Here is a 57,671-nt window from a genome sequence, read left to right as displayed (position 1 = left end):
CGGCGACCGCCGCGGCCCCCGGCGCACCGGGCTCGATCAGGGTGTAGTGACCCGTGCCGGGCAGCACCACGGTCCGCAGGTCGTGGTGCACGGCCGCGTAGTCGCTGAACTGGGTGAGCGGCACCTCCTCGTCGACGGCGCCGTGCAGCAGCACGGTGGGCACCCCGGTCGAACCGGCCTCCCGCAGCAGGGTGAGCGGGTCCACGGACGGCAGCCGCTCCTCGAACACCTCCTCGCCGCCCAGCAGTTGCAGGGCCGCGTCGTCGCTGAGGCGGTCCCGGCGGGTCGCGTCGAGGTCGGTGATCGGCGCCAGCGCCAGGACGGCGGTCGGCAGCGCCCGCGTGTGCCAGGGCGAGTCGGGCGACAGCAGCCCGCGGGCCGCGCACCACAGCGCCAGGTGGCCGCCCGAGCAGTGACCGGCCAGCACGTAGGGCCGGCCGGCGGGCAGGGTGTCCACGATCCGCGCCACGTCGTCGAACGTCTCCGGGTATCCGCCCGCCCCGCCCGACCTGCGGAACCCCGGCAGCAGCACGGAGAAGCCCTGCTGCGCCAAGTAGGCCGCGAACGGGGTCAGATGCATGCGGTCGTACCGCCAGTACCCGCCGTGCAGCAGCACCACCAGCGGGGCGTCCGTCTCCTCGGCCGGCCAGGCGTCGTACACCTGGTGGGGGTGGTCGCCGTACCTGCCGTGCCGGGGCGCGAGCACCGGCTTCAGGCTCAGGACCCGCTTCTCCTCCTCCGCGGCGAACGCGGAGATCTCCCTAGACGTCACCGCGCGCCGCCCACAGCTCGGGGAACACCATGTGGGCCGCGCGCTGCTCCAGCCACGCGAGCCCCGCCGAACCGGCGCTGCCCTGCTTGGCGCCCATCGCGCGGCGCACCACCATCACGTGGTCCTGCCGCCAGCGCGTCACCAGTTCGGCGACGTCGGTGAGCAGTTCGCCCAGCACCAGCAGCGGATCGTGCTGCGGGCCCGCGTAGATCCGCCGCCACACCTCCACCACGCCCTCGTCGGCCGTGTACGAGACGGTGACGTCCCGCTCGAGCACGTGCTCCGGCACCGGCAGACCCCGACGGTGCAGGAACAGCAGCACCTCGTCGTACAGCGACGGCTCCCGGTACGCCTCGCGCAGCGCCTCGTGCACCGAGGGGTCGCCCTGGTGGGCGCGGACCAGCGCGGCGGACTTCTGCCCGAGCAGGAACTCCAGGTGCCGGTACATCGCGGACTGGAACCCGGACGCCTTGCCGAACGCGGCGCGGAATCCGTTGAACTGGACCGGCGTCAGTGCCGAGATGGGCGCCCAGGACGCGTTGAGCGCGTGCAGCGCCCGCCGGCTGCGCACCAGCGCGTCCATGGCCGCGTCCAGGTCGTCCTTGACGAGGAACTCGCGGGCCGCGCGCCACTCGTGCGCGATCAGGGTGAACCACAGCTCCATCACCTGGGTGGTGACGAGGAACCCCATCTCGTCCGCCGCCTCGGTGAGCGGGTGCTGGAGGGAGTTGAGGACCGACGCGTGGACGTACGAGTCGTACGGGCTCGAACCCTCGAAGGGCTGGGTGAGCGGATCGTCCGTGGACAGATCCGGGCAGGTGGACGTGGAGTGAGTCATCAGTGCTCCTAGCGGACCGCCTCCGGCCGGGGGAGGCGGGGGAGGCGGCGGTGGGGGTGCCGCGTGGTGTCAGAGCTGGACGCCGCCGCTGGCGTCGATCCAGTGGCCGGTCATCCACCGGGCGTCGTCGCCGGCGACGAACGAGACGATGTCGGCGATGTCGGCGGGGGCACCGAGCCGGCCGAACACCGAGCGGTCCGAGTACATCTGCCGGATCCGCGGGTTCGCGAGGGTCGGGTTGATCTCCGTCTCGGTGAAGCCGGGCGCGACCGTGTTCACCGTGATGCCACGCGGGCCCAGCTCCTTGGCCAGGTTCAAGGTGAGGGCGTCCAGGGCGCCCTTGGTCATCGTGTAGGCGACGATCGCGGGCAGCGGGACCCGCGTGGCGACCGAGGAGATGTTGATGATCCGCCCGCCGTCCCGCAGCCGCTCCAGAGCGTGCTGGACGATGAAGAACGGCGCCTTGGTGTTGATCGCGAAGACCCGGTCGTAGTCCTCCTCGGTGACCTGGGCGATGGGGCGGGGCAGGGTGATGCCGGCGTTGTTGACCAGGATGTCCAGTCCCGGTTCCGCTCCCTGCGCGGCCAGCCCCTCGTCGAAGGCCGACCACAGGGCGGCGGCGTCGCCGGGAACACCGAGTTCGGCGTGCACGGCGAACGCGCGTCCGCCTTCCGCCTCGATCTCCTTGACGGTCCGCTCGGCGGCCGCGTGGTCGTGTCCGTAGTGCACGGCGACCAGCGCGCCCTCGCGCGCCAGCCGGAGGCTGATGCCTCTGCCGATGCCCCGGCTGCCGCCGGTGATCAAGGCGGTCCTGCCCGCGTGCCGCTGGGTGGTGGTCAAGGTCGTCTCCTTACGGGGGAGCCCGGGAACCGGGACGGGAGCTGGTCGGGGTGTCAGGCGTCGAAGTCGAGGGTGAGGTCGTCGGTGCGCGGACGGGCCCGGCAGGCGAGCGTGTAACCCGCGTCCAGGTCCCGGGCGTCCAGGGCGTACTGGGACTCCAGCGTCACCGCGCCGGACACCACCTTCGCCCGGCAGCTGCCGCACACCCCGTCGCGGCAGGAGTAGGGCGTCTCGGGGCGGTGGCGCAGCACGGCGTCGAGGGCCACCCGGTCCTCCGGCCGCATGGTGACGACGCTGGTACGGCCGCCGAGGACGGCGGTGATGCGGCTCCGCCGGCCCTGCCGGTCCGGTGGCGTGGCGGGTTCCGGCGACGTCGGCGTTCCGGCGGCCGAGAACAGCTCGAAGCGGACACCGTCCGCCGGCGCGCCCCAGGCGGCGAGCGTGTCGCGCACCGTCTCCACCAGCCCGTACGGCCCGCACAGGGCGAACCGCGTGCCGGGACCGGGACGGGCGTCCAGCAGCTCGAGCAGCCGCAGCAGCTTGGGCGCGTCGATCCGCCCGCTGCACAGCTCGCTCTCGCGGCGCTCGCGGGAGAGGACGTGCAGCACCGTGAAACGGTCGACGAACTCGTCCTTGAGCAGCGCGAGTTCGTCCGCCAGCAGGGCGTCGTGGGCGGTGCGCGCCGCGTGCACCAGGGAGAGCCGGCAGCCCGGGTCCTCGCGCAGGGCCGCGGCGGCCATCGGGGCGAGCGGGGTGATGCCGCAGCCGCCCGCGATCAGGACATGGTGTCCGCCCCTGACCGCCGGCAGGCCGAACGTTCCGGCGGGCGGCGACAGTTCCAGCGGATCGCCCTCCGCAAGCGTGGTGAGGGCGTACGCGCCGAAGCCGTCGGGGGAGTTGCGCTTGACCACCACGCGCAGCGCGGCGGGGTCGCCGGGCGGCGGGCACACCGAGTAGCTGCGGCGCAGCTCGCCGCCGGGCGTACGGTGCCGGACCACGACGTGCTGACCGGGCTGGTGGGCGAAGGTCTCCGCCAGATCCGCCGGGACGTCAAGGGTGATGGCCACGGTGTCCTCGGCCAGGCGCTCCAGGCGGGCGGCCGTCAGCCGGAACCAGCCGGTGGGCCGGACCCCGGCCCGGCTCGACGGCTCCTCCCGTCCGGGGTACTGCCGGGCGTCCTGGGCGATGGGCGCTGTGCTCATGCGGTCACCTCAGATCGCCGTGATGGTGGGGAAGGTCTCCCGGCAGGCCGTGCAGCGCAGCATCGACTGGCAGCGCGTCGGCCCGAAGGAGCTGTGCGGCCGGGTGGCCCGCGACCCGCAGTGCGGGCAGGGGACGCCGAGGTCGACGCGCACCGGCCCGGACGCGGCGCCGGCGGGGGAGGGCGGGGCGATGCCGTGGGCGGCGAGCTTGGCGCGGCCCTCCGGGGTGATGCGGTCCGTGCTCCAGGCGGGCGCGAGGACCTGGCGCACCCGGCCGTCGGGATGGCCGCACTCCTCCAGGACGTCCTGGACGGCGGCGGTGATGGCGGGCAGCGCCGGGCACCCCAGGAACGTCGGGGTGAGCTCCACCGTCAGGGTTCCGTCGGCCGCCGTGGTCACGGCGCGCACGACACCGAGGTCGCCCAGGGTGATCACCGGCAGTTCGGGGTCGGGCACCGCCTCCACCCGGGCCCGCACCCGCGCGGCGTCGAGGCGGGGCGCGGTGGACGCCACGGGAGCGGCAGGGAGAGGAGCGGTGGCGTCGGTCCGCGCGGTCACCAGGTGCCTCCCGGGAACTGCCGGCGCACCGACTGCATCTCGGCGATCAGCGGACCGAACGCCTCGGTGTGCAGGCCCTGCCGGCCGCCGCGCCCCTGCCAGGACGGCGCGGGCACGGTGAGCCCGGCGCGGTCCAGGACGGCCGCGACGCTCGCCTCCCACGCCGTGCGCAGCGCGGCGAGCGGCGGGAGCACACCCGCCGCGACGAGCCGGTCCGACACGTCGTCCTCGTCGAACAGTTCGGCCGTGTACGGCCACACCTGCTCCAGGCCCGCCCGCATCCGGCGGGTGCTCTCCTCGGTGCCGAGTCCCAGCCGCACCGTCCACAGGTCGGCGTGCCGGCGGTGGAACGCCGTCTCCTTGGCGGCCCGTGCCGCGAACGCGGCCAGCTCCCGGTCCGAGCCGCCGGCCAGCGCCTCGTACAGCAGCACCGCGTAGTGGGTGTGGGCGAGCTGCCGGGCCATGGTCACGGCGAAGTCGCCGTTGGGCAGCTCGGTGAGCAGGGCGTTGCGGAACTCGCGGTCCGGGCGGCCGAAGGCGAGGTCGTCCTCGGAGCGGCCGGTGCCGTCCAGCTGCCCGCTCCGCGCCAGCAGGGCACGGGCGTGGCCGACGAGGTCCAGGGCGATGTTGGACAGCGCCAGGTCCTCCTCGATCGTCGGCGCCCGCGTGATCCACTGGCACAGCCGCTGCCCGAGGACCAGGGCGTCGTCGCCCAGACGGAGCGTCAGGGCGGCGAGGTCGGCGTCCGCGGCGTGGCAGGCCTCCGCCTCGGGGACGGTCTCCGCGGCCCGGCCGGCGGGCGGCGGTGCGAGGGTGCGGCCGGTCTCAGGCATCGTCGTCGCTCCCCTCGGCGCCGCTCTCCCCGGTCAGCGGGGCGAACTGCTCGGGATACCGGTAGGGCTTGTGCCGCGCGTGGGCGAAGAACGGGTCGTGCTCGTCGGGGGACGCGGCGTGCACCGCGTCGGAGCGGACCACCCACAGCGACAGCGGTTCGCCCCGGCGGGTGTACAGGTCGCGGGCGTACGAGAGCGCCGTGTCGGGGTCGCCGGCGCGCACCGACCCCACGTGCTGGTGCGCCAGCCCCCTGCGGGGCCGCAGGAACACCTCCCAGGACGCCGGCGCGCCCTCCGTCGTACGGCTCGTCGTACGGCTCATGTCGCAGGCTCCGTCGTGTGTGCGGCGTCCGGTGCGGTCTCGAGGGCTTGGGCGGTCCCGGCGTCCTCGGCGGTCAGGGCGTGCTCCCGGGCCGCGTGGGCGGCGGCCGCCTCGCGCACCCACGCGCCGTCCTCGTGCGCCGCCGTCCGGTGGGCCAGCCGCTGCCGGGCACAGGCCGAGTCGTCTCCCAGCGCGCCCCGGTACACCTCCCAGTCGATCGGCCCGAAGTCGTAGTGCCCGCGCTCCTCGTTCCAGCGGATGTTCGGGTCGGGCAGCGTCAGCCCCAGGCGCTCGGCCTGCGGCACGCACTGGTCGACGAACCGCTGCCGCAGCTCGTCGTTGGTGTGGTGCTTGATGCCCCAGGCCATCGCGCGGCGCGACACCGCCGCCCCCAGCGCGGCGGTGCGCTCGTCGGCGCCCCCCGCGACCGTGTCGGGCGGCCCGAACATCAGGGCAACGGCCGGCAGCCACCAGCGGTCGACCGCGTCCTGCGCCATCTGCCGCTGCTCCGGGGTCCCTTCGCACAGCGCGCGCATCAGGTCGTACCCCTGCCGCACGTGGAAGGCCTCCTCCTGGCAGACGCGGAGCATCGCGCGGGCGTACGGGCCGTACGAGGTCCGGCACAGCGGCGCCTGGTTGATCACCGCGGCGCCGTCCGTCAGCCAGGCGATGGCCCCGGTGTCGGCCCAGGTGAGCGCCGGGTGGTTGAAGGTGGCCGCGTAACGCTGCTTCCCCTGGTGCAGGGCGTCGAGCAGTTCGGCGCGGTCCACGCCCAGGGTCTCGGCGGCCGAGTACAGGTACAGGCCGTGGCCCGCCTCGTCCTGCACCTTCGCGATCAGCACCGACTTGCGGTACAGCGACGGCGCCCGGGTCAGCCAGGCACCCTCCGGCTGCATGCCGATGATCTCGGAGTGGGCGTGCTGGGCGATCTGACGCAGCAGCATCCGGCGGTAGCCGTCGGGCATCCAGTCCCGGGGCTCCACCGTCCCGCCCTCGCCCAGCAGTTCCTCGAAGCGCGCGGCGCGCTCCTCCTCGGCGGCGGCTGCCGGAGCGTCCCCGGCGAGCGCGGCGCTCACGGCGTACCGTCCCCGGCCCGCCCGGTGCCGGGACCGGTCCGTCCCTCGGCGCCCGTCCCTGCGCTCTGCCTGAGCACCCTCATCACTCCCTCGCGACTGCGACCGCCCGCCCGGCCGGCACGGGACCGGCGGGCGGAACCTCCACCGAGAACAGAGGCCGCGCACCGTCCCCGCTATCCCCGCCCCCGCCGCTTCGTCGCGTGACGGACGTCACGCGGGGGCGGGGGAGTGTCGGCCGCCCCCGCCGCCTCTTCTTCTGGCGACACACGGATGTGGCAACGGATGTGGCACACGTGGCACAGCGAAAGGGGACACCCATGAGCACCATCAGGGAGCTGCTGGTCGAACTCACCGGCACCGCCGAGTACGCCGACGCCATCGGCGACGACGTCGACCTCGCCGCCAGCGGCATCGACTCCGGTGACCTGGTGCGCCTGGTGCTGCTCGTCGAGCAGCGCACGGGCGTGGAGATCACCGCCGAGGACATGGAGAAGCTGCACACCATCGCCGACTACGAGCGTTTCGTCGAGGAGCGCTCCGTCGCCGCCGGCGGTGCGTGATGTGGCTGACGCAACTGGTGGAGCGCAACCGCCAGTGCTTCCCCGACCGCACCGCGCTCGTCGACGAGCGGCGCAGTGTGACCTGGGCGCAGTTCCACGACCGGACGGCGGAACTGGCCCGGGGCCTGGCCGCGCTGGGCATCGAGCGCGGAGACCGGGTCGCGGTGCTCTCCCAGGACCGGATCGAGGTGCTGGAGACGTACTTCGCGCTCGCCCGGCTCGGCGCGCTGTTCGTGCCGCTCAACCACAGCCTGGCCGTGCCCGAGGTGGCCGGGATCATCGAACGCGTCGGCGCCGTCGCCGTGCTGGGTGAGTCCGCCCTCCTGGACCGCCACCCCACGCTGCCGGCGTCCGTGCGCATCCGGATGGCGTTCGACGTGCCGGCCTTCGACGCGCTGGGCACCCTCGCCGAGCCGGTCGAGCTGCCCGAGGTGTCCGACACCGACCCCGTGGCCGTGCTGCACACCTCCGCGACCACCGGACAGGCCAAGGGCGTCACCGTCGACGCGGGCTCCTTCCGCGCCATCGCCCTGGGCTGGCTGGTGTCGGCCCGCCCCACCGACGACATCGTGATGGTCAACTGCTGCCCGCTGTACCACGGCAGCATGGTCGTCTCCCTCACCTACCTGGCCGCCGGCGCCACCGTGGTGCTGATGCCCGGCTTCACCCCGCAGCGCGCGCTCGCCGCGGTCGAGCGCCACCGGGCCACGCACATGTGGCTGGTGCCGCAGATGCTGCGCTTCATGCTCCAGGCGAAGGCCTCGCACAGCACCGACCTGTCCTCGCTGCGGGAGGTCCTCTACGGCGCCGCCCCCATGCCGCTCGACGTGTACGCGACGGCGGTGGAGCGCCTGGGCTGCGGCTTCCGCCAGGTGTACGGCATGACGGAGGTGGGCGGCCCGTTCGTCACCCTCGGCCCCGACGAGCATCCCGCACCCGGCGACGTCAGCGCGCGCATCCCGTGCGGGCGCGTCATCCCGGGCATGTCGGCGCGGGCGGTGGACCGGCAGGGCAGCGAGGTGCCGCGCGGGGAGATCGGCGAGATCGTGGTCCGCGGCCCGGGCGTCATGCAGGGGTACTGGAACGACCCCGAGGCCACCCGCGAGGTCACCCTCGACGGCTGGATCGTCACCGGCGACCTGGGCTTCATGGACGAGGACGGCCGCATCCACCTGGTCGACCGCAGCAAGGACCTCATCATCCGGGCGGGGCAGAACGTGTACCCCTCGGAGATCGAGCGCGTCCTGATGACCCACCCGGCGGTCCGCGACGCGGCGGTCGTGGGCATGCCCGACGAGGACTACGGCGAAGTACCGCTGGCGTACGTCGTCGCCGAGGACGGCACCACCACCGCCGACCTGTTCGGGCACGTCAAGGAGAACCTCGCGCCCTACAAGCGGCCCCGCGCGATCGAGTTCATCGAGCAGGTGCCGCGCAACCCGGCCGGGAAGATCGTCAAGAAGCTGCTGCGGGTCTGACGCGGTGGCGTCGGAGGCGGACGCGGCGGCGCACGACACGGCGGCGGCCCACGGGGCGGCGGGAGCGGACGGCGCGGCGGCGGACGTGCGGGCGGAGCTGGAGCGCCTGCGCGCGCCGCTCGCCGCCGCGGGCCTCGGCCTGGGCGTGGCCCTGTCGTCCGACCCTGCGGCGCGTCCCGCCGGGCCCGCCGAGGCCGCTGCCGCCGCCGGGATGATCCCGGAGCGCCGCCGGGAGTTCCTGGCCGGCCGCCTCGCCGCCCGGCGCGCCCTGCGGTCGGTGGGACTCACCTGCGGGGATGTCCCCCGCGCGGGACGGCGGCCCGTCTTCCCGCCGGGGTACGCGGCCTCGATCACGCACGACGCGGGCATCGCGGTGGCGGTGGCCCGCGCACCCGGACACACCGGCCCCGCCGGATGCGACCTCGAGCTGGGCCGCTTCCCCCTGGAAGCCCCCCGACTGGTGCTGCGCGAGGACGAGGAGCCCTGGCTGCACGACGCCGGCCAGTCTCTCGCGCCGGCCCGGCTGCGGGTTGCGTTCTCCGCCAAGGAGGCGGCGTGGAAGGCGCTGTACGGTGCGCAGGGCAGCACCGAGGCTCACAGCCTGCGTGACTTGTGTGCCGTTCCCGAGGCGGACGGTGGCTTTCATGTCCGGCCGCGTGGTGACGGCGACGTGGGTGTCCGCGTGTGCGTGTGTCCGGTCGCCACGGGCGTGTTCAGCTGGGTCCGGCCGTCCCGGGACGGCGGCCGCTGAGCCGGGTGCCGGGCATGGGCGACGACAGGGGGCGGCGGTCAGAAGACCGCCGCCCCCAGCGTCGTCTCCGGAGGAACGCCTCGCCTACTCCTTGGCGTTCACCAGCACCGCCATGTTGCCCGCCGGATGACGGTTGTCGTGGATGAGCTGGTGGGCCAGGCCGATCTCCTCGAAGCCGAAGGTGCGCGACAGACACGGGTCGATGACGCCCTGGTCGATCAGCCGGGTCACCTCGCGCGCCTCCCGGACGCCGGCGACGTGCGAGCCCTGGAGGCGCTTCTGCCGCATCCACAGGAACCGCAGGTCCACGTCGCCGTTGTAGCCGGTGGTGCCGCCGCAGATGACGACCATGCCGGCGTTGTCGCACATGTAGATCGAGGTCGGGACGGTGTCCGCGCCGGAGTGCTCCAGCACGATCCGGGGCGCCCGGCGCTCCCCGAGGACCTCCCAGAAGCGCCGGCCGAAGGCGCGGGCCCCCGCCAGCCAGCGGTTCATGGCGGCCTCGTCCGAGGCGTCCGGCAGGCGTCCCCAGTGGTCGAAGTCGCGCCGGTCGATGTATCCCTCGGCGCCCAGCTTCACGCAGAACTCGCCGCGCTCCTCGCTGGAGACCACCGCGACCGGGATGCCGCCCACGTGCCGCACGAGCTGGATGGCGATGCTGCCCAGGCCGCCCGCACCGCCCCAGATCAGCACCGGGTCGCCGGGCCGGACGGTGTGCGGGGGCCAGCCGAACAGCTGGCGGTAGGCCGTGGCCGCCGTCGCCATGTAGCAGGCGGCCTCCGCCCAGGACAGCCGGGCCGGCTTGGGGTGGCACATGTAGTCGTCGACGACGGCGAACTGGGCGAAGGAGCCGTAGTTCTCCTCGTAGCCCCACACGCGCTGGCTGCTGGAGGTGGCGGGTTCGCCGCCGAGGCGGATGTCCTCGGCGGACTCGTCCCAGCGGCTGGCGAGCACCACCACCTCGTCGCCGAGCCGCACCCCGCGCACGTCCTCGCCGACCGCCCAGACGATGCCGGACAGGTCGGAGCCGCCGATGTGGAAGTCCTCGGCGGCGCCCGCCTTCTGCCGGGCCGCGATGACGTCCAGCGGCGAACCGAGGGCGGCCCAGACGTTGTTGTAGTTGACGCCGGCCGCCATCACCTTGACCAGCACCTGGCCGCGGCCGACGGGCGGCACGTCGACCACTTCGGTGCGGAAGGCGTCGATCGGCTGACCGTAGCGCTCCTGGCGGATGAGGGAGGCGTACATCCGTGTGGGCACGGTGCCCATCTCGGGCGCGTCGCCGAGTTCGTAGAGGTCCTCGACCTTGGTCACGGCAGATCTCCTGAGCGGTGGGAGCGGTGCCGGCCGAAGGACCCGGCCGGCCGCCGGGACGGGGCCCGGCGGGTCTGGGAGGCGGCGGCGCGTGCCGCCGGCGTCAGCCGGAGGCGGGGCGCAACGCCTTGGCGACGACCGCGCCGATGCGGGCGATCGGCTCCGGCTCGGTCATGTCGTAGTGGCCGCACGGCACGCTGTGGTCCTCGAGGACACCGTCGACGTGGAGCCGCCAGGCGTCCGCCTTGTCCGGCGCGAGGGCGAGGTCGCCCGCGTCGGCGCCGGCCCGGCCCGAGGCGTCCTCGGCGGCGGTGAAGAACAGCACGTCACCGCGGTAGACGCCGGGCGTGAACTCCGGTGCGATGCGCAGGTTGTTGCGCATGACGGCGGCGATCGCGGCGGCCTCCTCGCGCGTGACGGGCAGGGCGGAGCCGCCGTCGGTCTGCGTCAGCCGGCCGATGCGGTCCAGGACGGCGTCGACGTCCGGCAGGTCCGCGTCCGGGCCGAGCGGCAGCCCGGCCATGCGCAGCAGCAGCGCCGCGACCTGCCGCTCGGCGGCCTCGGGGGTGTACGGGACGCCGTGCGGGAGCGGCGCGTCCAGCAGGGCGAGCAACTCGACCTCCTGGCCCTGCTCCTGGAGCGCGCAGGCCATCGCGTGGGCCACGAAACCGCCGTAGGACCAGCCCAGGAGCCGGTAGGGGCCCTCGGGCTGCACCTGGCGGACCAGCTCCACGTACGAGGCCACCATGGACGCGGCGTCGGGGGCGGGCGGCCGGGCGCCGTCCAGGCCTGCCGCCTGGAGGCCGAACACCGGCTGGTCCTCCCCGAGATGGGGCAGCAGCCCGGTGTAGCGCCAGGACACGCCGGCCCCGGGGTGCACGCAGAACAGCGGCCGCCGTGTGCCCTCGGACCGCAGCGGCAGCAGCGGGCCCAGGGCGTCGCCCGCGGTGTCCTCGTCGGCGGCGGCCAGCACGCCCGCGACGGTGGGCGCGGCCAGCAGCGACGCGGCCGGCACGTCCAGCACGCCCGCCCCGCGCAGCTTGCCCGCGAGGAGCACGGCGCGCATGGAGTCGCCGCCGAGGTCGAAGAAGTTGTCGTGGACGCCGATGCCGCCGATGCCGAGCGTCTCCTCCCACAGCCGCGTCACGGCCTGTTCGCGTGCGGTGCGCGGGGCGACGTGCGGCGTGGTCAGGCGGGGCCGGGCCGCCAGTCCGGCCGTGCCGGGGGAGGCGGACGCCTCCGGCGCCTCGGCCGTCTCGGGCGCGGTACGGGCGCCCGGGGCGTCGATCCAGTGCCGCTGCCGTTCGAAGGCGTAACCGGGCAGCGGGACCCGCCGCGGCGCGGCCTCGCCAGCCACGGCGGGCAGCGCCGCGTCCACGCCCGCGGACCACAGCCGCCCCAGCGCCTCGGCGAGGACGAAACCGTCCGGGCTGTCGGCCTTGGCGTGGCGCATGGTGGTCACGGAGACCGGCTCGTGGTCGGCGAGCTGGGCGCGGGCGAGCTTGGTGAGACTGTCGCCGGGGCCGATCTCGACCAGGACGGGACGGTCGCGTTCCCACAGGGTGGAGATGCCGTCCGCGAAGCGGACCGTGTGCCGGGTGTGGTCCAGCCAGTGCCGTACGTCGGTGACCTGCTCGCCCGTGGCCCAGGTGCCGGTGACGTTGGTGACGTAGGGGATGCGCGGCGCGCGCAGGGTGAGGGAGCGCAGCCGGTCCTCGAAGGCGGGCAGGACCGGGTCGAGGACGTGGGAGTGCGCGGCGGCCGGCACGCGCAGCCTGCGGAACGGCACCTCACGGCGGGTCAGCTCCCGCTCCAGGCGCTCCACGTCCTCGGTGTGCCCGGCGACGGTGCAGGCGGCCGGCCCGTTGGCGGCGGCCAGCGACAGCCGCTCGTCGAGCAGCGGCAGCACGGTCTCGGCGGACGCCGCCACCCCGACCGTCGCGCCGCCGGCGGACTTGATGAGCCGGATGCGTTCCGCGACCAGCGGCAGCATCTCCTCCAGCTCCATCACCCCGGCCAGGCAGGCCGCGGTGTACTCGCCGAGCGAGTGCCCGATCAGCGCGTCGGGGCGCACGCCCGACTCCATCAGGGTGCGGGCCGTCGCGTACTCGGTGACGACCAGGCCCAGCAGCGTGGCGGTGCCCTCCGGGTCGGCCTCCTCGAACAGCACCGTGCGCAGGTCCCGCCCCAGCACCGGACGCAGGATGCGGGCGCAGCGGTCCACGGCGTCGCGGTAGACGTCGTGGTCGCGGTACAGCTCCTCGCCCATGCCCACGTACTGCGTGCCGCCGCCCGGGAACAGGAACGCCACCTTCGGCGTCTCCTCCGGAACCGGCGGGACGGCCGGGCCTGCCGCCCGCAGCGCGGCGACCGCCTCCTCGGGGGAGGCCGCGGTCACGGTGAGCCTGTGGCGCAGGGCGGGCCGGTCCGTGCGCAGCGCGTGGGCGACGTCGTCCAGCCGCAGTCCGGGCCGCGCCTCCAGGTGCCGGGCCAGGGCCTCGGCCTGGCCGCGCAGCGCGCCTGCCGTGCGCGCGGACAGCGGCAGGACCTGCCGGCGGCCGTCCTCGGGCGCGCGTGGCGGCGCGGGGCGGGCGGGCGGCGCCTCCTCCAGGATGACGTGCGCGTTGGTGCCGCCGATGCCGAAGGCGCTGACCGCGGCCCGCCGCGGGTGCTCGGCCGCGGGCCAGTCCTCCAGGGCGGTCGGCACCCGGAACGGCCCGGAGGCGAAGTCGATGAGGGGGTTGGGCTCGTCGAAGTGCAGGCTCGGCGGGATCTGCTGGTGCTCCAGCGCCAGCACCGCCTTGACGACGCCGGCGATGCCGGCTGCCGCCCCCAGATGCCCGATGTTGGTCTTCACCGAGCCCAGGGCGCAGAAGCCCCGGCGGTCGGTGCTCTGCCGGAAGGCGTCGGTGAGCGCGGTCACCTCGATGGGGTCGCCGATGCGGGTGGCGGTGCCGTGCGCCTCCAGCAGCCCGATGGTGCCGGCGTCGACCTCGGCCTCGGCCTGCGCGGCGAGGATCACCTCGGTCTGCCCGGCGGTGCTGGGCGCGGTGAAGCCGACCTTGCGGCGGCCGTCGTTGTTGACGGCCGTGCCGCGGATCACCGCGCGGACGCGGTCGCCGTCGGCGAGGGCGTCCTCCAGGCGCTTGAGGACCACCACCCCCACCCCGTCTCCTGAGGAGGTGCCGGCCGCGTCCGCGGCGAAGGCGCGGCAGCGCCCGTCGGGCGAGAACGGCCCGCCCGGGACGTGCCGGTAGCCCAGGAACGCGGAGGGGTTGAGGGAGACCGCGCCGGCCAGCGCGGCGTCGCAGCGGTGGTCCAGCAGGTCCTGGCAGGCGGAGTGCAGGGCGACGAGCGCGGTGGAGCACGCCGTCTGCAGGGACACGCTCGGCCCGGTCAGGCCCAGTTCGTAGGAGATACGGGTGGCGAGCGTGCCCAGGGAGTTCGAGGTGGCCGCGTGCACGAGCTCCACGCTGCCGGGCTGACCGGCGAAGCGCGGGTGGACGTGGGCGGGGTAGTAGCGGCTGTCGCCGGCGCCCGCGTACACGCCCGTCGTCCCCGACGCGAACCGGTCGGGGCGGCCCGCGTCCTCCAGGGCGTGGTAGGCCGTCTCGAGCAGCAGGCGCTGCTGCGGGTCGACGACGGCGGCCTCGGCGGGGCTGTAGCCGAAGAAGCCCGCGTCGAAGCGGTCGATGCCCTCGACGACCGACGCCATGCGCACCAGGGAGGGGTCGTCGAGGTCGGCGGGGTCGCCGCCGGCGGCGAGGAACTCCTCGTCGCTGACGGGGCGTATCGACTCCCGGCCGGCGGCGAGGTTGTCCCAGAACGCGTCGACGTCGTCCGCGCCGGGGAAGCGGGCCGCCATGCCGATCACGGCGACGGCGGGCAGCGCGTCGTCCTGCGGGTCCGTCGGCTCAGCCACGGCCTCGGTCCTTTCGTTCCCGTGCGGAGCGGCGCGCCGCGCGCGCGGCCCGCTGCCGCTGTGCTTGTTCCTTGGCCCGGTCGAGCCCGTCGGACTCGGCCGTCCCGGCCTTGCCGCCTGTCCCGGCCGTTTCGGTCGCCGCTCCGGTCGTCCCGGCCGTCCCCGCCGTTCCGGCCGGCGTCGCCGCCGAGCCCGAGGCGGGGGCGGCGGATGCGGCGGGCAGCGCTGCGCCCTGGTCGGCCAGGTGGCGGGCGAGCGCCCGTACGGTCGGGTGCGCGAACAGGTCGACGACGGTGAGCTCGCAGCCCAGCGCCTTGTTGAGGGCCGTCTGCGCGGCGACCAGCAGCAGCGAGTTGCCGCCCAGGTCGAAGAAGTTCTCGTCGCGGGACACCCGGTCGCGGCCCAGGACCGTGCACCACACGGCGGCCAGTTCGTTCTCCAGGCGGCGCAGTTCCTCGCCCGCACCGGCCGCCGACGGCTGCTCGACGGTGCCCGCCGAGCGCAGCACCCAGGCGTCCGCGACGCCGCCCGCCCCGGCCGCCTCCGCGGCGGCCGCGTACAGGGCGCCCAGATCGGTGCCCTCCTCCAGGCCGACGCGGCCGGCCAGGCGGCGCACCTGCCGTACGGGCGCCGCCACATGGCTGCCCACCCACGGCGCCGTGCGGTCGGCTCCGACGAGGACGTGCGGCTCGTCCAGGGTGCGGGCGAAGTCCAGCGAGCGCAGCGCGGCGGACGCCTCCAGCACCCGGTAGCCGCGGGCCTCGGTGAGGGAGGTGAGCTGGTAGCCCAGGCTCATGCCGCGCTCACGCCACATGCTCCACGCCAGGCTCTGCCCGGGCAGACCCGACCGGCGCCGGTGCACGGCGAGGGCGTCCAGGAAGGCGTTGGCGGCGGAGTAGGCGGCGTTCATCGAGCCGCCGAACCAGCCGTTGACGGAGGAGAAGACGACGAACGAGGTCACCGGGTGCCCGGCGGCGACCCGGTGCAGGGTCCACGCGCCGCGCACCTTCGCGTCCAGCAGCCGCCGCCAGTCCTCCGGCGTCACCTCCCGCACGGGCCGCTCGTCGAAGGCACCGGCCAGGTGCAGCACCGAGGTGAGCGGCACCCCCCACGCGTCGGCGGCCCGGCGCACCGCCGCGCGCACCTGCTCGGCGTCGGTGACGTCCACGGACTCGTACCGCACCTCGCCGAGCCGCCGCAGCCGGCGCAGCGCCTCGATGCGGCCGACGGCCGGCCCCGCCTCGTCCAGGTGCCGCTGCCAGTCGTCCTCGTGCGGCAGCCGGGTGCGGCCCAGGAGCAGCAGCCGGGTGCCGGGGGTGGCCAGCAGATGCGCGGCGACCTCGCTGCCGACCCCGCCGAGACCACCGCTGATCAGGTGGAAGCCGTCCTGTGAGGGCGGCGCGGTGCGGGGCAGCGGGTCGGGCAGCGGCGCCAGCCGGCGTACGAGGCGGCGCCCGTCGCGACGGGCGACCTCGGCGTCCACGGGGTGGACGGCGCTCTCGGCGAGGATCGCCTCGGCCGCCTCCCGGTCGTCGCCCGGCGCGAGGTCGAGGTGGACGCCGCGCAGCCAGGGCATCTCCTCCCGCAGCGACTTGAGCAGGGCGCCCGCGGCGGCGTGGAAGGGGTCCGGGCGCTCGTCGTCGGCGACGGCCTGGGCGCCGGCGGTCACGAACAGCAGGTCCACCGGACGGGGCCGGCCGGGACGCTCCGCGAGCGCGCGGGCCAGCACCAGCAGGGACCCGGCGCCGTCCCGCTCACCCCACGGCGCGGCATCGGTGTCGTCGTCGGCGACGCCCGGGCCGCGCAGCGCGCCGAGGTGCACGACGGCGTCGATCTCCCGCCCGTCCTCGGCGAGGCGCGCCAGCAGCGCCGTGTGGTCCGCCTCGCTGCCGGGGCGGATCCGGTGCCGGGCCGCGTCCAGGCGCTCGGGGGCCGGTCCGTCGGTGACGACCGTGCACAGGCGGCCCTCGGCGCGCAGCAGTCCGGCGAGGCGGCCGGCCAGCTCCTCGGCGCGCGGGTCGCCGCCCGCCAGGACCAGGGTGTGGTGGCCGGTGGGCGGCTCGGTGCGGTGCAGGGCCTCGGCGGGCCGCCACACGGGCCGCAGGAACCAGTCGGGCAGGGTGGCGGCCGTGCCGAGCAGCAGCTGCGCCTCGCGCACCGCGTCGTCGAACTCGCCGGCCTCGAAGCTCTTGCGCAGCCGGGTGCGCTGGATCTTGCCGATCTCCGTCTTGGGCACGGCCTCGGCGGGCACCGGGATCAGGAACGCGGGGCTGACGCCGATCTCCCGGGTGACCTTGCCGCCGATCTCCCGCATCACGGCCGCCGGGTCCTGGCCGGGCGCGAGGTGGAAGAACAGGGCGAGTTCGTCGGTGGTGGCCGACGGGTCGGAGCGCACCGCGCAGGCCGCCGTGAAACTCCGTACGACACCCGGCAGTTCCTCGACGCAGGCCTCGATCTCGTGGCTGTAGTGGTTGACGCCGTTGACGATGATGACGTCCTTGGCGCGGCCCGTGATGTACAGCTCGCCTTCCCGCAGGAACGCCAGGTCGCCGGTGTCGAACCAGCCGTCGTCGGTGAACGCCTCCGCGTTCGCCGCCGCGTTGTCGTGGTAGCCCCGGGTCACGGACGTGCCGCGCACCTGGAGCCGGCCCACCTCCCCCTCCGCCAGCACCGTGAGGACGCCGTCACGCTCCTCGACGATCCGCATGGCGAACCCCGGGTAGGGCAGGCCGCAGCTGACGAACGACTCGTCCTCGCCGGACGGTTCGGACGGCAGCACGCAGTCGGTCACCACCGAGCAGGTCTCCGACATGCCCCAGCCCGGGTGCATGACGTCCTGCGGCAGACCGAAGGGCCGCAGCGCGTGCAGGAACGAGCGGGCCGTGGCCGCCACGACCACCTCGCCCGCGTTCATCACCAGACGCATCGGCGACAGGTCCCAGTCGCGGTCGCGGAAGCGGTGGGCCTGCTCGGCCAGCAGCCCGAACGCGAAGTTGGGGGCCCAGGTCACGGTGGCCCGGTGACGGTGTGCGAGGTCCGCCCAGCGCAGCGGGTCCTGGAGGACGTACGGGGTCGGCGCGTGGACCTGCCGGCAGCCGAGGTAGACGTCCCGCAGGTGGAACATCACCACACCGGTGACATGGTCCAGCGGGATCCAGTTCAGCGAGACGTCGTCCGCGCCGAGGCCGTTCATGGCCTCGGTGGCCGCCGAACGGGTCAGCACGTTGCGGTGGGTGAGCCGCACCGCCTTGGGCAGACCCGTGCTGCCGGAGGTCATCAGCATCAGGATCAGGTCGTCGGGGTCCGCCGGATGCCAGTCGCGGTCCTCCGGCGCGTCCCGCAGCGCGTCCGCCGTCGTCAGCCGCACCCCCGGCCACTCCTGCCGCGCGGCCAGGTCGCGCAGCCCCGCCTCGCTCTCCGGCGAGGCCACGATCCACGGACGGCCCAGCATCCGCCAGATGCCCTCCAGCTTGGCCACCGCCGCCGACGCGGTGGCGTACGAGGCGGGCACCGTCAGCGGCACCGCGACGAACCCGCCCAGGATGCAGCCCCACAGCACGGCGACGAAGTCCTCGCTGTCGCCGCACTGGAGGATCACCTTGTCCCCGGGACGCAGCCCCGCCCGGCGCAGTCCGGCCAGGACCCGCGAGGCCTCCTCGACGAGCGAGGCATAGCTGCGCCGCGTCTCGCTCCCGTCGGCGCGCACGTGCACGATCTCGCCCTGCGGGCTCCGCGCGGCGCGGGTGAGCGCGGACGCCCAGTCCGGTACCGACGGCTCGGGCAGGGCGGGACCCTCGCTGAGCGCCGGCACCGACGCGTCCCGCGCCTCGGCCGCGCCGCCGACCCCCGACACCTCCACGGCGGCCGCGCGCGGAGCGCCCGTATGACGGCGCTCCAGCTCCCCCGGTTCGTCCTCCAGCCGCACGTCCGCCTCACGGACACCGGGGACGCCCGCGACACGCCGCCGCCACGCCTCCGCGGCCCGCCGGTCGACCGTCGGCAGGGCCCGCAGCGCCTCGGCGTCCAGCAGGCCGTCGGCGGTACGCGGCAGATCGCTGACGGCGTTCACCCGGGGCGCCTCCGCGGAACCGCCGAAGGACTGCTCGACCTGCTCGACGGCGCCCGCCCGGTGGGCCACCACGTACGCCGTGGGCGGCCCCTCCCCGGTCGCGGGCAGCACGACCGCGTCACGCACGCCCGGCACCGCCAGCGCGGTGCGCTCCAGCTCCGCCGCACGGACGGCGGAACCGGCGTCCGCGTCCGGGCGGGTGGCCCGAGAGGCGGGCAGCGCGCCGATCCGGACGCCGGGGTCGGCGCACACGGCCTCCAGGAGCGCGCGCAGCGCCTGGGTGAACTCCTCGGCGGTGTGCGGCTCGTACAGGTCGGTCGCGTACTCGACGTGCAGGTCGAGGCCGTCGGGGGCGTGGTCGGCGCCGTACCGCTCCAGCACGTCGACGAACAGGTCGAACTTGGCGGTGCCGGTCGCCGTGGGGCGCAGCGCCACCCGGTCCTCGCCCAGCCGGAGCACGGCCCGCTCGTTGTTCTGCAGCGCCAGCATCACCTGGAACAGCGGATGCCGCGCCGGATGGCGGGGCGGGTTGAGCTCCTCCACCAGCCGGTCGAAGGGCAGGTCCTGGTGGTCCAGCGCCGCCACGTCGAACGCCCGCACCCGCGCCAGCAGGTCACGGAAGGCGGGGTCGCCCGAGGTGTCGGTGCGCAGCACCACCGTGTTGGTGAGCAGACCGATCACGTCGTCCAGGACGGGCTCGGACCGGCCGGCGACCGGGGTGCCGATCACCACGTCCTCGCCCGCGCCCCAGCGGCTGAGCAGGGCGCCGAGCGCACCGTGCAGCACCATGAACAGGCTGACGCCCTCGGCGTCCGCCAGCCGCAGCAGCGCGCGGTGCAGGGACGCGTCCACGGTGGCCGTCACGCTCGCACCGCCGCCCGTGCCGCCGTGCGGCCGGGGCCGGTCGGCGGGCGGGGCGCTCTCCTCGGGCAGCCCGGCCAGCGCCCCACGCCAGAACGCGGTCAGCTCCTCGAGACGCCCGAGCCCCTCGGGGGCGGGGGTGAGCGTACGCCGCTGCCACAGCGCGTAGTCCGCGTACTGCACCGGCAGCGGCTCCCATCGCGGCGCCCGGCCCGCGCGGCGGGCCTCGTAGGCGGCGCCCAGGTCGTCCGCGAGGGGACGCAGCGACCAGCCGTCGGCCGCGCTGTGGTGCAGCACCAGCAGCAGGGTGCGCTCCTCGCCGGTGCCGAACAGCGCCGCCCACAGGGCGCTGTCACGGGTCAGGTCGAAGCGGTGCCGCAGGGCCGCCGCCACCTGCGCGGCCGTCTCCCCGGGCGGGCAGTCCACCACCCGCAGCACGGGCCGCAGCTCCCCGGGCGGCAGAATCCGCTGGTACGTGGCGCCGCCGTCCCGCACGAACACCGTGCGCAGGCTCTCGTGCCGGTCGGCCAGGTCGCCGAGGGCGGCACGCAGCGCCTCCTCGTCGGGCGCGTGCCGCAGCGGGAGGACGAGCGGGATGTTGTACGTCGCGGACGCCTCGCCCAACCGGTCCAGGAACCACATGCGCTCCTGCGCGAAGGACAGCGGCACGCGCTCGGGACGCTCGGCGGCCGCCAGCGCGGGCGTCCTCGGGCCGCCGCCGGGGCCGGAGGCGAGCCGGGCGGCGAGCGCGGCCGGCCGCGGCGCGTCGAACAGCGCGGAGATCGGCACGTCCGTGCCCGTCTCGGCGCGCAGCCGGGCCAGCAGCCGGGTGGCGAGCAGCGACTGCCCGCCCAGCTCGAAGAAGTCGTCGTCCACCCCGACGGTGTCCCCGGGCAGCCGCAGCACCTCCTCGAACAGACCGCACACCAGGCGCTGTTCGGGGGTGGTGGGGCGCGCCGAACCGGCGGCAGCGGTGAAGTCCGGCGCGGGCAGGGCCCGCACGTCGAGCTTGCCGTTGGCGGTCAGCGGCAGCTCCTCGACCAGGACGCAGGCGGCCGGGACCATGTGCTCGGGCAGGTGCGCCGCGAGATGGGCGCGCAGCTCGGCCGGTTCGGCGGACCGCCCGTCCGCGAGCACCGCGTAGGCGACGAGGTGCAGGTCGGCGCCGTCACCGTCGCCGTGGATCCCGCGGGCCACCACGGCCGCGTGCGCCACCGAGGCGTGCCGGGCGAGCTCGGCCTCGATCTCGGCGGGCTCGATGCGGAAACCGCGGATCTTGACCTGCTGGTCGGCGCGCCCCACGTACTCCAGCGTGCCGTCGGCGCGGCGCCGGGCCAGGTCGCCCGTGCGGTACATGCGGGAACCCGGCCGCCCGAACGGGTCGGGCAGGAACCGCTCCTCGGTGAGCTCGGGCCGGTCCAGGTAGCCGGGGGCGACGCCCGGGCCGGACACGTACATCTCACCGGTCACGCCCGGCGGCACGGGACGGCGCGCGGCGTCCAGGACGTGGACGCGCAGATCGTCCAGCGGCCGGCCGATGACGCTGGCCCGGCGCGGGTCGTCCAGGTCGGCCCCGGTCACCCGGTGGTGGGTGACGTGCACGGTCGTCTCGGTGATCCCGTACATGTTGACCAGCGCGGGGGAGTCCAGGCCGTGGCGGTCGACCCACGGGCGCAGCCGTTCGGAACGCAGTGCCTCACCGCCGAAGATCACGTGACGCAGACTCAGGCCGTCCGCGGCGGACTCCGGCGCGTCCTCGGCGTCGGCCCGCATCAGCTGCTCGAAGGCCGACGGCGTCTGGTTGAGGACGGTGACCCCCTCGGCGCGCAGCAGCCGCAGGAACTCCCGTGGCGAGCGGCTCACCTCGTAGGGCACCACGACCAGGCGCCCGCCGTGCAGCAGGGGGCCCCAGATCTCCCACACGGAGAAGTCGAAGGCGTAGGAGTGGAACAGGGTCCACACGTCGTCCTCGCCGAACCCGAAGTGCCGCTCGCTCGCCTCGAAGAGGCGCACCACGTTGGCGTGCGGCACGGGCACGCCCTTGGGACGACCGGTGGACCCGGAGGTGTGGATGACGTACGCGATGTCGTCCGGACCGGTCGGACCCGTGCGGTCGGCGTCGGTGAGGTCCTCGGCGTGGCGCTCCGCCAGATCGCGCTCGGTGTCCGGGGCGCCGAGGACGACGACCGGAGCCGAGACCCAGGGGAGCCGCTCGGCGTGCGCGTCGTCGGTCACCGTGACGACGGGGCCGACGTCCTCCAGGACCAGACGCAGCCGCTGCTCGGGGTGCCGGGTGTCGAGGGGGAGGTAGCCGGCACCCGTCTTCAGCACCGCGAGCAGGGCCGTGATCAGCCGGATGCCGCGCGGAAGGGCCAGGGCCACCATGCGGCCGGGCCCTGCGCCGTGCCCGACGAGCAGACGGGCCAGCCGGTTGGCGTCGGCGTTCAGGTCCGCGTACGAGACGGAGACGCCCTCGCAGGTCACCGCGGTACGCCGGGGCGCGCGGGCCGCCTGCTCCTCGAAGCGCCGGGTGAGCGTGGTGGTCACCTGGTGTTCGGGCGCCGGGGTGTCCTCGGGGTGTTCGCCCGGCAGCAGCAGGTTCGCGTCCGCCAGGGGTGTCTCGGGCGCGGCGTCGGCGAGTTGCCGCAGCAGGAGCAGGAACCGCTGGAGATGCAGGCCCAGTCCGGCCTCGTCGTACACCGCCGGGTTGGCGTCGAAGGCGAGCCACAGCCCGGCCGGGTCGGCTCCCGGGCGCACCGAGATCTGAAGGTCCTCGACGGCCCCGCCGGACAGGTGGTGGGAGGTGGAGGGATGGCCTGCGAACACCAGGTCCTCGGCGAACGGGACGATGTTCAGCACGGGCCCGTGCAGCCGCCGCCCGCCGCCCAGCAGACCCAGGTCGCGGCGCAGGAACTCGCCCCGGTACTGCTGGTGACGGCGCAGGTCCCGCAGTTCGCCGGCGACGGCGTGCAGCAGCTCGCCGACCCGGGTGCCGGGCGCGGTGCGCACCCGTAGCGGCAGCACGTCGGAGGCGGTGCCCGGGGTGCGCAGCGCGGCGCTGCCGAGCCGGCTCATCGTGGCCAGGCCGAGCACCAGGTCGTCGGCGCCGGTCATCCGGTGCAGATAGGCGACGACGGCGGCGGCCAGCAGGTCGGTGCGGGAGACACCCGCGCGGGCGGCAGCCGCGGACAGGGCCTCGGCCTCGGCCGGGGTCAGGTCCGCGGTGCGGCGCAGGAAGGGTGCGACGGGGGCGGCGGTCCGCTCGGCGAGCCGTACCGGCTCGGGCAGGCCGGCCAGCCGCTCCGCCCAGTGGGCGCGGTCGCGTGCGTGGCGCTCGGAGGCGAGGTAGGCCGCCTCCTCCTCCTGGAGCCGCCCTACCGGCTCGAAGGTGGCCGGGGCGGGCTCCTCGCCGGCGGCGAGGGCGGTGTAGGTGTCGGCGAGGCGGCGCGCCACGAGCTTGTAGCTGTAGCCGTCCAGCAGGATGTGGTGGGCGCGCAGGAACCAGATGTACCGGTCGGGGGCGAGCGTCAGCAGCGCGTGCGAGAACAGCGGACCCGACTCGATGTCCACCGGCGTCGACAGGTCGCGCCGGATCCACTCCTCGGCAGCGGCCGACGGGTCGGCGGCCGAGCTGACGTCCACGCGGTGCAGCGGCCAGTCCTCGGGCGCGGCCGGCGCGCACCGGGGGCCGTCGGGGGTGTGCGTGAAGCGGAGCGCGAAGGTGTCGGCCTCGGCGACGGTACGGCGCAGCGCGGTCTCGAACAGAGCGGTGTCGACCGGCCCGTGGATCTCCACGTACTCACCGGTGTTGTAGGCGGCACTGCCGGCGGCGAGACGCTGGGCGAACCAGAGTCCCTCCTGCGCCCCGGACAGCGGTCGACGATCGTCCTCTTGGACTGACATGGCACCAACCCTCAGTGGCGAGCGGTCTTCACACGAATGCACAGGACGGACCCGGCGCGACGGGGCGGGCCGCGGACGGATTTCCGCCGTCCGAGTTCGCGCTGCCCGGCCCGGCCGGCGTTCGGCGTGCCCGGGGATGTCCGGCGGAGAGGACGGCGGTCGAACGGTCGTGTGCCCGAATGCGGGAATCGCGGAGCGGACCGCGGTCACCTGCCGCCGGATCACCTTGCACGAGGCCCGATGGAGCGTCAAGCGCCCTTTCCCGCAGCCGGGAAATCATTCCTGGGAAAACACCTAAGAAATTCCGGACGGGCACGGGCACGGGCACGCGGACCGGCGGGCGGGGGCCGGGGCCGGCGGTGCCGTGCGGTAACGTGCCGCCGGCCCTGTGCGGGGCGAATCCGCCGGACCACACAGGGTGTTCTGAGGAAACCCCTAAGCATGCCCTGCGCGCCTTGTCCGGTGGCTTCCGCTTCGGATTTCCTCTCTTCTGCTCCCCTGTGAGTTCGTCAACGTTCCTGTGAAGCTCCCGAAATTCCCGCGGCGAAGGACCGCCTGCCGTTCCCGTGGACAAAGAACGGAGGCGGCGAGAAAGGCTGAACGATGCGACGCGTGCTGTGTCCCGTGGAAACCCTCTACGTGGGTCAGAGAAGCAGAGCCGTACTCTCCTGCGCACTGCGCGGGCCCGTCGACGCGGCAACGTTGTCGCGGGCCTTCGACACGGTGACGGCCGAGCAGCCCACCCTGCGCACCCGCATCGTCCAGGACGGCGCGGGATACGCCCTCGAACTCCTCGGGGAGGCCGAACGGCCCCGGCTGACCGTGCGGACCGGCGGCGACGAGGTGTACCAGGAGGAGCTCAACACCCCGCTGCCGGTGGGCACCCCCCTGACCCGCGCGGTCCTGGCCAGTGAGCCAGGAGGGGACCGCCACCTGCTCGTCGTGTCGGTGGACCACACCGTCACCGACGGGCACAGCGCCATCACGCTGCTCAACACCCTCTGGGACCGCTACCGGACGCTCGTCGAGGACGGTGACGCGGCCAGGGCTGCGGTTGGGGCTGAGGCTGAGGCGCCCGCGACGGCGCCGGAGCAGCCGGTGTGGCCGACGCCCGTCAGCGAACTGCTGCCGCCCGTCGACGAGGCGGAGACCGCCGCGTACCTGCGGCGCCGCGTGGCCGAGACGGAGGGCCGCTCCGTCGAGTTGCTGCCCTACGACACGCCGCGTCAGACGCCCGCCACGGGGGACGAGCACCGCATCGAGGTGTGCCGGCTGCTCCTGGACGCCGACCGGACCGAACGGCTGCGCAAGTCGGCGCGTGCGGCGGGCGTCTCCGTGCACGGCCTGATCGGCTCCGCGCTGCTGACCGTCGTCCGCCGGCGCCTCGGCGGTGACGGCCCGCGCGTCCTGGGCTGTCTGTCGCCGGTCGACCTGCGGTCGCGGCTGGACCCGCCGGTGCCCGCCTCGACGATGGTCGCCGCGGTCACCACCCACCTGCACGCCGTCGAGGTCGACACCGGCACCGATCCCCTCGCGCTGGCCCGCGACCTCGGCACCCACCTGCGGGAGGCCATCGAGCGCGGCGACCACTTCCAGGACATGCGGATCATGACGGAGGTCCCGAAGCACCCGGCCCTCCAGATGGGCACGGTCATCGTGACCAACATGGGTTCCGTGTCCGGTCCCCGGCTGCCCGAGGGGACGGAGCTCACGGACGTGCGTCTCGTGCCGGCCCGGGAGCAGTACTTCCCGCAGGCGGGCCGCAGCCCGCTGATGGCCTGCGTCGTCTCCTTCGACGGCCGGCTGGCCGTCGAGTTCCCGCACTACACCGCGTGCTTCAGCCCGGCCTTCATGCGGGAGCTGCGCGACGACGTCCAGGCCGCGCTGCTCGCCTTCACCGAAACCGGCGACGAGCCGCCCGTCACCGCCGCCGCGGTCTGAGGCCCCGGGTCCGGGCCCCGGGCACGGTCCGAGGCCCGGACCCCCGGCCCTCCCCGCGCACGCGGCCCTTTCCCCGGCACGCGGCCCCTCCCACCGGCTTCCCCCTCCAAGGAGCGACCCTCCGAGATGAAGACCGCGCACGAACCCACCACCCCCCTCCCCGCGTTGCTGCGCCAGGCCCAGCTGGGCGACGACCAGGCGATGAACGACCTGCTCACCCGCATCACGCCGTACGTCGCCCGGATCTGCCTGTCCATCGCGCACGACAACAGCTCCGACGCCACCCAGGAAGCCCTCCTCGCCGTCTACCGGGGTCTGGCCGGCCTGCGGGAGCCGGCGGCCTTCTACGGCTGGGTCCGCTCCGTCACCGTCCGCGAGGCCGTCCGTACGGCCAAGCGCCTGGGCGACGCGGTGCCCTGCTCGCCGGTCGAGGCCCGGTACGAGGCCAACCCCCTGGACACCGTCTACATCAACGACGTACTGGAACGGCTGTCGACGGCGCACCGCGAGGTGCTCACCCTGCGTGTGTACGGCCTCAACGAGGAGGAGATGGCCGAGACCCTCTCCCTGCCCATCGGAACGGTGCGCTCCCGCCTGCACCGCGCCCGCCGCCGCTTCCAGGAGGCCTGGCAGCCGTCGGCGGCCTGAGGACCCACTGACCCCAAGTGCTCCGCCCCGAACCCCCGCATCCAGTACGGGGGTTCGGGGCGGAGCACTTGGGGGGTGCGGGTCAGCCGGTCCGGTCGCTGGTCGTGGTCCGGTCGTCGGACGCGGTCGGGGACTCGTCCTTCCCGGCCTCGGAAGAAGCATCAGTGTCGGAAGAGGCCCCGGCGCCGAAGGAGAACCGGCGGCCCGGACCGCGGTCACCGAAGATCTTCGCCAGCGTGCCCGTCCGGTGCAGCACCACCTGGGTGACCACCTGAAGTCCGATCCACGACACGGCGTACAGGGCCCCGTCCAGGGCGGGCACGGTGTCGACGGGGAGCGTGTACGCCATCACCACGCGCAGCAGCGCGTCGCACAGCAGACCCACGCCCCACAGGACCGTGAGTCTGCGCCACACCCGCCGGAAGCCCGCGTCCGCCTCCCACAGCTTCTCCAGCAGCGCCGCCTTCCCCGGCAGCAGCGAGCGCAGCGCCTGGTAGGTGAAGGGCCGCGCGGTCCACAGCGTCACCAGCAGCCAGATGCCGGCCAGCGCCGTGAACAGGCTGTTGCGGGCCAGCACGATGCGCGGGTCGGAGGTCGTCAGCGAGGCCACGGAGCTCACCACCAGCAGGGCCAGGGTGAAGATGCCGATGGCGTCGGTCCTGCGGTGGCGGATCGCGGTGTGCAGCGTGTGCAGGGCGGGCGCGGCGCCGCTCAGCAGCAGGGCGGTGATCTCGCCCGCCCCGGCGGCCCGCAGGCCGTAGTAGAGCCCGACCGGCAGCACGATGTCGCACAGCACGGTCACGGCGAAGCCCCAGCGGGGGGACGAGGCCTCCTTGTCGTCGGGCGGGTCGGCGGACGGAGGGTCGGCGTGGGGGCCCGTGGGGCCGGGGCGGGATGTGGGGGAGGTCATGAACGGTGTTCCCGTGGGGTGGTCGACGGTCGGCCGGGCGGATTCGAGGGCTGTGCGGGCACGTCCGACGGCCGGGTGTGGCGGTCGGACGCCGGCGACGACTCCGGTGCCGCGTGCGGCGGTCGAGCAGGCGCGCCGTACGGGTGGTGGGGGACCGGGACGCGTCGTGCCGTGGCGCGCACGGCGTCCACCAGCTCCATCGCCGCGACCGCCTCCGCGCGGACGGCGCTCTCCTCGGGGCCGGCCCCGCCCCGGCGCACCTGTCCCGCGAACGCCTCGAGCAGCAGTCGCAGTTGGTCGGCGGCGGGCAGGTGCAGGCGCTCCTCGCGGTTCTGCTCCTCCAGCACCACCAGCGGCTGGTGGGCGGGCGGCGGGGTGAACGCCCGCGTCACGGTGACCCGGGCCCGGTCCCCCCACACCGTGTAGGCCGACGCGTAGGCGTGCTCGAACCCGAAGGCCAGCTCGGCCAGCACGCCGGACGGCGACACCAGCAGCACCTGGCCCGACAGGTCGAGCCCGTCCTCGGGCCGGACCCGCAGGGTGGCCCCGGCCACCTCCAGACCCGGCCCGAGCAGCAGCGAGGCCGCCCGCAGGGGATACACCCCGAGGTCGAGCAGCGCGCCGCCGCCCAGTGCGGCGTCGTGGCGGATGTCGTCCTCGGGCAGCGGGGGGATGCAGAACTCCGCCCGGAAGGAGGCCGGCCGGCCGAGCCGTCCCGACTCCATCAGGCCGCGGACATGGGCGTGCTGCGGATGGTGCGGGAACATGACGTTCTCCCGCAGGACGAGACCCCCCTCCGCGGCCAGCGCGCACAGCGCCCGCGCCTCCGCCGCGTCCACACCCATCGGCTTCTCCACCAGGACGTGCTTGCCCGCCCTGAGCGCCTGCTCGGTGAAGCGGTGGTGCAGTCCCGTCGGCGTCGAGATGTACACCGCGTCGATGTCCGGTCTGGCGAGCAGCGCCTCGGCGTCCTCCTCGGCCGCGCAGCCGAAACGCTCCGCGAACTCCTCGGCCTTCGACGCCGTACGGCCCGCCACGGCCGTCAGCCGCAGCCCCGGCGTGCGCACCACCGTGGGCAGCACCCGCCGCCACGCGATCGACGAGGTCCCCAGCGCGCCCAGCCGGACCGTGCGCTCCGGCGTCTGCGTCGCGGCGCCCGTCGTCGCCGGGTCCTTCGCCGCGGTCTCCTTCGTCATGGTCCCGTCCGTCACAGCGACCTCCAAGCCGCGATCAGCGTCCGCGCCTGGACGTTCAGATGGTGGCCGTAGCGCAGCAGTTCGTCCACCTGGCGCAGGGAGACCCAACAAAACTCGTCGGAGACCACCGGCAGGTCGTCGTCGGTCTCGACGACGACGTAGTGGCTCTGGGCGTGCAGGAAGCGTCCGCCCTCCTCCGAGAGCTTCACGTCGTACACGGCGCCGGCGCGACGGGCCAGCACCTCGTCCAGATAGGCCGGTCGGGAATCGGCCGGCAGGTGCGCGTAGTTCTCCGGCGTGTACTGCACGGTCGGGCCGAGTTCCACGACCGACACGAAGCCGGGTTCGGCGCGGGCCCGCAGCAGGGCGTGCGGCACGCCGTTCAGCCGCCGCACCACCAGCGCGGCCAGGCCGGTCCCGTGCGGCTTCAGCAGGGGCTGGGACCAGGCCCGCACCTCCCGGCGGGCCGACGCGACGTCCACCGCCACCACGCTGAAGTACCGGCCCTGCACATGAGCCACCTCGGTGTCGCCCATGGTCCAGTCCTTGGTCTCCGCCAGCCCGATCGGGGTGACCCGCACCTCGTGCTCGGCCCGCCGGCGGGTGATCCAGCTGCGGACGTCGGTGTCCGGGTGCGCCGCCTCCGCGGCGTGCGCCCGCCAGTCCGGCAGGCAGGACAGCACGGTGCGCGCGTCCATGTTCACGAGGTTGTCCTCGCGCAGCAGCGCGTTCACCTGTCCCAGCGTCAGCCAGGCGAAGTCCTCGCCCGCCTCGACGTCGGAACCCACCGAGACGATCATGTTCCGGTTGCGCTTGCGCAGGAACCACGATCCCTGCTCCGACTGGAGCACGTCGGCCACCACGGAACCCGGCCCGGGCCGGCGGAAGCAGTCGAGGTAGGGGACCTTCGAACCCCCGTGGACCCGCATGTAGTTGCTCTTCGTCGCCTGCACGGTCGGGGACAGCTGCACCCCGTTGACGTTCCCCGGCTCGGACTTCGCCTGCATCAGCAGGTGCGGGATGCCGTCGAAGTCGCGCAGCGCGATGCCCAGGATGCCGATCTCCGGCTGGTCGATGATCGGCTGCTCCCAGGCCGGTACGGGTCCGAAGTCCGACGACACCCGCAGCCCGTGCACCGCGAAGAAGCCTCCGCTGCGGTGCCGCAGGTCGCCGGTGCGCTCGTCGAAGGCCCAGCCGTCCAGCTCCGCGAACGGCACCCGCTCCACCCGCTGCGTCTGCGCCCGGCGGCGGTCCTCCAGCCAGGCCGCCAGTCCGGCGTTGCTCAGCACGCCGCCGTCGACGGCCGCCGCGGACGCGGCCAGAGCCGCCGCGCCGGGCGTCCGCACGGACTGCGACGGCGCCGGCGCGCTCGTCGGTGTCATGGATACGACCTTCCCTCACTCGAGGCCCACGGCCCCACGGACGGTTCACCGGCCGGAGCGCCGTCGGTCACATGTCCGCGCGTAAGAACGGCACCCGCGCCGAAGGAATGGCATCCGAGCCGAAAACAACGGCACCCGAGCCGACGAAACGGCACCCGCCCGCACAGGGACGGCGGCCGAACCGGAAACGGCCGGCAGCCGCACCGGAAGAAGCGCCAACCGAATGCGGCATTCCTCAGCGTGCCCGATCGGATTCGAGCATTCGCCTAGTCATTCCGCCTTGCGGCCCGCCGCCCGACCTGGCTATGGGCAGGGGAGCAGCGGGGGTCCCGCGCCCGTCCCGCGACGCGTCGACAACCCCGCCGGGGCCGGGCCCCGCAACGCCCCCGACGTGCCTAGGAATTCCCCTAAAGCGTTTCGCGCGGCGGCCGGACGCCCCCTGACCGCGTGCGAATGTGAGGGCTGCTCCCGCCCCCCCGCCCTCGGTATCTGGAGTGCCATCGATGAACGAGCCGGTGCCCACCGACCTCCGGAACGTCGCACCGGGCCACGAACCCGTGGCCGTCGTCGGTCTCGCGTGCCGGCTTCCGGGAGCCGACGGCCCGGCCGCCTACTGGGACCTCCTCACCGAGGGCCGCAGCGCCGTCACCGACACCCCGGACGACCGCCGCGACGGCGCTCCCGCCGACGGCTGGCCGCTGCCGAACGGCGGCACCGCACCCCACCGGGGCGGCTTCATCACCGCGCCCGCGGACTTCGACGCCGCGTTCTTCGGCATCTCGCCCCGCGAGGCCGACGCCATGGATCCGCAGGCCCGGCTCGCCCTCGAACTGGGCTGGGAGGCACTGGAGCACGCCGGCATCCCCGCCGCGTCCGCCCCCCGGGCCACCGCCGTCTACCTCGGCGCTGACGTCTGCGACTACGCCGACGTCGTACGGCGGTCCGGCGCACGGACCGGACACCACACGCTCACCGGACTCAACCGGGCCCTCATCGCCAACCGGCTGTCCCACGCGCTCGGCGCCACCGGCCCCAGCATGACCGTCGACAGCGCCCAGTCCTCGTCCCTGACCGCCGTCCAGCTCGCCTGCGACAGCCTCCGCCTCGGCGACTGCGAACTCGCCCTCGCCGGCGGCGTGCACCTCAACCTCAGCCCCGAAAGCTCCCTGGCCGCCGCCCAGTTCGGCGCGCTCAGCCCGGACGGCGCCTGCCACACCTTCGACGCCCGCGCCAACGGGTACGTACGCGGTGAGGGCGGCGGCGTCGTCGTCCTCAAGCTCCTCGGCCGCGCCCTCGCCGACGGCGACCGCGTGTACGCCGTCATCCGCGGCGGCGCCGCCAACAACGACGGCGACGGCGCCGACCTCACCACCCCCGACGCCACCGCCCAGCAGGCGGTCCTGCGCGCCGCCTACCAGCGCGCCGGGGTCGACCCCGCCGACGTCGGCTACGTCGAACTCCACGGCACCGGCACCCGCGTGGGTGACCCCGTGGAGGCCGCCGCCCTCGGACAGGTCCTCGGCCGCGCCGCGGGCCGCCGCGCCCCGCTCGCCGTCGGATCGGTGAAGACCAACATCGGTCACCTGGAGGGCGCGGCCGGCATCGCCGGGCTCCTCAAGACCGTGCTGTGCCTCTCCCACGGCCACCTCGTGCCCAGTCTTCACCACGAGCGCCCGAACCCGGCCATCGACCTCGACGCGCTCGGCCTGCGCGTCCAGCGCGACCTCGCCCCCTGGACGCCGGACACCCCCGGCGCGCCTCTCCGGGCGGGCGTCTCCTCCTTCGGCATGGGCGGCACCAACGTCCACCTCGTCCTCGAAACCGCCCCCGACGCCCCCGACGCCCCCGCGTCCGCCGTCACGGCCGGAACGCCCGGTACCCCCCGCACCGCCCCCGTCACCGTCCCCTGGCTGCTCTCCGCCCGCACGCCCGAGGCCCTGCGCGCCCAGGCCGAACGCCTAACCGGCCACGTCCGCGCCGTCCGGCCCGACCCGGTCGACACCGCCTGGTCCCTGCTCACCACCCGCACCCACCTGGAACAGCGCGCCCTCGCCGTCGGCGCCGACACCACGAGCCTGCTGGACCAGCTCGCCACCGTCGTCCCCGCCGGACCCGTCGACGGCGACATCGGACGGCCGGTGTTCGTCTTCCCGGGCCAGGGCAGCCAGTGGCACGGCATGGCCGCCGAACTCCTCACCACCTCACCGGTCTTCGCCGACCGCCTCGCCGCCTGCGGACGCGCCCTCGCCCCGCACGTCGACTGGGACCTCGAAGCCGTACTGCGGGGCGACCCCGAGGCCCCGCCGCTGGACCGCTCCGACGTCGTCCAGCCCGTCCTGTGGGCCGTGATGGTGTCCCTGGCCGCCCTGTGGCAGGCGCACGGGGTGCGGCCCGCCGCCGTCGTCGGCCACTCCCAGGGCGAGATCGCCGCCGCCTGCGTCGCCGGCGCCCTGAGCCTCGAGGACGCGGCCCTGGTCGTCGCCCTCCGCAGCAAGATCCTCGTCCCCCTGGAGGGCCGCAGCGGCATGGTGTCGCTCGCCCTCACCCCGGACGCCGCACGCGACTTCACCGCCCGCTGGGACGACCGCGTCACCGTCGCCGCCCTCAACGGCCCCACCTCCACGGTCGTCTCCGCCGACGCCGACACCGTCACCGACATCCTCGCCACCGCCGAACGGGAGAACGTACGCGCCCGCCGCGTCGGCATCGACTACGCCTCCCACTCGGCGCACGTCGAACCCGTCCGCGACGAGATGCTGCGGCTCCTCGCCCCCATCACCCCGCGCACCCCCGAGGTGCCCTTCCTGTCCACCGTCACCGGCGACTGGCTCGACGTCCCCACCGACGCCGCCTACTGGTACGACAACCTGCGCAAGCCGGTCCTGCTCGAACCCGCGGTGCGCGCCCTCACGGCCGCCGGACACGGCGCCTTCGTCGAGGTGAGCCCCCACCCCGTCCTCACCGGCCCCGTCCAGGACACCGTCGAGACCGCCGCCGGTCCCCGCCAGGCCGTCGTCACCGGCACCCTGCGACGCGACGACGGCGGCCCCGCCCGCTTCCAGGCCTCCCTGGGCGCCCTGTGGGCCCGGGGCGCCGACGTCGACTGGACACCGGTCTTCGCCGGACTCACGCCCCGCCGCGTCGACCTGCCGACGTATGCCTTCCAGCGGCGGCGGCACTGGATCTCCGGGGTCGCCGCCCCGGCCCTTCCGAGCGCCGCCCCGGCCCTTCCGAGCGCCGGCCCGGACCTTCCCAGCGTGGGCTCCAACCTTCCCGACACCGCTCAGGCCCGGTCGGACAATGCCCCGGCGCTGCCGTCCGGCGCCGACGCCCTGCGCCTGGTGCAGGAGAGCACCGCCGTCGTACTGGGCCACTCCGACCCCGCGGCCGTCGACCCCCGGCGCTCCTTCAAGGACCTCGGCATCGACTCCGTCACCGCCGTGGAACTGCGCGACCGGCTCAACGCCCTCACCGGACGCGCCCTCCCCGCGACGGCGGTCTACGAGTATCCGACCCCGGCCCGCCTCGCCGACCGTCTGAGCGCCGACACCGACGACCTCGCGGGCACGCCCGCCACTTCCACCGGCCGTACCGGCAGGACCGACGACGATCCCATCGCCATCGTGTCCATGGGCTGCCGTTTCCCCGGGGGCGTGCGCAGCCCGGAGGACCTGTGGCGGCTCGTCACCGACGAGGCGGACGCACTCTCCGCGTTCCCCACCGACCGAGGATGGGACCTCACCGGCCTCTTCGACCCCGACCCGAGCCGCAACGGCACCACCTATGTCCGCGAAGGCGGATTCCTGGAGGACGCGGGCGAGTTCGACGCCGCCTTCTTCGGTATCTCGCCGCGCGAGGCTACGGCGATGGACCCGCAGCAGCGGCTGCTCCTGGAGACCGCCTGGGAAACCCTGGAACGCGCCGGCATCGACCCCCGCACCCTGCACGCCACCCCCACCGGCGTCTTCGTCGGCGCCACGGCCCCCGAGTACGGCCCCCGTCTCCACGAAGCCACCGAAGCCGTCGAAGGCCACGTCCTCACCGGCACCACGTCCAGTGTGGCCTCGGGGCGCATCTCCTACGCGCTGGGTCTTGAGGGCCCGGCGGTGACGGTCGACACCGCCTGCTCGTCCTCGCTGGTCGCGCTGCACCTGGCGGTGCGCGCCCTGCGCGACGGCGAGTGCTCCCTCGCCCTCGCGGCCGGCGTCACCGTGATGTCCGGTCCCGGCATGTTCGTCGAGTTCAGCCGCCAGCGCGGTCTGGCACCCGACGGCCGTTGCAAGCCGTTCTCCGCCGGGGCCGACGGCACCAACTGGGCCGAGGGCGTCGGCGTGCTGCTGCTCGAGCGCCTGTCGGACGCGCGGGCCAACGGGCACCAGGTGCTGGCCGTCGTCCGCGGTTCGGCCATCAACCAGGACGGTGCCTCCAACGGCTTGGCGGCCCCCAACGGTCCCTCCCAGGTGCGGGTGATCCGGGCCGCGTTGGCGGACGCCGGACTGTCCGCGGCGGACGTGGACGTGGTGGAGGCGCACGGCACGGGCACGAAGCTCGGCGACCCGATCGAGGCGCAGGCGCTGCTCGCCACCTACGGGCAGGAGCGCGACGCCGAACGCCCGCTCTTGCTGGGCTCGGTGAAGGGAAACATCGGCCACAGTCAGGCCGCCGCCGGTATGGCCGGCGTCATCAAGACGGTCGAGGCGATGCGGGCGCGTGTCGCCCCGAAGTCCCTGCACGCCGAGGAAGCCACGCCGTACGTCGACTGGTCGTCGGGGTCGGTGGAGCTGCTGGCGCAGGCCCGGGAGTGGGAGACGCCGGACGGTCGCCCGCGTCGGGCGGGGGTGTCGTCGTTCGGGATCAGCGGGACGAACGCGCACGTGATCCTGGAGGAGGGCGAGGCCTCGGAAGCCCCGGAAGTGCCTGCGACTGACGCCGACATGGTTCTCCCGCTCTTGGTGTCGGCTCGTTCCGAGACGGCGTTGGCGGGTCAGATCGACCGGTTGACGGCGCATCTGGAGTCGGCTGCCGTGCGGCCGGTTGATGTGGCCTGGTCGCTGGTGGTGTCGCGGTCGGTGTTCGAGCATCGGGCGGTGCTGGTGGATGGTGAGCCGGTGGCGTCGGGTGTGGTGGCGCCGTCGGCCGGTTCGCCGGTGTTCGTGTTCCCGGGGCAGGGGGCGCAGTGGGCCGGGATGGCGGTGGAGCTTCTTGACTCCTCGCCGGTGTTCGCGGAGCGGTTCGCGGAGTGCGGTGAGGCGCTGGCTCAGTTCGTCGACTGGTCGTTGACGGATGTGGTGCGCGGGGAGGACGGTGCGCCGGGTCTGGACCGGGTGGATGTGGTGCAGCCGGTGCTGTGGGCGGTGATGGTGTCGCTCGCCGCCGTCTGGGAGTCCTACGGAGTACGGCCTGCGGCTGTTGTGGGTCACTCGCAGGGCGAGATCGCTGCCGCGGTGGTGTCGGGCGCGCTGAGTGTCGTGGACGGTGCGCGTGTGGTGGCGTTGCGGTCGCGGGCGATCGTGGCGCTGGCCGGGCGGGGCGGGATGGTGTCCGTCGCGCTGACGCACGAGGACACCGAGTCGCTAATCTCCCGTTGGGAGGGGCGGATTTCGGTCGCTGCGGTGAACGGGCCGACGTCCACGGTGGTGTCGGGTGACGCCGACGCCTTGGACGAACTCGTCGCTCACGCGGAGGAGTCCGGTGTGCGGGTGCGCCGGATCGAGGTGGACTACGCCTCGCACTCGGCCCACGTCGAGTCGATCCAGGAGGAGTTGGCGGAGCTTCTTGCCCCGGTCGCGGCGGGCGAGCCGTCGGTGCCGTTCCTGTCGACGGTGACGGGGGAGTGGATCAGCGCGGGTGAGACGGATGCCGGCTACTGGTACCGGAACCTGCGTCAGACCGTACTGCTGGAGCCGGTCGTGCGGCGGCTGGCGCAGTCCGGGCACGGTGCGTTCCTGGAGATGAGCCCGCATCCGGTGCTGACCGTGCCGGTCGCCGAAACCGTCGAAGCGGTCGGCACTGATGCAGTGGTCGTCGGTTCCCTGCGCCGGGGTGAGGGCGGCCTGGACCGCCTGTACGTCTCCCTGGGTGAGGCGTGGGCGCGTGGTGTCGCCGTCGACTGGACGCCCGCCTTTAAGGGTCTGTCCCCGCGCCGCGTCGACCTGCCCACCTACGCCTTCCAGCGCCGCCGTTACTGGCTGGAAGCCCTCAAGAACGAGCCGCAGGCGGCCGCCGATCCGGTGGAGGAACAGTTCTGGCGCACCGTGGAGGAAGGCGACCTGTCGGAGTTGGCCGCCACCCTCGGTGTCTCCGACCAGGACGGCCGGCAGGGGCTGCACGCGGTCGTCCCCGCGTTGGCCGCCTGGCGGCGGTCGCGCCGTGAGCACGGGCTGGTCGACGGCTGGCGTCATCGTGTCGCGTGGCGGGCCCTTCCGGCCCTCACCCCGGCCCCGGCCGACATCGACGGCTCCTGGCTGCTCGTCGTCCCCGCGGCCGTCGAGGACGACGACGTGGCCACCACCGTACGGGCCGCGCTCGAAGACCGAGGCGTCCGCACCCTGACGCTCACCGTCGCGTCCGAGGACATGAACCGGGCAGCCCTCCAGGCGCTGCTCGACCGCACCGACGGTGCCGGCACGGTCACGGCCGTTCTCTCCCTGCTGTCCCTCGACACCCGTCCGCACCCGGAGCGACCGGCCGTTCCGCTGGGGCTGGCCGGCAGCCTCGCGCTCGTCCAGGCCCTCGGTGACGCGGGAATCGACGCACCGCTGTGGTGTGCGACCCAAGGGGCAGTGGGCGTTGGTCCGCACGAGGCCCCGACGGCTCCCGTGCAGGCCGGCGTCTGGGGCCTGGGCAGAGCCGCGGCCCTGGAGCACCCCAAGCGGTGGGGTGGACTTGTCGACCTCCCCGCCGTTCCCGCTCACCGCACCCTGGCCCTCCTGCCCGACGTCATCGCCGCGGGCGGCGAGGAGGACCAGGTCGCCCTGCGGGACGGCAAGGCGTACGGCCGTCGGCTCGTCCACGCACCCACCGGTGGCAAGACGCCCCCGCGTGTCTGGAAGCCGCGCGGCACCGTCCTCGTCACCGGCGGCACCGGAGCGCTCGGCGCTCACGTCGCGCGCTGGCTGGCGGACAACGGCGCCGAACACGTCGTCCTCACCGGGCGTACGGGCGACGGCCCCCACGTCGAGGAACTCCGCACCGAAGTGCGGTCGCTCGGGACCCGGTTGACGGTCGCCGCCTGCGACATGGCCGACCGTGAAGCGGTGGCCGGCCTGGTCGTCCGTCTCGCCGAGGACGGCACCCCCGTACGGTCCGTCGTCCACGCGGCAGGCGTGAGCGCGCTGGGCCCTGTGGCGGACGCCGGGCCGGCGGACCTTGAGACCACCCTCTCCGGAAAGGTGCTGGGCGCGGAACACCTCGACGCCGTCCTTGACGCCGAACAGCTGGACGCCGTCGTCTACTTCTCGTCCATCTCCGGCACCTGGGGAGTCGCCGACCACGCCGCGTACGCCGCCGCCAACGCGATCCTCGACGCCCGCGCCGAGCGTCGCCGCGCCGACGGCGCCCCCGTGCTCTCCGTGGCCTGGGGACCCTGGGCCGGCGGCGGCATGATCGCCGAGTCCGTGCAGGGCGACCTCGCCCGCAGGGGCGTCCCCGTGATCGAGCCCGCCACCGCGATCACCGGTCTCCAGCAGGCCCTCGACCACGACGACACGTTCGTCGCCGTCGCCGATGTCGATTGGCGGCGCTTCGCCGAGGTCTTCACCTCCGTGCGTGGTAGCGCGCTCCTGCGGGAGCTGCCCGACGCCGTGATCACGGTAGACGCCGGCAGCGACGGAACCGCAGCCGCCAGCGGCGACGGCCACGCAGGCGCCCTGCGGGAGATCGCGGCCCTGGAGCCCGCCCGCCGGCCGGCCGCACTGCGCGCGCTGGTGGGCACCGCCGTGGCCGCCGTGCTCGGACATGACACCCAGGACCCCGCCGCCTCCGGGGCCCTCGGCGACGAGACGGCCTTCAAGGACATGGGGTTCGACTCGCTGACCGCCGTCGCCCTCCGCGACCGGCTCAACCGTGCCACCGGGCTCACCCTGCCCACCACCGTCGTCTTCGACCACCCCAGCATCACCGCCCTGGCCGCCTGCATCGAGGAGCGGGCGTTCGGCCGACCGGAGACGCCGGGACGGGAGGCGGCGACCGCGCACGACACGGGCGACACGCGCGACGTCCACGCGGACGATCCCATCGCCATCGTGTCCATGGGCTGCCGCTTCCCCGGGGGCGTGCGCAGCCCGGAGGACCTGTGGCGGCTGGTCAGCGAAGAAGTGGACGCCATCACACCGCTGCCGACCGACCGCGGCTGGGACCTGGACGCCCTGTACGACGCCGACCCCGATCACCTCGGCACCAGCTACGTCCGTGAGAGCGGCTTCCTGGAGAGGCCGGGCGAGTTCGACGCCGGCTTCTTCGGCATCTCGGCGCGTGAGGCGACGGCGATGGACCCGCAGCAGCGGCTGCTCCTGGAGACGACCTGGGAGACCCTCGAACGCGCCGGCATGGATCCCAAGGCCCTGCGCGGCAGCTCCACGGGTGTCTACATCGGCCTCACCGACCAGGAGTACGCCACTCGACTGCGCGCCGCCTCCGGCGACAACGAGGGCTACCTCGCCACCGGCGCCGCGGCCAGTGTGGCGTCGGGGCGTATCGCGTACGCGCTGGGTCTTGAGGGCCCGGCGGTGACGGTCGACACCGCCTGCTCGTCCTCGCTGGTCGCGCTGCACCTGGCGGTGCGCGCTCTGCGCGACGGCGAGTGCTCCCTCGCCCTGGCCGGTGCGGCCACGGTGATGTCGGGCCCCGGCCCCTTCGTCGCCTTCAGCCGCCAGCGGGCACTCGCACCCGACGGCCGCTGCAAGCCGTTCGCCGACGACGCGGACGGGTTCGCCCTCTCCGAGGGCGTGGGCGTACTGCTGCTGGAACGACTGTCGGACGCGCGGGCCAAGGGGCACCAGGTCCTGGCGGTGGTGCGCGGCAGCGCGGTCAACCAGGACGGCGCCTCCAACGGCCTCACCGCGCCCAACGGTCCCTCGCAGGAGCGGGTGATCCGGGCGGCGTTGGCGGACGCGGGGGTGTCGGCGGCGGACGTGGACGTGGTGGAGGCGCACGGCACGGGCACCAAGCTCGGCGACCCGATCGAGGCGCAGGCGCTGCTCGCCACCTACGGCAAGGAACGTGACGCCGACCATCCGCTGTGGCTCGGGTCCCTGAAGTCCAACATCGGCCACACGCAGGCCGCCTCCGGCGTCGCCGGCATCATCAAGACGGTCGAGGCGATGCGGGCGCGCACCCTGCCCAGGTCACTGGCGGCCGAACGGCCCAGCACCATCGTGGACTGGTCCTCGGGGTCGGTGGAGCTGCTGGCGCGCGCCCGGGAGTGGGAGACGCCGGACGGGCGTCCACGCCGGGCCGGGGTGTCGTCGTTCGGGATCAGTGGCACGAATGCGCACGTGATCCTGGAGGAGGGCGAGGCCCCGGAAGCCCCGGTAGCGCCTTCGGCCGAGGACGAGACAGTGGTCCCGTTCCTGGTGTCGGCTCGTTCCGAGGGAGCGTTGGCCGGTCAGATCGAGCGGCTGACGGCGCATCTGGAGTCGGCTGAGGTGCGGCCGGTTGATGCGGCGTGGTCGCTGGTGGTGTCGCGGTCGGTGTTCGAGCATCGGGCGGTGCTGGTGGGCGGTGAGCCGGTGGCGTCGGGTGTGGTGGCGCCGTCGGCCGGTTCGCCGGTGTTCGTGTTCCCGGGCCAGGGGGCGCAGTGGGCCGGGATGGCGGTGGAGCTTTTTGACTCCTCGCCGGTGTTCGCGCAGCGGTTCGCGGAGTGTGGTGAGGCGCTGGCTCAGTTCGTCGACTGGTCGTTGACGGACGTGGTGCGCGGGGAGGACGGTGCGCCGGGTCTGGACCGGGTGGATGTGGTGCAGCCGGTGCTGTGGGCGGTGATGGTGTCGCTCGCCGCGGTCTGGGAGTCGTTCGGTGTGCGGCCTGCGGCCGTGGTGGGTCACTCGCAGGGTGAGATCGCTGCCGCGGTGGTGTCGGGCGCGCTGAGTGTCGTGGACGGTGCGCGTGTGGTGGCGTTGCGGTCGCGGGCGATCGTGGCGTTGGCCGGGCGGGGTGGGATGGTGTCCGTCGCGCTCACGCACGAGGACACCGAGTCGCTGATCTCCCGTTGGGACGGCCGGATTTCGGTCGCTGCGGTGAACGGGCCGACGTCCACGGTGGTGTCGGGTGACGCGGACGCCCTGGACGAGCTCATGGTCCATGCGGAGGAGTCCGGGGTACGCGTGCGCCGGATCGAGGTAGACTACGCCTCGCACTCGGCCCATGTCGAGTCCATCGAAGCGGAGTTGGCGGAGCTGCTCGCTCCGGTCACCGCTCACACGCCGTCGGTGCCGTTCCTGTCGACGGTGACGGGGGAGTGGATCAGCGCGGGTGAGACGGATGCCGGTTACTGGTACCGGAACCTGCGTCAGACCGTACTGCTGGAGCCGGTCGTGCGGCGGCTGGCGCAAGCCGGGCACGGTGCGTTCCTGGAGATGAGCCCGCACCCGGTGCTGACCGTGCCGGTCGCCGAAACCGTCGAAGCGGCCGACATCGACGCTGTGGTCGTCGGCTCGCTGCGCCGCGGCGAGGGCGGCCTGAACCGCCTCTACACGTCTCTGGGTGAGGCGTGGGCGCGCGGCGTCCCCGTCGACTGGACGCCCGCCTTCCACGGCTTGTCCCCGCGCCGCGTCGACCTTCCCACCTACGCCTTCCAGCACCGCCGTTACTGGCTGGAGGCGCCCAAGACCGAGCCGCAGACGTCCGCCGATCCGGTGGAGGAGCAGTTCTGGCGCACCGTCCAGGAGGGCGATCTCCAGCAGGTCGCCAGCACCCTGGGCCTGGAGGCCACCGAGGCCCTCGGCGAGGTCGTTCCGGCGTTGTCCGCCTGGCGACAGGCGGGCAAGGAGCGTGCCACGGTGGACAGCTGGCGCTACCGGGTGGTCTGGCAGCCCCGTGAACTGCCCGCTGCCAACGCCCTGGACGGCACCTGGCTCCTCGCCGTCCCCGAGACGTGGACCGACGACGAGCTGACGCTGCGGACACGCGACGCACTCACCGAGGCGGGCGCCGACGTCGTACGCCTCGACGTGCCGGACAACGCGGACCGAGTGGTGCTGGCCGAACGGCTGGCCGCCCTCACCTCCCCGGGAGCACCGCCCGCGGGCGTGCTGTCGCTCCTCGCGCTGGACGATGCCCCCGACAAGCGGAGCAGCGGTGTGTCGCGCGGGCTCCTGGCCTCGATGGCCTTGAGCCAGGCGCTCGCGGACACCGGACTCGTCACCCCCCTCTGGGCGATGACGCGGGGAGCGGTGGCGGCCGACGCCACCACGGAGACCCCGGACACCGGACAGGCCGCCGTCCGGGGCCTGCTGAGGGTGGCCGGGCTCGACGACCCCGAACGGGCCGGCGGCCTCGTCGACCTCCCTGCCGGGGACGACGCGCACGGCCTGCTGTCCCGCCTGACCGCCCTGCTCGCCGGACACGGCGCGGAAGGCGCCGGGGAGCGCGGCCGGGAGACGGAGTTCGCCGTACGCGCCGGTGGCGTGTATGTCCGGCGTATGGTCCGCGCGCCCCGGGCCGCGGAGCCGGCGGCCGGCCGTCCCGGGTGGAAGCCCCGCGGCACCGTCCTCGTCACCGGTGGCACCGGCGCGCTCGGCGCCCATGTGGCCCGGGACCTGGCCCGCGAGGGAGCCGAGCACCTGGTGCTGACCAGCCGCCGCGGACCGGACGCCCCCGGCGCCGAGGCACTGCGCGAGGAGCTGACCGCCCTGGGCTGCCGGGTGACCGTCGTCGCCTGTGACGTCGCCGACCGTGCCGCACTGGCCGCCCTCCTGGACGGCGTACCGGAGGAGTTGCCGCTCACCGCGGTCGTCCACACCGCCGGTGTCGTCGACCGGGCCAGGCCGCTCACCGACGTCGACGCGGACGAGGCGGTCGACCTCGTGCACGCCAAGGTCGTCGGCGCCCAGCACCTGCACGAGCTGCTGGCCGACCGGCCGTTGGACGCGTTCGTGCTGTTCTCCTCCGGGGCCGGCGTCTGGGGCAACGGCGGACAGGCGCCCTACGCCGCCGCCAACGCCCACCTCGACGCGCTCGCCGAGCGGCGCCGGGGCGCCGGTCTGCCCGCCACCTCGATCGCCTGGGGCGCCTGGGCGGGCGGCGGCATGGTCGACGCCGAGGTCGGGGAGCAGTTGCTGCGCCGGGGCGTGCCGGCGATGGAACCGGGGCTCGCCGTGCGGGCGCTGCGCGAGGCGGTGGCGGACGGCGACACGACCCTGGTCGTCGCCGACATCCGCTGGGACCGGTTCGTACCGGCGTACTGCGCGCACGGCCACCGGCCGCTCATCGACGACGTGCCCGAGGTCCGTGACCTGCTGGCGCGGCGGCACGAGGAGGAGGCCGCCGGGCAGGACGACACCACGGCCGCCGACGGACTGCGCGGAGAACTCGCCGCCCTGCCCCCCGCCAAGCGGCGCCGCCGCCTGGTCGACCTGGTCCGCACCCACATCGCCACGGTGCTCGGCTCCGGCGACGGCGTCCGCACGGGCAAGGCGTTCCGGGACATGGGCTTCGACTCGCTGACCGCCGTCGAACTGCGCAACCGCCTCGGCTCCGCGCTCGGCACCCGGCTGCCCGCGACGATCGTCTTCGACCACCCCACACCGAACGCGCTGGCCGGCCACCTCGACGACGAGCTCTTCCCCGGCGACACGGCTCCCGGCACCGTCCTCGACCCACGGCTGCGGGACATCGAGGCGGCCTACCGCGCCGCCGCCGACCCCGCCGGCCGGCAGGAACTCGCGGACGCGCTGCGCGGACTGCTGGACAGCTGGACGGCGTCCCCCGGCGACCCGGCATCCCCCGGCGCCCCGGCACACACCGGCGACCCGGCGCACACGGACGTAGACGAGGAACTGGTCGACGCCTCCGACGAGGACATGTTCGACCTGATCGACAGGGAACTCGGGATCTCCTGAGCGGTCCCCCCGACACGACCTCCCGATTCTCGAAGGGCTGACTGCCATGGGCAACACGGACAACACCGAGGACAAGCTCCGCGAATACCTCAAGCGCGTCACCACCGACCTGCGCCACACGCGGCGCCGGCTCACGGACCTGGAGACGCGGGCGCACGAGCCGATCGCCATCGTGGCGACCGCCTGCCGTATGCCCGGCGGCGTGCGCACCCCCGAGGACCTGTGGCAGCTCGTGGCCGACGGCGTCGACACCGTCTCGGACCTGCCGACCGACCGCGGCTGGGATTTGGATGCGCTCTACGACCCCGACCCCGACCGGGTCGGCACGAGTTACGTCCGCCACGGCGCGTTCCTGTACGACGCCGCCGAGTTCGACGCCGGCTTCTTCGAGATCTCGCCGCGCGAGGCGACGGCGATGGACCCGCAGCAGCGCCTGCTCCTGGAGACCACCTGGGAGGCGTTCGAACGGGCCGGCATCGACCCCACAGGCCTGCGCGGCAGCTCCACCGGCGTCTTCGTCGGCTCGAGCAACCAGGCGTACGCCATCGACGGCACCGGCGCCCCCGAAGGCGTCGAGGGTCACCTGCTGACCGGCGGGTCCGCAGCGGTCCTGTCCGGCCGCATCGCCTACAGCCTCGGCTTCGAGGGCCCCGCCGTCAGCCTCGACACCATGTGCTCCTCCTCGCTGGTCGCGCTGCACCTCGCGATCCGCGCCCTGCGCTCCGGTGAATGCTCCATGGCCGTGGCCGGCGGCGCCACCGTCATGGCGACCATGCGCAACTTCGTCGAGTTCAGCCGCCAGCGCGGACTGGCCCCCGACGGCCGCTGCAAGCCGTTCTCCGCCGACGCGGACGGCACCGGCTGGGGCGAGGGCGTCGGCGTGCTCCTCCTGGAGCGCCTGTCGGACGCGCAGGCCAACGGGCACCAGATCCTTGCCGTCATCCGCGGCTCGGCCATCAACCAGGACGGCGCCTCCAACGGCCTCACCGCCCCCAACGGCCCCTCCCAGCAGCGCGTCATCCGCGCGGCCCTGGAGGACGCCGGGGTGGCGGCGGCCGACGTGGACGTCGTGGAAGCGCACGGCACCGGCACGACGCTGGGCGACCCGATCGAGGCGCAGGCGCTGCTCGCCACTTACGGCAAGGAACGCGACGCCGACCATCCGCTGTGGATCGGCTCCCTGAAGTCCAACATCGGTCACACCCAGGCCGCCTCCGGCGTCCTCGGCGTCATCAAGATGGTCGAGGCCCTGCGGCACGACATCGTCCCCAAGTCGCTCCACGCGGACGAACCCAGCCCCCACGTCGACTGGTCCTCCGGGACCCTGCGCCTGCTCACCGAGGCCGTCGAATGGCCCGCCGCCGACCGGCCGCGCCGCGTCGGCGTCTCCTCCTTCGGCGGCAGCGGCACCAACGCGCACGTCGTCATCGAACAGGCGCCAGCCGATGAGGAGGTGGAGACCTCGGCTGCCGCGGAAGCGGAGGCTGCTGCCGCCGACCGGGCCGACGCCGTCGTGCCGTGGCTGCTCTCCGCCCGCTCGGAAGCCGCGCTGCGGGAGCAGGCGCAGCGGCTCGCCGACCGCGTGACGTCCGCCGGTCACGACGCCGCCGACGTCGCCCACACCCTCGCCACCGGCCGTGCCGCCCTGGAGGAGCGCGCCGTGGTCGTCGGCACCGACCGCGAGACCCTGCTGAACGGCCTGCGCGCACTGGCCCGCGGCGAACAGCCCGCCGACGCCGCACGCGGCCTCACCACCAGTCCGGGCGAGAGCGTCGACCCGGTGTTCGTGTTCCCGGGGCAGGGGGCGCAGTGGGCCGGGATGGCTGTCGAACTCCTCGACTCGAGCCCGGTGTTCGCAGAGCGGTTCGCGGAGTGTGGTGAGGCGCTGGCCCAGTTCGTCGACTGGTCGTTGACGGACGTGGTGCGCGGGGAGGACGGTGCGCCGGGTCTGGACCGGGTGGATGTGGTGCAGCCGGTGCTGTGGGCGGTGATGGTGTCGCTCGCCGCCGTCTGGGAGTCCTACGGAGTACGGCCGGCGGCCGTCGTGGGTCACTCCCAGGGTGAGATCGCCGCTGCCGTGGTGTCCGGTGCGCTCAGCGTCGTGGACGGCGCGCGGGTGGCCGCGTTGCGGTCGCGGGCGATCGTCGCGTTGGCCGGGCGAGGCGGCATGGTGTCCGTCGCTGCCACGCACGAAGACACCGAGACGCTCATCTCCCGCTGGGACGGCCGGATTTCGGTCGCTGCGGTGAACGGGCCGACGTCCACGGTGGTGTCGGGTGACGCGGACGCCCTGGACGAGCTCATGGTCCATGCGGAGGAGTCCGGGGTACGCGTGCGCCGGATCGAGGTGGACTACGCCTCGCACTCGGCCCACGTCGAGTCCATCGAGACCGAGTTGGCGGAGCTTCTGGCCCCGATCACCGCTCACGAGCCGTCGGTGCCGTTCCTGTCGACGGTGACGGGGGAGTGGATCGACGCCGGCGAGACGGACGCCGGTTACTGGTACCGCAACCTGCGTCAGACCGTCCTGCTCGAGCCTGTGATCACCGCGTTGGTCGCGGAGGGTCACGGCGCGTTCCTGGAGATGAGCCCGCACCCGGTGCTGACCGTGCCGGTCGCCGAGGCCGTGGAGGCGGCCGGCGCCGACGCCGTCGTCGTCGGTTCGCTGCGCCGAGGTGAGGGCGGTCTGAACCGCCTGTACCTCTCCTTCGGCGAGGCATGGGCGCGTGGCGTGGCCGTCGACTGGACGCCCGCCTTCGCGGGGCTGTCCCCGCGCCGCGTCGACCTGCCCACCTACGCTTTCCAGCGCCGCCGCTACTGGCTGGACGCACCGAAGCCCCAGTCGGGGGCCGCCGCCGATCCGGTGGAGGAGCAGTTCTGGCGCACGGTTCAGGAGGGTGACCTTCAGGAGTTCGCCCGCACCCTGGGTCTGGAGGCGACCGAGGCTCTGGGCGAGGTCGTCCCTGCTCTGTCCGCCTGGCGTCAGGCGGGCAAGGAGCGTGCCACGGTCGACAGCTGGCGTTACCGGGTCGTCTGGCGGACGCACGACCTGCCCGCCGCCGGCACCCTGGACGGCACCTGGCTCCTCGCCGTCCCGGAGACACACCTGCGGTCCCCCCTGGTCGCCGCAGTGGCCCGCACTCTCAGCCAGGCCGGCGCGACCACCGTCACCATCGCCGTGGACGCCGGCGACCTCGACCGTGAACGCGTCGCCGCACGACTCGCGGACGCGCTCTCCGTCAGCGGGGTGACGTCCACCGAACCGGCGTCCGTACAGGGCGTCGTCTCCCTGCTCGCGCTCGACGAGCGCCCCGCACCCGGCCACCCCGGCGCCACCGCCGGCATGACCTCCTCCCTCGTCCTCCTCCAGGGGCTGCTGGACGCCGACCTGGACGCCCGGCTGTGGATCCTGACCAGCGAGGCCGTCACCACCGGCACCGGTGATGCCGTGCGCAACCCGCTCCAGGGCGCCCTGTGGGGCTTCGGGCGGGTCGTCGCGCTGGAGCAGCCCCGCCGCTGGGGCGGGCTCGTGGATCTGCCCGCCGAGCTGGACGAGGACACCGCCCGCGGGCTCGTCGCCGTCCTCGCCGCCCGTTCCGACGAGGACCAGACGGCACTCCGCGGCCGTACCGCCCACATCCGCCGCCTGGTCCGGGCCCCGCTCGCGGGGCGTCCCGCGCCGCGCGCCTGGCGCACCAGCGGCGCCGCGCTCGTCACCGGCGGAACCGGCGGCCTCGGCGCCCACACCGCCCGGCTGCTGGCCCGCAGGGGCGCCGAGCACCTGGTGCTGACCAGCCGTCGCGGCCCGGAAGCGCCCGGCGCCGAGGCCCTGCGCGAGGAGCTGACCGCCTTGGGCTGCCGGGTCACCGTCGCCGCCTGCGACGTCGCCGACCGCGACGCCCTGGAGCGCCTGGTGGCCGCGGTCGAGTCCGACGGGCCCGCCATCCGCACCGTCGTGCACACCGCCGGCGTCGGCATGCTCGCCCCCCTCGCCGAGACCGACCTGGACTTCTTCGCCGAGGGCGCCCGCGCCAAGCTGCTCGGCGCCGCGAACCTCGACGCCGTCTTCGACCACGACCGGCTGGACGCCTTCGTCCTCTACTCGTCCGTCGCCGGCACCTGGGGCAGCGGCGACCACGGCGCGTACTCGGCCTCCAACGCCTACGTGGACGCGCTCGCCGACCAGCGCAGGGCCCGCGGCCTGACCGGAACGTCGATCGCGTGGGGCATCTGGAGCCCCGAGGGCGGCGGCATGGCCGTCAACGTCGTGCGCGAGCAACTGCGCTGGCGCGGCATCCCGTTCATGGACGCCGACCTGGCCGTCACCGGACTCGAGCAGGCCCTGGACCACGACGACGTGTTCCTCGCCGTCGCCGACATCGACTGGGAGCGCTTCGTCCCCGTCTTCACCGCCGCCCACCCCCGGCCCCTGCTGCACGAGGTCCCCGAGGTCGCCGAGGCCATGAAGGCCGACGCGCCCGACGAGGACACGTCGGCCGACCGGCTCGGCGGCCTGCGCGCCGAACTGGCCGCCCTGCCCGCAGCCGAGCGCGTCCGCACCCTCACCGACCTCGTGCGCACCCAGGTCGCCACCGCCCTCGGCCACGCCGACGGCGAGGAGATCGCCCCCCAGCGCGCCTTCCGCGAACTCGGCTTCGACTCCCTGACCGCCGTCGAACTGCGCAACCGCCTCAACGCGGCCACCGGACTGAGCCTCCCCGCCACGGTCGTCTTCGACTTCCCCAACGTCAACGAGCTCGTACGGCACCTCCTCGAGCACCTCGTCGAGGACGCCGGCGACACGGCGGACGACCGGGCCGCCGCCCTGCCCGCCGTGGTGGCGGACCGTCCCGCCCACGAGGACGAGCCCATCGCGATCGTCTCGATGGGCTGCCGCTTCCCCGGCGGAGCGCACTCGCCCGACGACTTCTGGCGGCTCGTCCTCGAGGAGACCGACGCCATCACCTCCCTGCCCGTCGACCGCGGCTGGGACGTGGAGAGCCTGTACGACCCCGACCCCGACCGGCCCGGCACCACGTACGCCCGCGAAGGCGGCTTCCTGCACGACGCCGCCGAGTTCGACGCCGGCTTCTTCGGCATCTCGCCACGCGAGGCGACGGCGATGGACCCGCAGCAGCGACTGCTCCTCGAAACCAGCTGGGAGACCCTGGAGCGGGCCGGCATCGCCCCCGACAGCCTGCGCGGCAGCGACACGGGCGTCTTCGTCGGCGTGTCCCACCAGGGATACGGCACGGGCGGCGAGGCGCCCGAGGGCCTCGAAGGCCACCTGATCACCGGCACCGTCACCAGCATCGCCTCCGGCCGCGTCTCCTACACCCTGGGCCTCGAAGGTCCGGCCGTGACCCTGGACACCGGCTGCTCCTCCGCGCTCGTCGCCATGCACCTGGCCATCCGGTCGCTGCGCTCCGGCGAGTGCTCCCTCGCCCTGACCGGCGGCGCCGCCATCATGGGCGAGCCGATCGGCATGGTCGGCTTCAGCCGCCAGCGGGGCCTGGCGACGGACGGCCGCTGCAAGGCGTTCGGAGCCGGCGCCGACGGCATGGGCATGGCCGAAGGCGTGGGCGTGCTCCTCCTGGAGCGCCTGTCGGACGCGCGGGCCAACGGGCACCAGGTGCTCGCCGTCGTCCGCGGCTCGGCCATCAACCAGGACGGCGCCTCCAACGGCCTCACCGCCCCCAACGGACGCTCCCAGCAGCGCGTCATCCGGGCCGCGCTCGCGGACGCCGGACTGTCCGCCGCGGACGTGGACGTGGTCGAGGCGCACGGCACGGGCACGAAGCTCGGCGACCCGATCGAGGCGCAGGCGCTGCTCGCCACCTACGGGCAGGAGCACGACGCCGAACACCCGCTCTGGCTGGGCTCGGTGAAGTCCAACATCGGCCACAGCCAGGCCGCTTCCGGCATGGCCGGCATCATCAAGACGGTGCAGGCCATGCGGCACGGCATCCTGCCCAGAACCCTGCACGCCGACGAGGTCTCCCCGTTCGTCGACTGGTCGGCCGGACACGTCGAGCTGCTCACCCAGGCGCGGCCCTGGAACCCGGACGGCCGTCCACGCCGTGCCGCCGTCTCCTCCTTCGGCGTCAGCGGCACCAACGCGCACGTCATCCTCGAACAGCCCGCCACCGAGCCGGAGCCCGTCACACAGGTCCCGGCCTCGACCCCGGCCGGCACCGTCGTACCGTGGCTGGTCTCCGCCCGCTCGGCGGACGCGCTGCGCGCCCAGGCCGAACGACTGCTGTCCCACCTGACGGACAGCGCCGACACCCTCCCCGACCCCGCCGACGTGGCCCACTCCCTCCTCACGGGCCGCGCCGCCCTGGAGGAACGGGCGGTCGTCGTCGGCGGCGACACCGAAACCCTCCTCGCCGGACTCCAGGCCCTCGCCACCGGCACCACCACGCCCGCCCTCGCCCGGGGCGCCACCCAGCGCATCGGCGAGAGCGTCGACCCGGTGTTCGTGTTCCCGGGGCAGGGGGCGCAGTGGGCCGGGATGGCGGTTGAACTTCTCGATTCCAGTCCGGTGTTCGCGGAGCGGTTCGCGGAGTGTGGTGAGGCGCTGGCCCAGTTCGTCGACTGGTCGTTGACGGACGTGGTGCGCGGGGAGGACGGTGCGCCGGGTCTGGACCGGGTGGATGTGGTGCAGCCGGTGCTGTGGGCGGTGATGGTGTCGCTCGCCGCCGTCTGGGAGTCGTTCGGTGTGCGGCCGGCGGCTGTTGTGGGTCACTCGCAGGGTGAGATCGCCGCTGCCGTGGTGTCCGGTGCGCTCAGCGTCGTCGATGGCGCGCGTGTGGCGGCGCTGCGGTCGAAGGCGATCGTCGCGCTGGCCGGGCGGGGCGGAATGGTGTCCGTCGCGCTCACGCACGAGGACACCGCGACGCTGATCTCCCGTTGGGAGGGCCGCATCTCGGTCGCTGCGGTGAACGGGCCGACGTCCACGGTGGTGTCGGGTGACGCGGACGCGCTGGACGAGCTTGTCGCGCACGCGGATGAGGTGGGTACTCGGGTGCGCCGGATCGAGGTGGACTACGCCTCGCACTCGGCCCATGTGGAGTCCATCGAGGCGGAGTTGGCGGAGCTTCTTGCCCCGGTCACCGCTGGTGAGCCGTCGGTGCCGTTCCTGTCGACGGTGACGGGGGAGTGGATCAGCGCGGGTGAGACGGATGCCGGTTACTGGTATCGGAACCTGCGTCAGACCGTACTGCTGGAGCCGGTCGTGCGGCGGCTGGCGCAGTCCGGGCACGGTGCGTTCCTGGAGATGAGCCCGCATCCGGTGCTGACCGTGCCGGTCGCCGAAACCGTCGAAGCGGCCGGCGCCGACGCTGTGGTCGTCGGTTCGCTGCGCCGGGGCGAGGGCGGCCTGGACCGCCTGTACGTCTCCCTCGGCGAGGCGTGGGCGCGTGGCGTCGCCGTCGACTGGACGCCCGCCTTCGAGGGTCTGTCCCCGCGCCGCGTCGACCTGCCCACCTACGCCTTCCAGCGCCGTCACTACTGGCTCGAGACTGCCGGCCGCCGGGCCGCCGACCACACGGGTCCCGAGGGCGCGGACCTTCTCGACGACGCGTTCTGGACCAGCGTCGAGAACCAGGACGTCGACGCCCTCGCCGAGGATCTCGGGATCGCCGACGTCCGCTCGCTGGCCGAGATCGTGCCGGCCCTGTCGTCCTGGCGGCGCGACCGGATCACCCGCTCGACCCTCGACCGCTGGCGCTACCGGGTGACCTGGCGGCCCTGCGCCGAACAGCCCGCCCGCGCCGACGCGCTCCGGGACGCCTGGCTGATCCTCGTACCCGCCGGACACGAGGACGACCCCCTCGTGCGGGGCGTGATCGAGGCCGTCGGCGCGCACGCGGCCGAGGCACGCGTCCTGGTCGCCGGAGCGGCCGAGGCCGAACGCGACCGCATGGCCGACCTCCTGCGGCAGCACAGTGAGGACACAGTCGTCGGCGGGGTGCTCTCGCTGCTCGCGCTGGACGAGTCACCGTGGTCCCCGGAGGGCGTGCTGCCCACCGGCATGGTGCTGATGACCGCCCTGCTCCAGGCGCTCGGCGACGCCCAGGTCGACGCGCCCATGTGGTGCGCCACGCGGGGCGCCGTCACCGTCCGCCGCGGCGACCCGCTGCTCAGCCCGCTCCAGGCGATGAGCTGGGGTCTGGGACGCATCGCGGCCCTGGAGTACCCGCAGCGCTGGGGCGGCCTTCTCGACCTGCCCGAGCAGCTCGACGCGCGTGCCGCGCGACGCCTGGCCGCCGCTCTGTCCGGCACGCTCGAGGAGGACCACCTCGCGGTGCGCCCGTCCGGGACCTTCGCCCGCAGGCTGGTCCGCGCGGGCGAGGGGCCCCGCCCCGGGGGTGTCTGGAAGCCGTCCGGCACCGTGCTCGTCACCGGCGGCACCGGCGGGATCGGCGGGCACATCGCCCGCTGGCTGGCCCGCGGCGGCGCCGAGCACCTGGTGCTCGTCTCGCGGCGCGGTCCCGAAGCCCCCGGCGCCGACGACCTCGTGGCCGAGCTCGCGGAACTCGGCACCCCGGCGAGCGTCGTCGCGTGCGACGTGTCCGACGCGCAGGCCGTCCGGCGGCTCGTCGACGACCTGCCCGGCGGCGGCACCCTGACCGCCGTCTTCCACACCGCCGGCATCATCGACGACGGCCTCATCGACGCGCTCACCCCGCAGCGGGCGCACGACGTGCTGCGGCCCAAGGCCGACGCGGCGCTCGCCCTCGACGCCGCCACCCGCCACCTCGACCTGAACGCCTTCGTGCTGTTCTCCTCCATGGCGGGCACCCTCGGCGGACCCGGCCAGGGCAGCTACGCCGCCGCCAACGCCCACCTCGACGCCCTCGCCGCCCGCCGGCGCGCCGAAGGGCTGCCCGCCACCTCGGTCGGCTGGGGCACCTGGGCCGGCGGCGGCATGGTCGGCGAGGAGGTCGCCGAACGGCTGCGCCGCGACGGTGTGCCGCCGATGGAACCCGAACTCGCCGTCGCCTCCCTCCAGAAGGCGCTCGACGAGGACGAGGAGTTCGTCGTCGTGGCGGACGTCGACTGGAAGCTGATCACGGTCCGCGCCTTCGCCGCGCTGCGCGAACTGCCCGAACCCCGGACCGCCGTCACCACCGCCGACCGGGCGGAGCAGAAGGAGACCGACGCCGTCGACGGGCCGCCGCTCGTCAAGCGGCTGGCCGCCCTCCCGCCCGCCGAGCGCCGCGCCGCCCTGCTCAACGAGGTCCGCGACGAGGCGGCCGCCGTACTCGGCCACGCCGACGCCGACGCCGTCCCGGAGGGCCGCGCGTTCCGCGACCTCGGTTTCGACTCGCTGACCGCGGTCGAACTGCGCAACCGGTTCGCCGAGGCCACCGGTCTGCGGCTGCCGGTCACCCTCGCCTTCGACCACCCGACCGCGTCCGCCCTCGCCGCCCACCTGGACGCCGAACTGTTCGGCGGACGGGCCGACGACACCCTCCTGCCCGCCCCGGCCGCCGCATCCGCGCTGCCCACGGCGTCCGTGGACGACGACCCCGTCGTCATCGTCGGCATGGCCTGCCGCTTCCCCGGCGGCGTCACCTCGCCCGAGGAACTGTGGCGGCTCGTCGCCGACGGCGTCGACGCCATCACCCCGTTCCCCGGCGACCGCGGCTGGGACATCGAGACCCTGTACGACCCCGACCCCGACCGCATCGGCCACACCTACGCCCGGCACGGCGGATTCCTGCACGACGCCGCCGAGTTCGACCCGGCGTTCTTCGGCATCTCGCCGCGTGAGGCGGTCGCCGTCGACCCGCAGCACCGGCTGCTGCTGGAAACCTCCTGGGAGGCGTTCGAACGCGCCGGCATCGACCCGCAGGGGATGCGCGGCGCACGGGCCGGCGTGTTCGTGGGCTCCAACTACCACGACTACGCCGGCAGGGCCCGCCGAGCGCCCGAGGAACTGGAGGGATACCTGGCCACCGGCAGCGCCAGCAGCGTCGCCTCCGGCCGCATCGCCTACACCTTCGGACTCGAGGGCCCGGCCGTCACCGTCGACACCGCCTGCTCCTCCTCGCTCGTGGCCCTGCACCTGGCGGCGCAGGCCCTGCGGTCGGGGGAGTGCGACGTGGCCCTGGCCGGCGGCGTCACCGTGATGTCCACGCCGGACACCTTCGTCGAGTTCAGCAGGCAGCGCGCGCTGTCGCCCGACGGACGCTGCAAGCCGTTCTCCGCCGAGGCCGACGGGGCCGGCTGGTCCGAGGGCGTGGGCCTGCTCCTGCTGGAGCGCCTGTCCGACGCCCGCCGCGGCGGGCACCAGGTGCTCGCCGTCGTCGCCGGCACCGCCGTCAACCAGGACGGCGCCTCCAACGGGCTGACCGCGCCCAGCGGTCCCGCCCAGCAGCGGGTCATCCGCCAGGCGCTCGCCTCCGCCGGGCTCTCCCCGGCCGACGTCGACGCCGTCGAGGCGCACGGCACCGGCACCACCCTCGGCGACCCCATCGAGGCGCAGGCCCTCCTCGCCACCTACGGCCAGGACCGGCCGCAGGACCGCCCGCTGTGGCTGGGGGCGCTGAAGTCCAACATCGGGCACACCCAGGCGGCCTCAGGCGTCGCCGGGGTCATCAAGATGGTGATGGCGATGCGGCACGGCACCCTGCCGCGCACCCTGCACGCCGACCGTCCCTCCCCGCACGTCGACTGGTCCTCCGGCGCCGTGCGCCTGCTCCAGGAGGAGCGGGCCTGGGAGCCGGGCGACACCCCGCGCCGCGCCGGCGTCTCCTCCTTCGGCGTCAGCGGCACCAACGCCCACGTCATCCTCCAGGAGCCGGACGCCCCTGCGCAGTTGGAGCCGCAGCAGGAACTGGAGCCGCAGCCGGAACAGAAGCCGCAGCAGGAACAGGAGGCGCGGCCCGACCAGGAGGCGCAGTCCCGGCCCGTGCCGGCCCTGCCCTGGCTGCTGTCCGCCCGCGGCGCCGCCGCCCTGCGCGACCAGGCCCGCCGCCTGCTCGACCACCTCACCGCCCGCCCCGGGACCGAGCCGGCCGACCTCGCCCTGTCCCTGGCCACCACCCGCGCCCACCTGGAGGACCGGGCGGCCGTCGTGGCCGCCGCCGACGACACCGACGCGCTGACCCAGGCGCTCACCGCCCTCGCCGAGGGCCGCGAACACCCCGGCCTGACCACCGGACGGGCCCGCGGCGGCAGGACCGCGTTCCTCTTCTCCGGCCAGGGCGCCCAGCGCCCCGAGACCGGCCGCGCCCTGTACGAGACGTACGACGTGTTCGCCGACGCCTTCGACGCCGTCTGCGCCCACCTCGACGCCCACCTCGACACGCCGCTGCGCGACGTCCTGTTCGCCGCGCCCGGCAGCCCGGAGGCGGCCCTCCTGGACCGCACCGACCACACCCAGGCCGCGCTGTTCGCCGTGCAGGTCGCCCTGTACCGGCTGCTGGAGAGCCTGGGCGTACGGCCCGACGTGCTGCTCGGCCACTCCGTCGGCGAGATCGCCGCGGCCCACGCCGCCGGTGTCCTCGCCCTGGAGGACGCCTGCCGGCTGGTCGCCGTGCGCGGCCGGCTCATGGCGGACCTCCCCGAGGGCGGCGCGATGATCTCCGTACGGGCCTCGGTGGAGGAGGTGACTCCGCTGCTCGCCGCGTACGAGGGCCGGGTGGCCGTCGCCGCCGACAACGGCCCCCTGGCCACGGTGATCTCCGGCGACGAGGACGACGTCACCGCGCTCGCCGCCGAACTCGCCGGGCAGGGCCGCAGGACCCGCCGGCTCAACGTCAGCCACGCCTTCCACTCGCACCGCATGGACGGCATGCTCGACGCCTTCGCCGAGCACACCGCGTCGATACCGCACGAGGCGCCCGCCCTGCCGGTGGTGTCCACCGTCACCGGACGCCCCGTCACCGCCGACGAGCCCTTCGACGGCGCCTACTGGGTGCGCCAGGTCCGCGACGGCGTCCGCTTCCGCGACGGCGTCCGCACCCTGGAGGAACAGGGCGTCACCACCTACGTGGAGATCGGTCCGGGCGGCGTGCTCACCGCGCTCGCCGGGGAGTGCGTCGAGGGCGACGCCCTCCTGGTGCCCACCCTGAACCGGGACACCGAGGAGAGCCGGTCCCTGACCTCGGCACTCGTACGGCTGCACACGAACGGCCACCGGGTCGACTGGTCCACCTGGTTCGCCCCCACCGGCGCCCGGCGCACCGACCTGCCGACCTACGCGTTCCAGCGGCGCCGCTACTGGCTGGAGGCCACCGACGCCGACACCACGGGCGCGGGCCCGGACTCCGTACGCCACCCCCTGCTCACCGCGGCCGTGCCGCTGGCCGACGGGGACGGTCTGGTCCTCACGGGGACCGTCTCGGTGGACGGCCGGCCCTGGCTCGCCGATCACGCCCTGGACGGCCGGATCCTGTTCCCCGGCACCGCGTTCCTGGACCTCGCCCTGGAGGCGTGCGCCCACGCCGGCGCCGCCCGCGTCGCCGACCTCACGCTGAGCACCCCGCTCGTCCTGCCCGAGAACGGCGGCGTACGGCTCCAGGTCGGCGTCTCCGCACCCGGCGAGGACGGCGACCGCACCCTGACCGTCCACTCCCGTCCCCTCACCGGCGACGGCGCGGACGGACCCTGGACCCGGCACGCCGAAGGCGTCCTCGGCGCCGCCCCCGCGCCCGCCGGCGACCCCCTCCCGGCCGCCTGGCCGCCGCCCGGCGCCACCCCGGTGGACGTGACCGGACTGTACGAGCAGATCGCCGCACGCGGCTTCGCCTACGGGCCCGCCTTCCGCGGGCTGCGCGCCGCCTGGCGCGACGGCGACACCGTGTACGCGGAGATCGCCGCCGAGGACGGCGAACACCTCCAGGGCACCGACCGGTTCCGCGTCCACCCCGCCCTCCTCGACGCCTCCCTGCACACCGTGGCCCTCACCGTCGCCGACGGCACGGACACCGTGGTCCCGTTCACCTTCCAGGACGTCGCCGCGCACACCGACGGACCCGCCGCGCTGCGGGTACGGCTCGTCCCGGCCGGCGAGCGCACCCACCGGGTGACGCTCCTCGACGGCACCGGAGCCCCGGTCGCGGAGATCGGCGCGCTGACCCTGCGCGCCGTGGACACCGCGTCCCTGCCGGCCGCCACCGGCGGCGCCGGCGCGCTGCACACCCTCCGCTGGATCCCGGCCCCCACCGGGACCGCCACCGCCCCCGTACACCTGGTGGGTCCGGCGGCGGAGCTCGACGGCGTGCCGGCCCTCGCGGAGGCCGTGCGGCACGCCGACCCGGCCGCGCTGGCGACGACGGTCGACGAAGCCGCGGGGACCACGGGAACCGGCGACGTCGCCGGAACCGCCGGCACCACGGAGTCCGACGCCGCCGGAACCGCCGTACCGCGCACCGTGCTGGCCGTGGTGCCGGCGCCCGACGAGGACGCGGACCCCGCCACCGCCGCCCGGCAGGCCGCGGGCCACGCGCTGCGGCTGGTGACCGAGTGGCTGGCCGAGGACGCCCTCGCCGCTTCCCGGCTGGTCCTGCTGACCTGCCACGCGGTCGCCACCGGACCCGGCGACACGGCCCTCACCGACCCCGCACAGGCCGCCGTATGGGGCCTGGTGCGCGCGGCGCGGGCCGAGAACCCCGGCCGGTTCGCGCTCGTCGACCACGACGGCACCGCCGCCTCCCTGGCGCTGCTGCCCGCCGTCCTGGCCGGCGAGGCCGGCGAGACCGCGCTGCGGGACGGAGCCGCCCTCGTGCCCCGGCTGACCCGCACCGCGCCCGCCGCCGACGCGCCTGACGCGGTCGGCGACGGCACGGTGCTCGTCACCGGCGCCGGCGGTGTCCTGGGCCGGCAGGTCGCCCGCCACCTGGTCACCGCGCACGGCGCCCGCTCGCTGGTGCTGGCCGGACGGCGCGGCCCCGCCGCCGAGGGCATGACCGAACTGTGCGAGGAACTGCGCGGCCACGGGGCCCGCGTCACCGTCGCCGCCTGCGACGTCGCCGACCGGGACGCCCTGACCGCCCTGCTCGCCCAGGTCCCCGGGGACCGGCCGCTGACCGCGGTCGTGCACACCGCCGGCGTCCTCGACGACGGCATCGTGCAGTCGCTCACCCCCGCACGCCTCGACACCGTGCTGCGCGCCAAGGCCGACGCGGCCTGCCTGCTGGCGGAACTCACCGCCGGCACCGGCGCCGCGCTCGTCCTGTTCTCCTCCCTCTCCGGCACCCTCGGCGGAGCCGGGCAGGCCAACTACTCGGCCGCCAACGCGTTCCTCGACGCGTTCGCCGTCCGGCAGACCGCCGCCGGGCGCCGTGTGCAGTCCCTCGCCTGGGGACTGTGGGCGGAGCGCAGCGGCATGACCGGCGCCCTGGCCGCGACCGACCTGCGCCGCATCGCCCGAGGCGGCCTGCGCCCCCTGGCCACCGCCGACGCGCTCGCCCTGCTGGACACGGCGCTGCGCACCACGGACGCCTGGCTCGCCCCGGCCGGTCTGGACACCGGCGCGCTGCACGGCCCCGACGGCTCGGTGCCCGAGGTGCTCCGCGACCTCGTTCCGGCTCACCTCCGGCGCACGGCCCGCACGGCCCCCGCCGCACAGGCAGCCACGCCCGCCGGGGACGGCCTGCGCGAACGTCTCGCCGGGCTCGACGCCGGGGCCCGCAACAGCGCCGTACTGGACGCCGTGCTCACCCAGGCGGCCCTGGTCATCGGCCACGACACGCCCGACTCCCTCGACCCCGAACGGGGCTTCCTGGACAGCGGGTTCGACTCCCTGACCGCCGTCGAACTGCGCAACCGGCTCAGCGCCCTCGCGGGCGTACGGCTGCCGGCGACGCTGCTGTTCGACCACCCCACCCCCGAGCGGCTCGCCGCGCATCTGCTGGAGCGGATCGCCCCGGCCGGCCCGCCCGCCGGTGCCCCGGTCCTCGACCGGCTGGAGCAGCTGGAGGCCGAGTTCGCCGACGCGCCGGCGGACCCCGCCCTGCGCGACGGGCTGCGCAGGCGGCTGCGCGGCCTCCTGGACCGGCTCGACGGCCTCCCCGCCACCGGGACGGGACAGGAGCCGGGGCCTGCCGCCCTCACCGACGGAACCGGCGGCACCGGCGGGACCGGCGAGGTCGACGAGGTCTCCGACGACGAGCTCCGCGCCTTCCTGGAAGGGGACCTCGACGACGCCTGACCGCCGGTCACCGGCCGCCGCGGCACGGACCCGTTCCGGCCGCGGCGGCCCCCGGCCCGCACCCCGCCCCCGCG

At 74.7% G+C, this 57,671-nt stretch carries 21 protein-coding genes (1 of these 21 only partly in view); 7 read left to right on the top strand and 14 right to left on the bottom strand.

The features are described from left to right. The 8 genes from ACFOSY_RS04960 to paaA form a co-directional block, all read right to left on the bottom strand. Positions 1–772: the 5' portion of an alpha/beta hydrolase family protein gene (locus tag ACFOSY_RS04960; RefSeq protein WP_394305472.1), read on the bottom strand. Its footprint begins 77 nt before the window's first position; the window shows 772 of its 849 coding nt (coding positions 1–772); the start codon lies at positions 770–772; its stop codon lies beyond the left edge, outside the window. Beyond that, positions 762–1,610, bottom strand: coding sequence for a tryptophan 2,3-dioxygenase (locus tag ACFOSY_RS04955; RefSeq protein ID WP_394305471.1), 849 nt, complete (start codon positions 1,608–1,610; stop codon positions 762–764). The genes ACFOSY_RS04960 and ACFOSY_RS04955 overlap by 11 nt, the downstream gene beginning before the upstream one ends. A 69-nt stretch (positions 1,611–1,679) precedes the next feature. After that, complete coding sequence (locus ACFOSY_RS04950) at positions 1,680–2,450, bottom strand: SDR family oxidoreductase (protein ID WP_394305470.1); 771 nt, start codon at positions 2,448–2,450, stop codon at positions 1,680–1,682. Positions 2,451–2,503: 53 nt separating this feature from the next. Then, positions 2,504–3,652 (bottom strand): 2Fe-2S iron-sulfur cluster-binding protein, encoded by a 1,149-nt coding sequence (locus ACFOSY_RS04945; RefSeq protein ID WP_394305469.1) that lies wholly within the window; start codon positions 3,650–3,652, stop codon positions 2,504–2,506. Positions 3,653–3,661: 9 nt separating this feature from the next. Further along, a complete protein-coding gene (paaD, locus tag ACFOSY_RS04940) occupies positions 3,662–4,210 on the bottom strand; it encodes a 1,2-phenylacetyl-CoA epoxidase subunit PaaD (protein WP_394305468.1) in 549 nt (182 codons plus the stop codon). After that, positions 4,207–5,043: a 1,2-phenylacetyl-CoA epoxidase subunit PaaC gene (paaC, locus tag ACFOSY_RS04935; RefSeq protein WP_394305467.1), complete on the bottom strand. Its 837-nt coding sequence runs from the start codon at positions 5,041–5,043 to the stop codon at positions 4,207–4,209. The genes paaD and paaC overlap by 4 nt, the downstream gene beginning before the upstream one ends. Beyond that, positions 5,036–5,365 carry a 1,2-phenylacetyl-CoA epoxidase subunit PaaB gene (paaB, locus tag ACFOSY_RS04930; RefSeq protein ID WP_394305466.1) on the bottom strand — a complete coding sequence of 110 codons (330 nt, stop codon included), beginning with the start codon at positions 5,363–5,365 and terminating at the stop codon, positions 5,036–5,038. The genes paaC and paaB overlap by 8 nt, the downstream gene beginning before the upstream one ends. Next, positions 5,362–6,441 (bottom strand): 1,2-phenylacetyl-CoA epoxidase subunit PaaA, encoded by a 1,080-nt coding sequence (gene paaA / locus ACFOSY_RS04925; protein WP_394305465.1) that lies wholly within the window; start codon positions 6,439–6,441, stop codon positions 5,362–5,364. The genes paaB and paaA overlap by 4 nt, the downstream gene beginning before the upstream one ends. 317 nt (positions 6,442–6,758) lie before the next feature. Here paaA and ACFOSY_RS04920 point away from each other — a divergent pair, with 317 nt between their 5' ends. Genes ACFOSY_RS04920 through ACFOSY_RS04910 form a run of 3 tightly spaced genes read left to right on the top strand, consistent with a single transcriptional unit; the run spans position 6,759 to position 9,230 of the window. After that, positions 6,759–7,001, top strand: a complete 243-nt coding sequence (locus tag ACFOSY_RS04920) for an acyl carrier protein (RefSeq protein ID WP_006132209.1) — start codon at positions 6,759–6,761, stop codon at positions 6,999–7,001. Beyond that, positions 7,001–8,479 carry a class I adenylate-forming enzyme family protein gene (locus tag ACFOSY_RS04915; RefSeq protein WP_394305464.1) on the top strand — a complete coding sequence of 493 codons (1,479 nt, stop codon included), beginning with the start codon at positions 7,001–7,003 and terminating at the stop codon, positions 8,477–8,479. The genes ACFOSY_RS04920 and ACFOSY_RS04915 overlap by 1 nt, the downstream gene beginning before the upstream one ends. A 4-nt stretch (positions 8,480–8,483) precedes the next feature. Further along, positions 8,484–9,230: an enterobactin synthetase gene (locus ACFOSY_RS04910; RefSeq protein ID WP_394305463.1), complete on the top strand. Its 747-nt coding sequence runs from the start codon at positions 8,484–8,486 to the stop codon at positions 9,228–9,230. Between the two features lie 84 nt (positions 9,231–9,314). Here ACFOSY_RS04910 and ccrA read toward each other — a convergent pair whose 3' ends face one another. From ccrA to ACFOSY_RS04895, 3 genes are all read right to left on the bottom strand, one after another. After that, positions 9,315–10,544, bottom strand: a complete 1,230-nt coding sequence (gene ccrA / locus ACFOSY_RS04905; protein ID WP_394305462.1) for a crotonyl-CoA carboxylase/reductase — start codon at positions 10,542–10,544, stop codon at positions 9,315–9,317. 103 nt (positions 10,545–10,647) lie between these two features. Next, entirely contained in the window at positions 10,648–14,466 is a 3,819-nt protein-coding gene (locus ACFOSY_RS04900; protein WP_394305461.1) for a type I polyketide synthase, read from the bottom strand. Continuing rightward, entirely contained in the window at positions 14,459–23,299 is an 8,841-nt protein-coding gene (locus ACFOSY_RS04895; protein ID WP_394305460.1) for an amino acid adenylation domain-containing protein, read from the bottom strand. Before ACFOSY_RS04895 ends, ACFOSY_RS04900 begins: the two co-directional genes overlap by 8 nt. A gap of 639 nt (positions 23,300–23,938) precedes the next feature. Here ACFOSY_RS04895 and ACFOSY_RS04890 point away from each other — a divergent pair. Together ACFOSY_RS04890 and ACFOSY_RS04885 are read left to right on the top strand one after the other, a co-directional pair. Beyond that, entirely contained in the window at positions 23,939–25,240 is a 1,302-nt protein-coding gene (locus ACFOSY_RS04890) for a phthiocerol/phthiodiolone dimycocerosyl transferase family protein (RefSeq protein ID WP_449343578.1), read from the top strand. A gap of 126 nt (positions 25,241–25,366) precedes the next feature. Further along, positions 25,367–25,888: an RNA polymerase sigma factor gene (locus ACFOSY_RS04885; RefSeq protein WP_394305458.1), complete on the top strand. Its 522-nt coding sequence runs from the start codon at positions 25,367–25,369 to the stop codon at positions 25,886–25,888. 82 nt (positions 25,889–25,970) lie between these two features. On the opposite strand, the gene ACFOSY_RS04880 is transcribed toward ACFOSY_RS04885, so the two are convergent. Genes ACFOSY_RS04880 through ACFOSY_RS04870 form a run of 3 tightly spaced genes read right to left on the bottom strand, consistent with a single transcriptional unit; the run spans position 25,971 to position 29,376 of the window. Continuing rightward, positions 25,971–26,798 carry a VC0807 family protein gene (locus tag ACFOSY_RS04880; RefSeq protein WP_394305457.1) on the bottom strand — a complete coding sequence of 276 codons (828 nt, stop codon included), beginning with the start codon at positions 26,796–26,798 and terminating at the stop codon, positions 25,971–25,973. Then, the gene (locus ACFOSY_RS04875; protein WP_394305456.1) at positions 26,795–27,994 is read right to left on the bottom strand and encodes a Gfo/Idh/MocA family protein; all 1,200 of its coding nucleotides are present in this window, start codon (positions 27,992–27,994) and stop codon (positions 26,795–26,797) included. The genes ACFOSY_RS04880 and ACFOSY_RS04875 overlap by 4 nt, the downstream gene beginning before the upstream one ends. 11 nt (positions 27,995–28,005) lie before the next feature. Next, positions 28,006–29,376: an NDP-hexose 2,3-dehydratase family protein gene (locus tag ACFOSY_RS04870; protein ID WP_394305455.1), complete on the bottom strand. Its 1,371-nt coding sequence runs from the start codon at positions 29,374–29,376 to the stop codon at positions 28,006–28,008. A 503-nt stretch (positions 29,377–29,879) separates the two neighbouring features. Here ACFOSY_RS04870 and ACFOSY_RS04865 point away from each other — a divergent pair. Together ACFOSY_RS04865 and ACFOSY_RS04860 are read left to right on the top strand one after the other, a co-directional pair. Then, positions 29,880–42,431: a type I polyketide synthase gene (locus ACFOSY_RS04865; RefSeq protein WP_394305454.1), complete on the top strand. Its 12,552-nt coding sequence runs from the start codon at positions 29,880–29,882 to the stop codon at positions 42,429–42,431. A gap of 46 nt (positions 42,432–42,477) precedes the next feature. Further along, the gene (locus ACFOSY_RS04860) at positions 42,478–57,597 is read left to right on the top strand and encodes a type I polyketide synthase (protein WP_394305453.1); all 15,120 of its coding nucleotides are present in this window, start codon (positions 42,478–42,480) and stop codon (positions 57,595–57,597) included. Positions 57,598–57,671 lie beyond the last annotated feature (74 nt).

It is taken from the genome of Streptomyces lusitanus, from assembly GCF_042647945.1.
GTDB classification, from domain to species: domain Bacteria; phylum Actinomycetota; class Actinomycetes; order Streptomycetales; family Streptomycetaceae; genus Streptomyces; species Streptomyces pseudogriseolus.
This window is presented reverse-complemented; position numbering and strand designations above follow the sequence as displayed.

Bases quoted from the DNA above. Each gene is read 5' to 3' on its own strand.
- ACFOSY_RS04865 (WP_394305454.1), top strand. From the start codon at position 29,880: ATGAACGAGCCGGTGCCCACCGACCTCCGGAACGTCGCACCGGGCCAC.
- ACFOSY_RS04875 (WP_394305456.1), bottom strand. From the start codon at position 27,994: ATGACGAAGGAGACCGCGGCGAAGGACCCGGCGACGACGGGCGCCGCG.
- ACFOSY_RS04870 (WP_394305455.1), bottom strand. From the start codon at position 29,376: ATGACACCGACGAGCGCGCCGGCGCCGTCGCAGTCCGTGCGGACGCCC.
- ACFOSY_RS04915 (WP_394305464.1), top strand. From the start codon at position 7,001: ATGTGGCTGACGCAACTGGTGGAGCGCAACCGCCAGTGCTTCCCCGAC.
- ACFOSY_RS04920 (WP_006132209.1), top strand. From the start codon at position 6,759: ATGAGCACCATCAGGGAGCTGCTGGTCGAACTCACCGGCACCGCCGAG.
- ACFOSY_RS04955 (WP_394305471.1), bottom strand. From the start codon at position 1,610: ATGACTCACTCCACGTCCACCTGCCCGGATCTGTCCACGGACGATCCG.
- ACFOSY_RS04945 (WP_394305469.1), bottom strand. From the start codon at position 3,652: ATGAGCACAGCGCCCATCGCCCAGGACGCCCGGCAGTACCCCGGACGG.
- ACFOSY_RS04860 (WP_394305453.1), top strand. From the start codon at position 42,478: ATGGGCAACACGGACAACACCGAGGACAAGCTCCGCGAATACCTCAAG.
- paaC (WP_394305467.1), bottom strand. From the start codon at position 5,043: ATGCCTGAGACCGGCCGCACCCTCGCACCGCCGCCCGCCGGCCGGGCC.
- paaB (WP_394305466.1), bottom strand. From the start codon at position 5,365: ATGAGCCGTACGACGAGCCGTACGACGGAGGGCGCGCCGGCGTCCTGG.
- ACFOSY_RS04880 (WP_394305457.1), bottom strand. From the start codon at position 26,798: ATGACCTCCCCCACATCCCGCCCCGGCCCCACGGGCCCCCACGCCGAC.
- ACFOSY_RS04895 (WP_394305460.1), bottom strand. From the start codon at position 23,299: ATGTCAGTCCAAGAGGACGATCGTCGACCGCTGTCCGGGGCGCAGGAG.
- ACFOSY_RS04885 (WP_394305458.1), top strand. From the start codon at position 25,367: ATGAAGACCGCGCACGAACCCACCACCCCCCTCCCCGCGTTGCTGCGC.